Annotated in this window: 56 protein-coding genes and 1 pseudogene (1 of these 57 only partly in view); 23 read left to right on the top strand and 34 right to left on the bottom strand. The window is 63.2% G+C overall.

The window, feature by feature from the left end; translation table 11 throughout:
* The 3 genes from secY to map all read left to right on the top strand — a co-directional run.
* Positions 1–236: the 3' end of a preprotein translocase subunit SecY gene (gene secY / locus AB4Y73_RS00285; RefSeq protein WP_441867097.1), read on the top strand. It extends 1075 nt beyond the left edge of the window; only the last 236 of its 1311 coding nucleotides appear in the window; its start codon lies beyond the left edge, outside the window; the stop codon is at positions 234–236.
* A gap of 5 nt (positions 237–241) precedes the next feature.
* Positions 242–811 carry an adenylate kinase gene (locus AB4Y73_RS00280; protein ID WP_441867930.1) on the top strand — a complete coding sequence of 190 codons (570 nt, stop codon included), beginning with the start codon at positions 242–244 and terminating at the stop codon, positions 809–811.
* Between the two features lie 70 nt (positions 812–881).
* Positions 882–1709 carry a type I methionyl aminopeptidase gene (gene map / locus AB4Y73_RS00275; RefSeq protein WP_441867094.1) on the top strand — a complete coding sequence of 276 codons (828 nt, stop codon included), beginning with the start codon at positions 882–884 and terminating at the stop codon, positions 1707–1709.
* 343 nt (positions 1710–2052) lie between these two features.
* Here map and AB4Y73_RS00270 read toward each other — a convergent pair.
* The 3 genes and pseudogenes from AB4Y73_RS00270 to AB4Y73_RS00260 all read right to left on the bottom strand — a co-directional run.
* A pseudogene (locus tag AB4Y73_RS00270) lies at positions 2053–3096 on the bottom strand (ABC transporter substrate-binding protein); the annotation flags it as partial.
* 226 nt (positions 3097–3322) lie between these two features.
* Entirely contained in the window at positions 3323–4231 is a 909-nt protein-coding gene (locus AB4Y73_RS00265; RefSeq protein ID WP_441867091.1) for a carbohydrate ABC transporter permease, read from the bottom strand.
* Positions 4228–5205: a carbohydrate ABC transporter permease gene (locus tag AB4Y73_RS00260; protein ID WP_441867088.1), complete on the bottom strand. Its 978-nt coding sequence runs from the start codon at positions 5203–5205 to the stop codon at positions 4228–4230. Before AB4Y73_RS00260 ends, AB4Y73_RS00265 begins: the two co-directional genes overlap by 4 nt.
* A 208-nt stretch (positions 5206–5413) precedes the next feature.
* On the opposite strand from AB4Y73_RS00260, the gene AB4Y73_RS00255 reads away from it, so the two are divergent.
* The 8 genes from AB4Y73_RS00255 (at position 5414) to AB4Y73_RS00220 (ending at position 10705) form a co-directional block, all read left to right on the top strand.
* Positions 5414–6406 (top strand): P1 family peptidase, encoded by a 993-nt coding sequence (locus AB4Y73_RS00255; protein WP_441867085.1) that lies wholly within the window; start codon positions 5414–5416, stop codon positions 6404–6406.
* Positions 6407–6578: 172 nt separating this feature from the next.
* Positions 6579–6800 carry a translation initiation factor IF-1 gene (infA, locus tag AB4Y73_RS00250; RefSeq protein ID WP_009358723.1) on the top strand — a complete coding sequence of 74 codons (222 nt, stop codon included), beginning with the start codon at positions 6579–6581 and terminating at the stop codon, positions 6798–6800.
* Positions 6801–6860: 60 nt separating this feature from the next.
* Positions 6861–6974, top strand: coding sequence for a 50S ribosomal protein L36 (gene rpmJ, locus AB4Y73_RS00245; protein ID WP_009358722.1), 114 nt, complete (start codon positions 6861–6863; stop codon positions 6972–6974).
* Positions 6975–7152: 178 nt separating this feature from the next.
* Positions 7153–7527, top strand: coding sequence for a 30S ribosomal protein S13 (gene rpsM, locus AB4Y73_RS00240; protein ID WP_028275004.1), 375 nt, complete (start codon positions 7153–7155; stop codon positions 7525–7527).
* A gap of 52 nt (positions 7528–7579) precedes the next feature.
* Positions 7580–7981, top strand: a complete 402-nt coding sequence (gene rpsK, locus AB4Y73_RS00235) for a 30S ribosomal protein S11 (protein ID WP_441867081.1) — start codon at positions 7580–7582, stop codon at positions 7979–7981.
* A gap of 130 nt (positions 7982–8111) precedes the next feature.
* Positions 8112–9122 carry a DNA-directed RNA polymerase subunit alpha gene (locus AB4Y73_RS00230; RefSeq protein WP_013601812.1) on the top strand — a complete coding sequence of 337 codons (1011 nt, stop codon included), beginning with the start codon at positions 8112–8114 and terminating at the stop codon, positions 9120–9122.
* 66 nt (positions 9123–9188) lie between these two features.
* Positions 9189–9779 (top strand): 50S ribosomal protein L17, encoded by a 591-nt coding sequence (rplQ, locus tag AB4Y73_RS00225; protein WP_441867078.1) that lies wholly within the window; start codon positions 9189–9191, stop codon positions 9777–9779.
* A gap of 32 nt (positions 9780–9811) precedes the next feature.
* Positions 9812–10705 (top strand): tRNA pseudouridine synthase A, encoded by an 894-nt coding sequence (locus tag AB4Y73_RS00220; protein WP_441867076.1) that lies wholly within the window; start codon positions 9812–9814, stop codon positions 10703–10705.
* A gap of 24 nt (positions 10706–10729) precedes the next feature.
* Here AB4Y73_RS00220 and AB4Y73_RS00215 read toward each other — a convergent pair whose 3' ends face one another.
* A complete protein-coding gene (locus AB4Y73_RS00215) occupies positions 10730–12397 on the bottom strand; it encodes a sensor histidine kinase (protein WP_441867073.1) in 1668 nt (555 codons plus the stop codon).
* A gap of 251 nt (positions 12398–12648) precedes the next feature.
* Here AB4Y73_RS00215 and AB4Y73_RS00210 point away from each other — a divergent pair, with 251 nt between their 5' ends.
* Positions 12649–13491: a response regulator transcription factor gene (locus AB4Y73_RS00210; RefSeq protein ID WP_441867070.1), complete on the top strand. Its 843-nt coding sequence runs from the start codon at positions 12649–12651 to the stop codon at positions 13489–13491.
* A 6-nt stretch (positions 13492–13497) separates the two neighbouring features.
* Here AB4Y73_RS00210 and AB4Y73_RS00205 read toward each other — a convergent pair whose 3' ends face one another.
* The 20 genes from AB4Y73_RS00205 to AB4Y73_RS00110 all read right to left on the bottom strand — a co-directional run bounded on the left by AB4Y73_RS00205 (position 13498) and on the right by AB4Y73_RS00110 (position 29782).
* Positions 13498–13971, bottom strand: coding sequence for an Hpt domain-containing protein (locus tag AB4Y73_RS00205; RefSeq protein WP_441867067.1), 474 nt, complete (start codon positions 13969–13971; stop codon positions 13498–13500).
* A gap of 93 nt (positions 13972–14064) precedes the next feature.
* Complete coding sequence (locus AB4Y73_RS00200) at positions 14065–14949, bottom strand: type II secretion system F family protein (RefSeq protein WP_441867064.1); 885 nt, start codon at positions 14947–14949, stop codon at positions 14065–14067.
* A 7-nt stretch (positions 14950–14956) separates the two neighbouring features.
* Positions 14957–15889, bottom strand: a complete 933-nt coding sequence (locus AB4Y73_RS00195; protein ID WP_441867061.1) for a type II secretion system F family protein — start codon at positions 15887–15889, stop codon at positions 14957–14959.
* A gap of 7 nt (positions 15890–15896) precedes the next feature.
* Positions 15897–17423 (bottom strand): CpaF family protein, encoded by a 1527-nt coding sequence (locus AB4Y73_RS00190; RefSeq protein ID WP_441867059.1) that lies wholly within the window; start codon positions 17421–17423, stop codon positions 15897–15899.
* Positions 17424–18620 carry an AAA family ATPase gene (locus AB4Y73_RS00185; RefSeq protein WP_441867056.1) on the bottom strand — a complete coding sequence of 399 codons (1197 nt, stop codon included), beginning with the start codon at positions 18618–18620 and terminating at the stop codon, positions 17424–17426.
* A complete protein-coding gene (gene cpaB, locus AB4Y73_RS00180; protein WP_441867053.1) occupies positions 18617–19387 on the bottom strand; it encodes a Flp pilus assembly protein CpaB in 771 nt (256 codons plus the stop codon). The genes AB4Y73_RS00185 and cpaB (AB4Y73_RS00180) overlap by 4 nt, the downstream gene beginning before the upstream one ends.
* 27 nt (positions 19388–19414) lie before the next feature.
* Positions 19415–20335, bottom strand: coding sequence for a TadE/TadG family type IV pilus assembly protein (locus AB4Y73_RS00175; protein WP_441867050.1), 921 nt, complete (start codon positions 20333–20335; stop codon positions 19415–19417).
* Between the two features lie 38 nt (positions 20336–20373).
* Positions 20374–20763: a TadE/TadG family type IV pilus assembly protein gene (locus AB4Y73_RS00170; RefSeq protein WP_441867047.1), complete on the bottom strand. Its 390-nt coding sequence runs from the start codon at positions 20761–20763 to the stop codon at positions 20374–20376.
* Positions 20764–20851: 88 nt separating this feature from the next.
* Positions 20852–21097 (bottom strand): Flp family type IVb pilin, encoded by a 246-nt coding sequence (locus tag AB4Y73_RS00165; protein ID WP_441867045.1) that lies wholly within the window; start codon positions 21095–21097, stop codon positions 20852–20854.
* 273 nt (positions 21098–21370) lie between these two features.
* Positions 21371–21571, bottom strand: coding sequence for a Flp family type IVb pilin (locus AB4Y73_RS00160; protein ID WP_441867042.1), 201 nt, complete (start codon positions 21569–21571; stop codon positions 21371–21373).
* A 20-nt stretch (positions 21572–21591) separates the two neighbouring features.
* On the bottom strand, positions 21592–22464 hold the full coding sequence (locus AB4Y73_RS00155) for a type II secretion system F family protein (protein WP_441867039.1): 873 nt from the start codon (positions 22462–22464) through the stop codon (positions 21592–21594).
* Positions 22465–22473: 9 nt separating this feature from the next.
* On the bottom strand, positions 22474–23433 hold the full coding sequence (locus AB4Y73_RS00150; protein WP_441867036.1) for a type II secretion system F family protein: 960 nt from the start codon (positions 23431–23433) through the stop codon (positions 22474–22476).
* Entirely contained in the window at positions 23433–24905 is a 1473-nt protein-coding gene (locus AB4Y73_RS00145) for a CpaF family protein (RefSeq protein WP_441867033.1), read from the bottom strand. Before AB4Y73_RS00145 ends, AB4Y73_RS00150 begins: the two co-directional genes overlap by 1 nt.
* A complete protein-coding gene (locus tag AB4Y73_RS00140) occupies positions 24902–26104 on the bottom strand; it encodes an AAA family ATPase (protein ID WP_441867030.1) in 1203 nt (400 codons plus the stop codon). The genes AB4Y73_RS00145 and AB4Y73_RS00140 overlap by 4 nt, the downstream gene beginning before the upstream one ends.
* Positions 26101–26856 (bottom strand): Flp pilus assembly protein CpaB, encoded by a 756-nt coding sequence (gene cpaB / locus AB4Y73_RS00135; protein WP_441867028.1) that lies wholly within the window; start codon positions 26854–26856, stop codon positions 26101–26103. Before cpaB (AB4Y73_RS00135) ends, AB4Y73_RS00140 begins: the two co-directional genes overlap by 4 nt.
* Positions 26857–26908: 52 nt before the next feature.
* Complete coding sequence (locus AB4Y73_RS00130) at positions 26909–27922, bottom strand: pilus assembly protein TadG-related protein (protein ID WP_441867025.1); 1014 nt, start codon at positions 27920–27922, stop codon at positions 26909–26911.
* Complete coding sequence (locus AB4Y73_RS00125; RefSeq protein WP_441867022.1) at positions 27910–28311, bottom strand: TadE/TadG family type IV pilus assembly protein; 402 nt, start codon at positions 28309–28311, stop codon at positions 27910–27912. The genes AB4Y73_RS00130 and AB4Y73_RS00125 overlap by 13 nt, the downstream gene beginning before the upstream one ends.
* Before the next feature lie 103 nt (positions 28312–28414).
* Complete coding sequence (locus AB4Y73_RS00120; RefSeq protein WP_441867020.1) at positions 28415–28615, bottom strand: Flp family type IVb pilin; 201 nt, start codon at positions 28613–28615, stop codon at positions 28415–28417.
* A 25-nt stretch (positions 28616–28640) separates the two neighbouring features.
* A complete protein-coding gene (locus AB4Y73_RS00115) occupies positions 28641–28841 on the bottom strand; it encodes a Flp family type IVb pilin (RefSeq protein WP_441867017.1) in 201 nt (66 codons plus the stop codon).
* A 275-nt stretch (positions 28842–29116) separates the two neighbouring features.
* On the bottom strand, positions 29117–29782 hold the full coding sequence (locus AB4Y73_RS00110) for a prepilin peptidase (protein ID WP_441867014.1): 666 nt from the start codon (positions 29780–29782) through the stop codon (positions 29117–29119).
* 296 nt (positions 29783–30078) lie between these two features.
* Here AB4Y73_RS00110 and rplM point away from each other — a divergent pair, with 296 nt between their 5' ends.
* Complete coding sequence (gene rplM / locus AB4Y73_RS00105; RefSeq protein ID WP_015937805.1) at positions 30079–30522, top strand: 50S ribosomal protein L13; 444 nt, start codon at positions 30079–30081, stop codon at positions 30520–30522.
* 38 nt (positions 30523–30560) lie between these two features.
* The gene (gene rpsI, locus AB4Y73_RS00100) at positions 30561–31067 is read left to right on the top strand and encodes a 30S ribosomal protein S9 (protein WP_164205955.1); all 507 of its coding nucleotides are present in this window, start codon (positions 30561–30563) and stop codon (positions 31065–31067) included.
* A gap of 63 nt (positions 31068–31130) precedes the next feature.
* On the opposite strand, the gene AB4Y73_RS00095 is transcribed toward rpsI, so the two are convergent.
* Genes AB4Y73_RS00095 through AB4Y73_RS00085 form a run of 3 tightly spaced genes read right to left on the bottom strand, consistent with a single transcriptional unit; the run spans position 31131 to position 36194 of the window.
* Positions 31131–33074, bottom strand: a complete 1944-nt coding sequence (locus AB4Y73_RS00095) for a glycosyltransferase family 39 protein (RefSeq protein ID WP_441867010.1) — start codon at positions 33072–33074, stop codon at positions 31131–31133.
* Positions 33046–34953, bottom strand: coding sequence for an ArnT family glycosyltransferase (locus tag AB4Y73_RS00090; protein ID WP_441867007.1), 1908 nt, complete (start codon positions 34951–34953; stop codon positions 33046–33048). The genes AB4Y73_RS00095 and AB4Y73_RS00090 overlap by 29 nt, the downstream gene beginning before the upstream one ends.
* Positions 34950–36194 (bottom strand): glycosyltransferase, encoded by a 1245-nt coding sequence (locus AB4Y73_RS00085; protein WP_441867004.1) that lies wholly within the window; start codon positions 36192–36194, stop codon positions 34950–34952. The genes AB4Y73_RS00090 and AB4Y73_RS00085 overlap by 4 nt, the downstream gene beginning before the upstream one ends.
* A 185-nt stretch (positions 36195–36379) precedes the next feature.
* Here AB4Y73_RS00085 and glmM point away from each other — a divergent pair, with 185 nt between their 5' ends.
* A complete protein-coding gene (gene glmM, locus AB4Y73_RS00080) occupies positions 36380–37741 on the top strand; it encodes a phosphoglucosamine mutase (RefSeq protein WP_441867001.1) in 1362 nt (453 codons plus the stop codon).
* Here the strand turns inward: glmM and AB4Y73_RS00075 are convergent.
* The 4 genes from AB4Y73_RS00075 to coaA all read right to left on the bottom strand — a co-directional run bounded on the left by AB4Y73_RS00075 (position 37731) and on the right by coaA (position 41334).
* A complete protein-coding gene (locus AB4Y73_RS00075) occupies positions 37731–38885 on the bottom strand; it encodes a hypothetical protein (protein WP_441866998.1) in 1155 nt (384 codons plus the stop codon). The genes glmM and AB4Y73_RS00075 overlap by 11 nt on opposite strands.
* A gap of 135 nt (positions 38886–39020) precedes the next feature.
* On the bottom strand, positions 39021–39410 hold the full coding sequence (gene mscL / locus AB4Y73_RS00070; RefSeq protein ID WP_441866995.1) for a large conductance mechanosensitive channel protein MscL: 390 nt from the start codon (positions 39408–39410) through the stop codon (positions 39021–39023).
* A 92-nt stretch (positions 39411–39502) separates the two neighbouring features.
* Positions 39503–40363, bottom strand: coding sequence for a M15 family metallopeptidase (locus tag AB4Y73_RS00065; protein ID WP_441866992.1), 861 nt, complete (start codon positions 40361–40363; stop codon positions 39503–39505).
* 5 nt (positions 40364–40368) lie between these two features.
* The gene (gene coaA, locus AB4Y73_RS00060; protein ID WP_441866989.1) at positions 40369–41334 is read right to left on the bottom strand and encodes a type I pantothenate kinase; all 966 of its coding nucleotides are present in this window, start codon (positions 41332–41334) and stop codon (positions 40369–40371) included.
* Between the two features lie 87 nt (positions 41335–41421).
* Here coaA and glmS point away from each other — a divergent pair, with 87 nt between their 5' ends.
* Entirely contained in the window at positions 41422–43314 is a 1893-nt protein-coding gene (gene glmS / locus AB4Y73_RS00055; protein ID WP_441866987.1) for a glutamine--fructose-6-phosphate transaminase (isomerizing), read from the top strand.
* Positions 43315–43324: 10 nt separating this feature from the next.
* Here glmS and AB4Y73_RS00050 read toward each other — a convergent pair whose 3' ends face one another.
* The 3 genes from AB4Y73_RS00050 to AB4Y73_RS00040 are packed head-to-tail and all read right to left on the bottom strand — an operon-like array spanning position 43325 to position 45508.
* Positions 43325–43963 (bottom strand): hypothetical protein, encoded by a 639-nt coding sequence (locus tag AB4Y73_RS00050; protein WP_441866984.1) that lies wholly within the window; start codon positions 43961–43963, stop codon positions 43325–43327.
* A 60-nt stretch (positions 43964–44023) separates the two neighbouring features.
* Positions 44024–44719, bottom strand: a complete 696-nt coding sequence (locus tag AB4Y73_RS00045) for a class F sortase (RefSeq protein ID WP_441866982.1) — start codon at positions 44717–44719, stop codon at positions 44024–44026.
* Positions 44720–44743: 24 nt separating this feature from the next.
* On the bottom strand, positions 44744–45508 hold the full coding sequence (locus AB4Y73_RS00040) for a hypothetical protein (protein WP_441866980.1): 765 nt from the start codon (positions 45506–45508) through the stop codon (positions 44744–44746).
* Between the two features lie 193 nt (positions 45509–45701).
* On the opposite strand from AB4Y73_RS00040, the gene AB4Y73_RS00035 reads away from it, so the two are divergent.
* The 7 genes from AB4Y73_RS00035 (at position 45702) to AB4Y73_RS00005 (ending at position 56510) form a co-directional block, all read left to right on the top strand.
* Complete coding sequence (locus tag AB4Y73_RS00035; RefSeq protein WP_275212276.1) at positions 45702–46049, top strand: holo-ACP synthase; 348 nt, start codon at positions 45702–45704, stop codon at positions 46047–46049.
* A gap of 36 nt (positions 46050–46085) precedes the next feature.
* Positions 46086–47612: an NAD(P)H-hydrate epimerase gene (locus AB4Y73_RS00030; protein ID WP_441866978.1), complete on the top strand. Its 1527-nt coding sequence runs from the start codon at positions 46086–46088 to the stop codon at positions 47610–47612.
* A gap of 182 nt (positions 47613–47794) precedes the next feature.
* On the top strand, positions 47795–50053 hold the full coding sequence (gene glgX / locus AB4Y73_RS00025; protein WP_441866976.1) for a glycogen debranching protein GlgX: 2259 nt from the start codon (positions 47795–47797) through the stop codon (positions 50051–50053).
* On the top strand, positions 50050–52368 hold the full coding sequence (gene treY, locus AB4Y73_RS00020; protein WP_441866974.1) for a malto-oligosyltrehalose synthase: 2319 nt from the start codon (positions 50050–50052) through the stop codon (positions 52366–52368). The genes glgX and treY overlap by 4 nt, the downstream gene beginning before the upstream one ends.
* Positions 52365–54134, top strand: a complete 1770-nt coding sequence (gene treZ / locus AB4Y73_RS00015; protein ID WP_441866972.1) for a malto-oligosyltrehalose trehalohydrolase — start codon at positions 52365–52367, stop codon at positions 54132–54134. Before treY ends, treZ begins: the two co-directional genes overlap by 4 nt.
* Positions 54135–54227: 93 nt before the next feature.
* The gene (gene mgrA, locus AB4Y73_RS00010) at positions 54228–55265 is read left to right on the top strand and encodes an L-glyceraldehyde 3-phosphate reductase (protein ID WP_441866970.1); all 1038 of its coding nucleotides are present in this window, start codon (positions 54228–54230) and stop codon (positions 55263–55265) included.
* A gap of 159 nt (positions 55266–55424) precedes the next feature.
* Positions 55425–56510: an inositol-3-phosphate synthase gene (locus tag AB4Y73_RS00005; RefSeq protein WP_441866967.1), complete on the top strand. Its 1086-nt coding sequence runs from the start codon at positions 55425–55427 to the stop codon at positions 56508–56510.
* The last annotated feature ends 163 nt before the right edge of the window (positions 56511–56673 follow it).

Below are 56673 nucleotides of genomic sequence, written 5' to 3'. Positions count from 1 at the left end.
GTAAACCGACCGCGGACTACCTGCAGTATGTGCTTTCAAGGATCACGCTCCCCGGGGCCTTTTACCTGGGCTTCGTGGCGCTGATTCCGCTGATTGCACTGGTACTGATCAACGCGAACCAGAACTTCCCGTTCGGTGGCACCTCGATCCTGATCATGGTGGGCGTTGGCCTTGAAACCGTCAAGCAAATAGATGCGCAACTACAGCAACGTCACTACGAAGGGCTATTGCGATGACAAAAATGTTGATTATTGGGCCGCCCGGCTCCGGTAAAGGAACCCAAGCGGAACGTATCTCGGAGCGCCTCGGTGTTGTGGCGATCTCCACCGGCGATATCTTCCGCGCCAATGTAAAGGGCGAAACGCCCCTTGGCATCGAGGCCAAGAAGTACATGGACGCCGGCGACTTCGTTCCGGACAGCGTGACCAACAAAATGGTCCGCGACCGCCTCAACGAGTCCGACGTCGAAAACGGCTTCCTCCTGGACGGCTACCCGCGCACCACCGCGCAGGTGGACTACCTCGACGAAATCCTCGCCACCAGCGAAGAGAAGCTCGACGTCGTCCTGCAGCTCACTGCCGACGATGAGGAACTCGTGGCCCGCCTCCTGGGCCGTGCCAAGGAAACCGGCCGGAGCGACGACAACGAAGCCGTTATCCGTCACCGTCTGGACCTTTACCACGAGCAGACCGAGGCAGTTGTGGCCAAGTATGCCGAGCGCGGCATCCTGACCAAGGTTGACGGCATCGGCGGCATCGACGAGGTCACCGACCGCGTCATGGAAGCCATCAAGACGGCCCAGGCCGCCTGACCCAGGCAGCAAGTTATTCGAGGCTCCTCCCGGAATCCGGGAGGAGCCTCAGCCATTGAGAGGACACACCATGGCTTTCGGCCAGCCCCGTATCGAATACAAGACCAATGCCCAGATGCGCACCATGCACGAGGCCGGCCTGGTCCTGAGCCGCGCACTGGACGCCGCCGTCGCCGCGGCCGTGCCCGGCGTCACCACCAAGCACCTGGACGACGTCTTTGCCGCGGTGCTGAACCAGGCCGGCGCCAAGTCCAACTTCTTGGGTTACCACGGCTTTCCGGCCACGGTGTGCACGTCCGTGAATGAGGAAGTTGTCCACGGGATCCCCGGCAGCAAGGTCCTCAACGACGGCGACATCATCTCGATCGACGGCGGCGCGATTGTTGATGGCTGGCATTCCGATTCCGCCCGGACCGTGATTGTTGGCAAAGCCGATCCCGAAGACCAGCGCCTGTCCGACGTCACGCAGGCTGCCATGTGGCACGGCATCGCGGCGCTGGCCAAGAGGGGCCACGTCGGCGACGTCGGAGCGGCGATCGACGACTATGTGTCCTCCGTCCCGGGCAAGCCGCTGGGCATCCTGGAAGACTACGTGGGCCACGGCATCGGCTCCGAGATGCACATGGCGCCGGACGTCCTGAACTACCGGACCAACCACCGCGGACCCAAGGTCAAGGCCGGCCTGTGCCTCGCCATCGAGCCCATGCTGGTCCGCGGCAGCATCGACACAGCAGTCCTGGCTGACGACTGGACCGTGGTCACCACAGACGGCCAGCGCTCCTGCCAGTGGGAACATTCCGTGGCAGTCCACGACAGGGGAATCTGGGTTCTTTCAGCGCCCGACGGCGGCGCGGAGCACCTGGTGCCGCTCGGCGTCGTCCCCGTCCCGATCCCTTAATCCATCCCTTAACCCAACTGGGTCGCAGTAGATGTCGTTATGAGCGTTCAAAACGACATTAACTGCGACCCAGTTGGGCCCCGGGGCCGCGACAGTGAGGTGCCCACCGCGGCCGCACGGTTGGAGCGAAGCGTCAGGCCTTGAGCCTGGGCTTGACGTCCTTGGTGTAGATTCCCTCGAGCGTTGCCTTCAGCTCGGTCATGGTGGCCTTCACGTCGCCCTCCTGCGTGAGGATCTTGGCGGCAGCCTTGGCCATCTCCTGGTCTGCGCCGGGCAGGAACGCGCGGGCGTTGTCCTGGACCTTGGTGACGGCCAGCTGGTCCAGGGCGATCTTGATCTGCGGGGTCTTGGCCAGCACCGCGGTCATATCAGCGGAGGTCCGCGTCGGCATGTAACCGGTGGCGGCCGAGAATGCGGCGGTGTTCTCCGGCTCGGTCATGAACTGCAGGAACATCGCTGCCGCCAGCTGCTCCTCCTTGGTCACACCGCTGGGGATGCCGAGGCCGGCGCCGCCGGTGGGGCATACCCCGGTCTTTTCCTTGGAGCCACCCGGCAGGAAGCCGACGCCCACGTTGAACTTGGCGGACTTCAGAATGCCGATCAAGGATCCGGTGGACGACAGGGTGGCCGATGCCAGGCCCGCGGCGAAGTCGTCGGCCGATTCCTTGGAGGAGACGCCGGCCCAGCCGTCCTTGTACACGGAGTCCTGCGCGGCCTGCAACGCAGCAACGGACTCGGCTGAATCGCAGGTGATGTCCCAGCCCTTGGACCAGCTGCCGCCTTCGCCCCAGAGGTTGTTCTGCAGGGTCCAGCCGGCGTAACCGGCCAGCGCGGGGTGCATAAAGGCGTACTGCGCGCCGGAAGCTGCCTTGAGCTTGGGGGCCCAGCCGGCGAACTCCTGCCACGTGGCGGGTGCGCGGTCGGGTAGACCTGCGGCGGCGAAGTGGTCCTTGTTGTAGTAGAACAGCGGGGTGGAGCGGCCGTAGGGGAGTGCCCACTGCTTGCCGGCGTACTTGTAGTCGTCCACCAGCGAGGTGCGGAAGTCAGCCAGCTTGATGTCCAGCTGCTTGACCAGCGAGTCGATGGGGATGATGCTCTCGTTCAGGTAGTAGCGGAACCACCAGACGTCGGAGAGGACCACCAGCGATGGCAGGCCGGACTTGGCAGCCTGGGCGGTCTGGAACTTCTGCGCGATTTCCTCGTAGTTCGCGCCGGCGGTCACCAGGTTCACCTTGATGTCCGGGTACTTGGCGTGGAACTTCTCGATGATGCTCTTCTCCACGTCCTGCGATTTGCCTGGGTGGTTGGACCAGAAGTCGATGGACGCTGCGGGCTTGACGCCGGTGAAGTCGATGTCGGCAGCGGTGGTGGTGGCCGCGCCTGGCATGGTTGACGGGCCGCCGCAGGCTGCCAGTGCGGTGGCTCCTGCTCCGGCTCCGGCCAGGGTGAGGAAAAACCGTCGATCAAGGGTGAACGTCATGGTGCTGCCTTTCGATGGGTGCCTTGGTAATGCGATGCGGTGGTGGATGGTGTGAGGGTCCGACGGCGGCGGCGGACTGGGTGCCCGGCGGCACCGTTGGAGGAAGTGCCCGACGGCGGCACTCGCCCGGGTGCTAGCCGGTGACGCTGCCCTGAGTCAGGCCGGCGACGATGTAGCGCTGGAGCATGGCGAAGATGATGAGGATGGGGATGATCACCAGGACGGCGCCGGCCATCATGATTCCCCAGCCTGCACCGTTGCTCTCGGAGTTCTGCAGGAGAGTCAGGCCGACGGGAAGGGTCATGCTTTCGGGTTTGTCCGTGATGATCAGCGGCCAGATGTACTCGTTCCATTCGCTGACCACGGTGACCAGGGCAACCGTGGCGATCGAGGGAACGGACACCGGCACCACGATCTGCCAGAGCCGCCGCCAGTGGCCGGCGCCGTCGATCTCGGCGGATTCAAGGATGGAGCCGGGCAGAGTAAGGAAATGCTGGCGCAGCAGGAACGTGCCGAAGGCCGTGCCCAGGCCGGGCAGGATGATGCCCCACAGAGTGTTCTTGCCGCCCATCCCGGCGATCAGGATGTAGTTCGGGAGGATGGACACCTGGGGCGGGACCATCAGTGCCACGAGGATCAGGATGAAGATGAGGTTCTTGAAAGGGAAGCGCACGAACACCAGCGCGTAGGCGGTCAGCAAGGCAAGGATCACCTTGATGCCGGAACCCACCACGGTGACGATGGTGCTGTTCAGGAAGAACTGCCCGAACGGCACCGTGGTCATGGCAACCCGATAGTTCTCCGGGTCCAGTGCCGCCGGGAGCACGTGCAGATCCATCGTGACGATTTCGCCGGGCTGCTTGAACGAGCTGAGCACCATCCACAGCAGAGGCAGGAAGACCACCAGGACGGCGACGGCCAGCGGCACATAGCCGCCAATCACTGTCTGCACCATGTTGGCACGGGAGAACGGCCGCTCACGGGGCGGCACGGCGTCGGGCGTTGAACCGTCCGGTACGACGGTGGGGGCGGGAGCGCTCACGAGTAGTGCACCTTCTTTTCGACGAACCGCAGCTGCAGCACTGTGATGACCAGCAGGATGACAAAGAGGACCACGGAGATCGCGGCGGAGTAGCCGGCACGGTTGTAGGCGCCGAAGGCCTGCAGATACGCCTCGTAGATGAGGGTGCTGGTCCCGGCGCCGAGGGGCGTCATGATCCGGATGAGGTCGAACGCCTGCAGCGAGCTGAGCATGGTGGTGATCAGCAGGAAGAACGTGGTGGGGGAGAGGAGTGGCAAGGACATGCTGACAAAGCGGCGGAAACCGCCCGCTCCGTCCAGCGACGCCGCCTCCATCACGTCCTGCGGCAGGGACTGCAGTCCGGCGAGGAACACCACGGCGCAGTAGCCAAGGTTCTTCCAGACGTACACGATGATGACCATCACCTGGGAGAGTTGGGGATCGTTGATCCACTGCGGGCTCTGCTGGCCGAATCCCCGGAGAATCCAGGCGAGCACACCGTAGCCGGGGTCGAAGATGAACAGCCACACCAGGCCCACGCCCACGCCGGACAGCACGTAGGGTGCGAAAACTGCCGACCGGGCAAACGTGGTGCCGCGGACTTTCGAGTTCAGCGCCAGGGCAATCAGCAGGCCGAGCACCATCGAGCCGCCCACGGTCGCGGCGGTGAAGACCGCCGTGGTGCCGAGGACCCTGCCGGCATCGGCGCCCGTGAAGAAGGTGACGTAGTTTTCGAGTCCGACGACGGCCGCTGACGCTGATCCGAGCGTCCAGTTCAGCGTGGAGTAGTAGATGTTGTTGATCAGCGGCAGATACGTGAACACCGCGATGAGGAGCAGGTTCGGCAGTGCCAGTGCGAGGAAGACGAAGAAGTCGCGGCGGGACCGGCCCGACCAGCGCTTCCTGTTGTGGGGAGCAGGGCCGCCGTGCGTGGCTCTGCCGGTGGCCGCCGGTGCCGGCGAACTGCCGGGCTTGGCCGTGAGCTGTGGAGTCATGGATCCCTATCGGGAGGCCTGCGGGGGCAGGGCTTTGGGAGGATTTGAGATCACTCCATCACATCGCCGGGACCCCTCAGGGCCAGATTCGGCCCGGCAGTGGATTGTTGGCCAAGGTTTCGGAGCGTGTTCACGAAACGTTCGGATTTGACGCTTCCGGCACGGGGAGCAGAAAAAGGGTGTTGAGGCGCACGGCAGAATGGAGCGTATGGGAGCCATTACCGACGTACCGGGAATCCGTGTGGGGCACGTGCAGAAGAACGACGACGGTTGGCTGACCGGGATGACGGTGGTGCTGCCGCCGCCGGGGACAGTGGGGTCGGTGGACGTCCGAGGCGGGGGTCCGGGCACGCATGAGACCGACGCCCTCGATCCCACCACCCTGGTGTCCACCGTGGACGCAGTGGTCCTCACCGGAGGCAGCGCCTACGGACTCGTCTCGGCCCACGGTGCGCAGCGCTGGTGCGAAGAAAACGGGAGGGGCTTCCCGGTGACCGGGGGAGTAGTGCCGATCGTCCCCGCCGCAGCCATCTTCGATCTGGGCCGCGGGGGTGACTTTTCGGCGCGGCCGACGGCGGACATGGGCTACGCGGCAACGGTGGCCGCCGCGGCACAACCGGAAGGTCACGCCGTCGAACGCGGCAACGTTGGCGCTGGAACGGGCGCGGTCATCGCCAGGACCTACAAGGGTGGAGTGGGCACGGCCTCGGTCACCCTGGAAAACGGCGTTGTTGTTGGTGCGATCGCGGTCGTGAACGCCCTGGGTTTGCCGGTGATGTCTCAGGGGAATCCCGAACCCTCCGCGCGCTCGGTCGTTCTTCCCTTAGACGCGCGCTTCCGGGTTCCCGATTCCCCTTCGGCAGATGCCGGTCCGCCTCCCCTGAACACGACGCTGGTAGTCGTGGCAACGAATGCTGTGCTCGACGTGGCCGAATGTAAGCGGACTGCTTCTGCTGCTCACGCCGGCCTGGCGCGAGCGCTCAAACCTTCCCACACTCTGGCCGATGGGGACACTGTCTTTTGCCTTGCGACCGGCGACGTGGCGCTGGACCGAAGCACCGAGACGGCGCGGCAGGTAAGTCTCATCACGCTGCAGAGCGCGGCAGCCGACGTCGTCCGTTTGGCCATTCTGGATGGCGTGCGGAGCGCCGAGGCGGTGAGCACTCCCGCCGGTGAATATGGTGCGTACAGGGCGGAGTAGGTTACTATGCTCGATTTAACATTTGCCGGGAAAAAGGGTAGTGTTGCTTGTTGGTTGTCTGCCCTGCTGTGCCCTGTTTGGGGCCGGAGGTGATAACCGATCCAACAAAAACGTTCGTGGTCATGTCTGGTGCAATCCGGCAGGGCCGCGGCAACAACAGTTAGCGGAGGGTATGGCCAAGAAGGACGGGGTCATTGAGATCGAAGGCGTTGTGACTGAGGCGCTGCCTAACGCGATGTTTCGCGTTGAGCTGACCAACAAGCACATCGTACTCGCGCATATCTCAGGGAAGATGCGCCAGCACTACATCCGGATTCTCCCTGAGGACCGCGTAGTGGTGGAACTGAGCCCGTATGACCTCACTCGGGGTCGTATCGTCTACCGCTACAAGTAAATTCTGGGCGGCCTCAGCACGGCCGCTCCAGTGATCAACTGCCACACGCAAAGGAATGCCATGAAGGTCAAGCCGAGCGTCAAGCAGATCTGCGAAAAGTGCAAAGTGATCCGCCGTAATGGCCGGGTCATGGTGATCTGCGAGAACCCGCGCCACAAGCAGCGCCAGGGCTAATTTCCTTCTTCTGAAGGAAAACCCTGGGTTGCTAACCCACGCAAGTAAATAAAGGCAGCACAAGCTGAATTGGGACGCATGAGCCCGGACAGCTAACCCCCGGTCGGAGGCTGGGGCCGCACAGAACGTGCGGGTGTACTGCCTACGACCTCCGGTTTATTCAAGGAGTACTGCCACTATGGCTCGTCTCGCTGGCGTAGACATTCCCCGCGAAAAGCGGTTGGAAATTGCGCTTACTTACATCTACGGCGTGGGCAAGACCCGTGCACACGAAACCCTGGCTGCCACTGGCATCAGCGCTGACGTCCGCGTTAAGGACCTCACCGATGCCCAGCTGGTTGAGCTGCGTGATTACATCGAAGGCAACTACAAGGTTGAGGGTGACCTTCGCCGCGAAGTAGCAGCTGATATCCGCCGCAAGGTTGAAATCGGCAGCTACGAAGGTATTCGCCACCGTAAGGGCCTGCCGGTCCGCGGGCAGCGTACCAAGACCAACGCCCGTACCCGCAAGGGTCCGAAGCGCACCGTCGCAGGCAAGAAGAAGGCCCGTTAAATCCTCCGGGATTTACACGGCTTTCCCCGATAACTTTCTGTAGGAGAAAAAAATGCCCCCAAAGACTCGTGGCGCGGTTCGCAAGCCGCGTAAGAAGGACAAAAAGAATATCGCGCTGGGCCAGGCGCACATCAAGAGCACGTTTAACAACACCATCGTTTCCATCACGGATCCGAACGGTGCTGTTGTCTCTTGGGCTTCCTCAGGTGAGGTTGGCTTCAAGGGCTCGCGTAAGTCCACCCCGTTCGCAGCCCAGATGGCTGCCGAAGCCGCTGCCAAGCGTGCGCAGGAGCACGGCATGCGCAAGGTTGACGTTTTCGTCAAGGGCCCGGGTTCCGGACGCGAAACCGCAATCCGCTCGCTGCAGGCCGCTGGCCTCGAGGTTGGCTCCATCCAGGACGTCACCCCCGCAGCGCACAACGGTTGCCGTCCGCCGAAGCGCCGCCGCGTCTAAGCCTTTCCAGCAGTTTGAGCTTGCCCGGACCGTTGCGGTCCGGGCAAGCCCAGCCGCGTTAAGTCTTCAGACCGAATTTCCACCACCTGTGTTGCGTCATATAGCGGATGCTCGCCGAAAGGAAACCTAAGTGCTCATTGCACAGCGCCCCACCCTCTCCGAAGAGGTAGTCTCCGAAAACCGCTCGCGTTTCATCATTGAACCGCTGGAACCGGGCTTCGGCTACACCCTCGGAAACTCCCTCCGCCGTACCCTGCTCTCTTCCATCCCCGGTGCCGCTGTAACCAGCATCCGGATCGATGGCGTGCTGCACGAGTTCACCACGGTTCCGGGTGTCAAGGAAGATGTCACTGAGATCATCCTGAACATCAAGAGCCTGTCGGTTTCCTCCGAGCACGACGAGCCGGTTGTTGCTTACCTGCGCAAGCAGGGCCCCGGAGTCGTCACCGCCGCGGACATCGCTCCGCCGGCCGGCGTCGAATTCCACAACCCGGATCTGCACATTGCCACGCTGAACTCGAAGGGCAAGTTCGAACTCGAACTGACCATCGAGCGCGGCCGCGGCTACGTGTCGGCAGCTCAGAACAAGTCCGGCGACGCCGAGATCGGCCGTATTCCGGTCGACTCGATCTACTCGCCGGTGCTGAAGGTTACTTTCCGCGTGGAAGCAACCCGTGTTGAGCAGCGCACCGACTTCGACAAGCTCATTGTCGACGTCGAGACCAAGCAGGCCATCGCCCCGCGCGATGCTGTTGCTTCCGCAGGTACCACCTTGGTGGAACTCTTCGGTCTGGCACGCGAGCTGAACACCGCAGCTGAAGGTATCGAGATTGGCCCGTCGCCGACGGATGCTGCCCTGGCAGCAGACATGGCACTGCCGATCGAGGATCTGGACCTCACCGTCCGTTCCTACAACTGCCTCAAGCGTGAGGGCATCCACACCGTGGGTGAACTCGTTGCGCGCTCCGAGGCTGACCTGATGGACATCCGTAACTTCGGTGCGAAGTCCATTGACGAGGTCAAGGCAAAGCTGGTTGAACTGGGCCTGTCCCTCAAGGATTCGCCTCCCGGTTTTGACCTCGCAGCACGCGCAGCAGCAATTGAAGAGGACGACGCCGCCTTCGGCGACGACGAACTCTAAAACAGATCTTGGCCGGCGGGCACCAGGGTGTGCCCACCACCGGCTTCCATATGAGGAGAAACAATTATGCCTACCCCCACTAAGGGTCCGCGCCTCGGAGGCGGCCCGGCTCACGAGCGTCTCATGCTCGCGAACCTGGCAGCAGCACTGTTCGAGCACAAGCGGATCACCACCACGGTGACCAAGGCCAAGCGCCTGAAGCCGTACGCCGAGCGTCTGGTGACCTTCGCCAAGCGCGGCGACCTCGCTTCCCGCCGTCGTGTACTCGGCCTGATCAGCAACAAGGGCGTTGTCCACGAGCTGTTCACCGACATTGCACAGGCAGTGGAGAACCGCGACGGCGGCTACACCCGCATCACCAAGATCGGCAACCGCAAGGGCGACAACGCTCCCATGGCTGTCATCGAGCTGGTCCTCGAGCCGGTTTCCGCCAAGCAGGCTGTTGTAGCTGAGGCTACTTCCGCTGCCAAGCGCGACGCCGACAAGAAGGAAGCTGCTGCTGCCGCTCCGGCCGCTGAAGAAGCTGCTGAAGCTCCCGAGGCTGAGGTTGTCGAGACCGAAGCTGCCGAGGCTCCGGCCGAGGAAGCTGCAACCGAAGAGGCTCCGGCCGCTGAGGAAGCTGAAGCTCCCGCTGCAGAGAAGAAGGACGCGAAGTAATTCGCTGATTGTCTTCGCATAGAATTAGTTCTATGAACCACCAAAAACCCGCGGCTCCCGTTACAGGGGGCGGCGGGTTTTTGCGTGTCCGCCTTGATTTGTCGTACGACGGCGGCCCCTTCAATGGGTGGGCGGTGCAGCCTGGCCTACGGACCATCCAAGGAATTCTGGAGGAGGCGCTGGCGCTGCTGGTCCGGCGACCCATCCGGGTCACCGTTGCAGGGCGCACCGATGCCGGCGTGCACGCGCGCGGCCAGGTGGTCCACCTGGACCTCACAGAAGCCGAGTGGCTGCGGCTGCCGCGTGGCCACGAACTGGATCCGGGCGTCGCGCTTCTTCGCCGGCTTCGGGGCGCGCTGAGTCGGGGCCTGGGCGACCTCGCCGGTGCCATTGAAGTCCATCAGGTGCAGCTGGCGCCGGTGGGGTTCGACGCCCGGTTCTCAGCCCTGTGGCGCCGCTACAGCTACCGCGTTGCCGACGGTCCTGCCCTGTGGGACCCGCTGGAACGCTACTTCACTCTCTGGCACAAGAACCCGCTGGACGTTGATCTGCTGAATGAGGGTGCGTCCCAGCTGTTGGGCCTGCAGAACTTCCTGTCCTACTGCAAGCCGCGGGAAGGTGCCACCACCATCCGCGAGCTGCAGCGCTTCGAGTTCCGCCGCGGCGAGGACGGGGTTATTGTGGCCACCGTTCAAGCTGACGCCTTCTGCCACAACATGGTCCGCTCCCTGGTGGGCTCGGCGCTGTTCGTGGGCGAGGGCGTGGAGGATCCGGGCTGGCTGCATGACCGGCTCCTCGCGAAGAAGCGGGACGCCAAGTCAGTCCTTGCCGCGCCGCACCCGCTGGTCCTCGAGGAAGTGGCCTACCCGTCCGACGACGAGATGCTGGCCCGCGCGGAGCTGACCCGGGCTGTGCGGAAGCACTAGCGGTCTGACCCCTCGATTGCTGCGCTAGAACGACGGCGGCGGGCCGTCCGCCGGCAGCGTCACCGTAAAGGTGCTGCCTTTGCCCTGATCGCTGGTGCACGCCACCCGGCCGCCGTGGCGTTCCACGATCATCTTGGTGATGGACAGGCCCAGTCCAGCTCCCGGGATGGCTGCCTCCCGGGCGGCATCGGTACGGAAGTAGCGGCGGAAGACCCTGGCGGCGTCGTCCGCGCTCATTCCCATGCCGGTGTCGCGGACGCGAAGCTGCACAAAGTCCCCGCTGGCGCCCGCACTGATGTCCACCACACCGCCGTCGGGGGAGTACTTGATGGCGTTGGACACCAGGTTGTCCAGCGCCTGCCCGATCCGCAAAGGATCCGCGTACGCCCACAGAGGAGAGGGGACGTCCGCCGCGAGCCCGACCCCTGATCGGTCTGCTTCGGCCCGGGCGGAGCTGAGGCTGCTTTCCACGAGGCTGGCAAGGTCCGTGCGTTTTGGGTGGACCTTCAGGGCGGCAGAGGCGGTGGCCGACAGATCGGACAGCAGAGCCAGCAGGCGTTCGGAATTCCGTTGCACAACCGTGAGCCGCTGGGCCGTGGTTGCCGATAGTTCGGCGTCGTCTTCGAGGACGAGGTCCACGTTGCCGAGGATGGAGTTCAGCGGCGTCCTGAACTCGTGGGAGACGTTGGAGATCAGCTCCTCGTGCGCAGCCAGCGCCTCCACCCAGCCGGTCACGTCGCTGTAGACGACCACCGCACCGTTGAGGCGGCCATTCTCGCTCGTCAACGGCCGCGCAGCGGTGGAATAGGCACGCTGGGCGGGTTCCTCGCCGGCCCAGACCAGGTAATCGGCGAAGGATTCGCCGGCGATGGCCCTGTTGATGGGCCGCTTGTCCGGCGGCAGCAGGGTCTGCCTGTCCTGCCCGAAGAGGAGTTGGTGCCCCTGGCCCGGCATTTCATCCTCCACGCCGGTGGCCTGCCGAAAGACCCGCTGCCGGTTGTTGGTTAGCAGGTATCGTCCGGAGCGGTCGACGGCGGCAACGGCGACGTCGGTCGCGGCCAGGATGGTGGTGAGGAGTTCCTCGCGTTCCCTGCTCGCCCAGAGCAGCTCCCGCAGTTCCTCACCCATTGTCCGCAGCTCGCGCTGCTGAATCCGCATGTTGAGACTTGCGAAGCGGATTGCCAGTGCAACGGCCAGCATCATCAGCGGAAAGAGGACTAGGGACGTAATGTCCGCCGCCGTGAGGTGGGGAAGGCTGACGGCAGCTGTAGGGAGCATGATCAGGAACGGGCCCACCGCGCTGAGCACCAGGGTGCTGCGGACCAGCATGCCCGAGGCAGCCAGCCAGATGATCGGAAAGACCACCAGAATAGCCAACCCAGGCAGATGGGGTGCCGCGCCGTTCCGCAGCAGGCCGATCGCCAGCAGGTCAAGCACGGGGATGCTCAGATAAGCGCCGCCGCGCATCCGTTCCCAAGGGATCACGAAGCAGGCTGCGAACAGTACGAGGTGGAGGCCGATTCCGGCCACGTAGGCGGGACTCGCGAGGAGGGACGGCCAGGTGAACGGTGTGGCCACGCCCAGAAGGCTGACAATCAGGGACAGCGGAAGCTGGCACAGTGCTACCTGGGTGCGGCGGCCGAGCTTCCGGAAGAAGTGTGCCACTCCCCGCGGTGCGGGTCGTACAGCCATAGGGATCTCCAAATTTCCCGACGGCCCCCATCCGTCACCAATGAATACCGCCACCCGGATTCTGCAGGCCGACACAATCAGCCTTCCGAATCTTAATCGGTGATCTTTGTCATGATAATTGACTTTTCAAAAGTAAACGCGGCCAGGGGTGTCATCTGGTGTTCATGCTTGTACGGTATAGAGAGTTGGAGTGGATTAGAGATTGGCGCTGGGCTGATGGGGGCCTTTTCCACCTGGCATCAGGGATAGCAATGGACGATCTTGGGGTAGCGGTAGTAATTGAAGACGATGCGGACATTCGCAACCTCCTGGAGGGGGTGCTGCGCCAGGCGGGATTCGAGGTCCATACCGCCGTCGACGGACGGGACGGCGTGGAAGTGGTCCGGAACAACAAGGCCCACGTGGTCACTCTGGACATCGGCTTACCGGACATTGACGGCTTTGAAGTCCTTCGTCGTATCAGGAATTTCAGCGACGCCTACGTGGTGATGCTGACCGGCAGGACGGAGGAGCCGGACCTGCTTTCGGCCCTGAACGCCGGCGCGGATGACTACATTGCGAAGCCTTTCCGGCCGCGCGAGCTGCGGGCAAGGGTGGCGGCAATGATGCGCCGGCCGCGGTATGAGATGAACCGGCCGCAGCACGCTCCGCGCTCCTGGGCGGCGGCTCCGGCGGCACCGGCATCATTCGGCCACGCACTGGGTCAGACTCCAGCCGGGTCAACTTCGGTCCCGGCGGGAGTACTGCAGCACAACGGACTGGTCCTGAATTACCGTACGCGCACCGTGGTGGTTGGCGAGACGCCCCTTGGGCTCACCCGCAGTGAGTTCGACTTGCTGCACACCCTGCTTCGGGGCGAGGGCGCTGTGTGTACACGGTCGGACCTGGTCCGTGCGGTCCGCGGTGACCTCTACGAGGCCGACGCGTACATCAGTGAAGCCGACGAGCGTGCCGTGGAAGTCCACATCGGGAACCTTCGGCGCAAGCTCAAGGAAGATCCCCATTCACCGTGTTGGCTGCAGACCGTCCGGGGAGTCGGCTACCGCCTGGCACCCCAGCGGACGGACGTGCCGGCCCGGCACGGCCTGGGCTGACCGCTGCTAGTTCTTCAGGATGTAGGTGTTCTGGAGCTCGAAAACCGTACTGATTCCGTGCTCGGCCACACCCGCCAAGAGATCCTGCCCCTGGACGAAGTCGTCGTGGCGGATGGCGTCCTCCAGTGACTGGGCCAGCATGGCCAAGCGGACTCCGCCCACCATGGCGGAGGCGATCCGGAGGCTGATGACGGCGTCCAGGGCCGCCTTGCGGTCGTGGGCGCGGACGGCTGCAGCCAGGCGGCTGAAGCGCTGGTCCCACATGGTGGCGTAATCTCGGGCGAATCCGCGGGCGAGTTCGGGGCCGTCCAGTTCGGCTTCCAGCTCAGCCAGGACCTCCAGTTCAACCCACCGGGCAGGCTCGCCGCCCGCCGTCGGTACGCCCGGACGCACCCCACCATCCACGTCCCCGGCGGATGCCGGATCCGCCGGGGACGTGGGAACACCCCCGCTGCTGGAGGCAATTGATGGACTGTCCATGCTGCAAGGCTACTTCCTAGAGTCCGGCCGGAGTCCATTTTCGGTAGAAGCTGTGGAAACCTTGAGTCATCCTTGCCCCTGCTTGATTGGCGGTCACTTACCGCTGAACGTGACAACCGTGTTGATAACCGCCGGCCCCAGAATTGCAATGAAAAGCACGGGAAAGATGAAGAACAAGAGGGGGAAAAGAATCATCACGGGCAGTTTCATGGCCTTTTCCTCGGCCCGCTGCCGGCGTTTCACCCGCATGACCTTCGCCTGGATCCGCAGCACCCGGCTGATGGCAATGCCGTAGGTGTCGGCCTGGACCACGGCCTGGACGAAGCTCCGCAGCTCCGGAATGTTGGTCCGTTCGGCAAGGGCCTGGTAGGACTCGCGGCGGCTGCGCCCCACCTGCATGTCCTGCAGGGTGCGGACCAGTTCCTCGGCCAGCGGGCCTTTGCCGTTTTCGCCGGCGCGGGCCATGGCCCCTTCGAAGCCAAGGCCGGCCTCCACGGAGATGAGCATCTGGTCCAGGGTGTTGGCCAGTTCCAGCTGCATTGCCTTCTGCCGCTCCATGCCCTTGCTGTACAGGAGCAGGTCCGGGATGAAGTAGCCGAGGAAGAGGAGGAAGATCCCGGCCAGCTTGATGATGGGCTGCGGGCTGCTGGTGCTGATGAGGAAGCAGAGAACGGCGCCAACGAGTCCCAGTACGGGTTTGGCTAGCAGGATGCGGCCCAGGGGCCAGCCGCTCGGCCTTCCGGCCAGCGCAAGCAGGCCGTCCAGTTTGCGGACGTATGCGGGCGGCGTCAGGCGGTAGCCCAGGCCGGCCAGGAGGCCTGCGGTCTTCTTTTCGGGCGTTTCGAGGGCCCGTCTGCCGCGGTTCAGGATGGCAACGGTGGCCGTCCGGGCCTTCCGATCGACCGAGAGGATGGACCAGGCCAGGTACCCGATGGGCAGCGAGACTAGCAGCAGCGAGAAAATCACGAGTGGACTCATGGCGTCGTCAGAACTTCAGATCGATGATCTTGCGCATCCACAGGCTGCCGATCGTCATCAGGATGACGGACGCCGCAATCATGCCCCACCCGAGCGGGTGGGTGAACATCGAGTTCATGTAGCCGGGGTTTACCACCATGAGCATCAGGACAATGCCGAATGGCATGGCGATGAGGATGTAGGCGGAAAATTTACCTTCCGCCGCTAGTGACTTGATGTGGCCCTTGATCTCGCTGCGCTCGCGGATGGTCTCGTTGACCTGGTCCAGGACCTCCGCCAGGTTTCCGCCTACTTCCCGGTTGATCTGGATGGCCTGGGCGATCCAGACGAAGTCCTCGTTCTGCATGCGCTCAGAGGTGTCAGTCAAGGAATCCAGCAGGTCCCGGCCCAGACTTGTCTCGGTGATGACGCGGCGCATTTCTTCGGAAGTCGGGCTCTGGGACTCCGTCGCGGCGGCGTCGATGGCTCGCAGGATACTGTGGCCCGCGCGCAGGCCGCCGGACAGCAGCTGCAGGGTGTCGCCCAGCTGCTGATCGAACTTCGCACGTCTCTTGCCGGCCAGGAATCCCAAGACCAGGTGGCCCACGAACGGCGCCAGAATCACTAGGAGGAAAGAGACGAACGGTACGCCGATCACCAGTCCCACCAGGGCCCCGACGATGGCCCCCGCTATGACCAGCACCATGAACTCGGCCTGGCTCAGGCGGACACCGGCGTTCTCCAAGGCCTCACGGTTGTACAGCCGGACGTTCCTGTTGGCCAGGAACCGGTCGAGGGCACCCACCGTGGTATCGGCCAGCCGGGTAAGGCCCGACGGCGGATCCGCCTCATAGGGACGGCGGCGGTCCAGGGCAATATCGGGGATCTTGGGCAGCACCAGTGCGAAGCCAACCAGGATGGGAGCAAGGAAAAGGAGCGCAGCTCCAATAAAGATCAGCATGATGGCCCTACCCCTTGCCGTCGCCGGCTGCCGGGCCCAGGGGAGAGACGAACACAGCAGGGGACACGTGGATACCCAAATCCTCGAACCGGTCAATGAACCGTGGACGGATCCCTGTTGCCACAGGCCTGCCAAGAAAGCGGCCGTGGGCGTCCACACCGGCCGAGTAGTCGAATACAAACGCGTCCTGGAGGGTCACAATGTCGCCCTCCATTCCCTGGACCTCGGTGACGTGGGTGATCCTTCGTGACCCATCGCGGAGCCTGGAAATCTGCACAATGAGGTTTACGGCGGATGCTATCTGTTCGCGGATGGCCCGAAGCGGCAGGTCCATGCCCGCCATCAGCACCAGGGTTTCCAGACGGGCCACAGCATCGCGCGGTGAGTTGGAGTGCACCGTGGAGAGGGAGCCGTCGTGGCCGGTGTTCATGGCCTGGAGCATGTCCAGTGATTCGCCTCCGCGGACCTCACCCACCACGATCCGGTCCGGGCGCATACGCAGGGAGTTCCGGAGGAGTTCACGGATGGTCACCTCGCCTTTGCCCTCGGTGTTTGGGGGCCGGCTCTCCAGCCGGACCACATGGTCCTGCTGGATCTGGAGTTCCACCGCGTCCTCGATCGTCACGATCCGTTCGTTGGCCGGCAGGAATGATGACAGGACGTTCAGCAGGGTGGTCTTGCCCGTTCCTGTTCCGCCGGACACGATGATGTTCAGCTTGGCCTTGACGCACGCGTTCAGCAGCTCCGCCATTTCAGGCGTCAGGGTGCCGAAATCGATAAGGTTGCGGACCGTCAGCGGGACTTTGCTGAATTTACGGATGGTGAGCGAGGATCCCCCCACGGCCAGGGGAGGGATCACGGCGTTGACGCGGGAGCCGTCTTCGAGCCGGGCATCCACCAACGGGGATGACTCGTCAATGCGGCGGCCCACCTTCGACACGATGCGTTCGATGACCCGGCGGAGGTGCTCCTCGGAACTGAACCTGGTTTCGGCCAGGGTCAGGTGCCCTTTGCGCTCCACATAGATCTGGTCCATCCGGTTGACCATGATTTCAGTGACGGCGGGATCATCGAGCAGCCGCTGCAGGGGACCGTAGCCCAACACGTCATCGGCGACGTCCTGGACCAGCCGCGTTCGCTCATCGGCAGACAGCGGCACCTGCTCGGCGTCGATGATTCTGGTGAGTTCGTCGCGGGCGGATGATTTCAGTTCCTGCTCCGTGATGGCCGAGTCGTTGAACCGGGCGCCGAGGTGCTCGAAGAGTGCGGTGGCGGCCCTTTCCTTGAGGGCGGCAAAGACGTCCACCGGCTGCTGGGCTTTCGGACGCACTTCCTCGGGCAGGTCGGCGACAGCGGCGGGGGGCGCCGCCGTCGTCGTCTCTTGTTCTGTTTTCTGCTCAAACCACTGGGTGCGTTTGGCAGGAAGTTCAGGGCGGGGCAGTTCGAGCGTGGGCGATGACGCCCGGGCAGGCATCGGCTGGGTTCCGGACTGGACCCGCGACTGGGCGGCATTGATGCGCTCTGAAAGTTTCATCTAGACCACTACCCTTCGGTGCAGCCTGCGCTGGGTTTTCTCCCGGCGGGCAGGGTTGAAGCGTTCCACGAGTTGGTTGAGCCCCTTTGTTGCCGGGTCCTTTTGCGGGTCCTGGAGAACGGGGATGCCGCGATTTGTCGAGAGGGCCACCGCCCGGGAACGAGGGATGCTGACGTCGACGGGTGCCCCGATGGTGGATTCAAGGTCCTGGACGGTGAGGCCGATTTTGGGGTCGGCCATGTTCAGCACCACGTGCCGGGATTCGGGCAAGATGTCGAGTTGGCGCAGGATTTCAAGGCCGGAGCGAAGACCCCGCACGCTGGGGATGTCCATGGCGCTGACCCAGACCACGTCGGTGCACTTTTCCATGGCCGCGAGTCCGATTTCGGGCAGCCCGGGGGCGGTGTCCACCACAACGTACTGGAACTGCGCCGACAACTGTTCCAGCAGCCGGCGTACCTGTTCCGGCGTGATTTCGTCCGCATCGATGGGGCTTGGCGGGGCGCAGAGTGCATAGATACTGCCCGGGTGGACCGTGAGGAATGCTTTCAGGACCAGGGAGTCCATGCTCGCGGCGGGGGAGACGGCGTCGGTGACCGTGTGCTCGGGGTCCAGGTAGAGTCCGGAGGCGACGTCGCCGAACTGGAGGTCGAGGTCAACGATCACCACGCTCATGGGCGCCACCTTGCCCAGCCCGATGGCGATGTTCGTGGCAATCGTCGTTTTGCCTACCCCGCCCTTGGGCGAGAACACGCCGATGACCAGGCCTTTGTTGCTCTCGGCCGGTTGCAATGGCGTGGGTGTGCGGTGGCGGCTGGCGAAGGTCTGGCTGGCGCGCTCCAAGAGGACCCGCATCTGGGCGGAATCGGAATCCGGGGAGATGATGTCCCTGACGCCCGCCCGCATGGCCTGGATGAGGAAATTGGGGTCAGGTTCGGCCGAAATGATGACACTGAGCTCGGGGAACCTGACGCTGATCACGGTGGCAAGGCGGAGCGCGTCGTCGATGGGGACTTCCGGTCCCAGGACGAGGACCTCGGGCTGTCCGTGGTCCAGGTGCGAGAAGAGTTCGAAGGGATCGGGGGGGAGCATGTTGGTGAAGAACGTCTGCACGCCGCCTTGCAGCCCGCCGGCAACGGCCTGGCGGAGCCGCGCGTCGAAGTCTACGTCTGGGGTGATGAGGACGAAGCGGCTCATTTGTACAGGTCCTGCTTGGTCATGATCCGCGGGCCGCTTTCCGCAGCGTCGAGGGGTTCCCGGCTGAGCCAGAGGGATGCGTACTGCGCGGCAAACACGATCTTGCCGGCGTTGACGTCGTTCACGGCCACGGTGACCATGAGGAGCCCTGTGGGAAGGTTCACGTCGCGCGGATCAGGTTCTGCCGCCGCGCTGGCGGCGGGGGCAGGCTTTGCGGTAGCCCCTTCGGGTGCGCGCTGGACAGCTGTGACCAGTGCCTTGTGAATGGAGAGCTGGACGGTTTCCTTATCTGCCTTCGCCTCGATGCCGCCGGTGGGCATGGAAATGAAAATGCCGACGTTGTCGCCTGGGGCCAGCCGGCCGCCGATGACGCGCTGCGGCTCGAGCTGGAACGAGACCTCCTGGAGGCCGGCCGGGACCGGCACCGAGCCCGAGGTCTTCAGCTCCTCGGGGGAGACGAGGCGTTCTTTCAGCAGCTGTTCCCCGGGGACAAGGTCCGCGGAGGTGACTTTGCCGGCGGACCCTTCAAGGGTCATCAGGGCAGACTTCGCGACGGCGGTGCCGGGCAGTTGTTGAAGGGCCACCGATGCTTTGAGGACTTCCGCCGTGGAACCGGCCGGGACCTTTTTCGTGATCACCAGGACATCCACCGGATCCAGGCCTTTGACGGCCCGCTGGTCCGCGCCCTGGGCATAGGAGACAACGATGACTGCCCCGACGATGGCCAGCAGCACTGCCACCACTCCTGCCAACAAACGTGACTTCACTGACTGCTCCTGGTGTTTCGGTTCTTGCTAAGGGGTGAGGCGGACAATGGCCGCGCCGTAATCGGGGGTGTTGCCGAGTTCGAAGGCTTGGGAGAGGGAAACGAACTTTACGAAGTAGCCCCTGATGGCCTTGTTCGGGACGGACGCTCCGGTGGTCCAACTGATGCTTGGAAAGCGGTAGGCAGTGACGTGAAAGGCGGCAAAACCTTTGACGTAGTACTTGCCGCTGGAGCCGTTCCCCGTCGCGAGGTCGTAAAGGGGGAAGAGCACCGTCTGATCGTTCATCTTGTTGAAGTCGGACGTTGTGCAATTTCCGGGTGTACTCGCCCCGGTGTTGCTGTTGAACCAAATGCCTGAATCAGTTGACATACCAGCCTTGAGGGTCAGCGTGCAGGTGGTGCCGCCTGGATTATCGATCCAACCGAATCCGCCCGCTATTCCTCCGCAATCGTTGACTGCCTGTTGTAGAACCTGCACGGCGCCGGACGGGGAACCGGCTGTCAGGTCCAGCCTGCAGTAGGCGATCGCCAGGGGCATGATTACGGGACCCTTGGCCGGCGTCCCCCACTGAGCGGTCGAGGTGGCTGTGACCTCGGCCGCGTTAATGCCAAGGACCCGCGCAAAAAAGAGCGAAACCTGGTTTGGCGTGTGACCGGCTTCTTGGGCGCCGACGGTTACCGTGACGGTGTTGGGCGTTTTCAGGTCTACCGACTGGACGTTGCTGAGCTTGTCGTTGGCGTTGCTATTGGCCAGGCTCGCTGCAAGGGTTGAAGGGCTGGTACAGCCCACATTGCTCGGGTACTTTGCACAAGTCTGCGCGATCGCCAAGGAGGCCGCGTCGGCGCCATTCCGCAGTTGAGTGCGCTCGGCAAACATCATCGAAACGTCTACTGCCATGGCACCAAATCCCAAGAAAACCACCAGCAAAAGAGCCACGATTACGCTCACTGCGCCGCGCTCGCCGTCGTTCTTTCTGTTTCTGTGTGTCAACCGCCGCACAGCATGGCTCCCGTTCCGCTCATGTTGAATGGGCCAGCGATACCAGTGATGGTGGACAGGGTGTAATTGACGGTGAATGTGGTTTGTGGGCTTGTGCCGGGGGGAATTGTCGGCGGGCATGGCGTCCCCAAAGCAAAATCTGTGTCCTTCAACGCCGGGTTAAGGGACGAAGCCGTAGCCTTGGCTACGCTCTTGGCGGTGGATGCGTTGCCCGTGATGGCCATGACGCGGACGCCTTCGCGGGCTGCTGCCGACAATGAGGCCTGTGCGTTGTAAGCACGGCTGAATTCCATAATGCCTAGAAGCAGCATGACCAGAACGGGGGCCACGATCGCAAACTCAACCGCTACTGCGCCGCGTTCGGATGCCCTGGACAATGCGGGAACCTTTCGAAAACGTGATCCTCGAAAAAGGGGTAGAGGGCGGCTGCGACGCTGTATCGCAACCGCCCCTCCCTGTTCTTGACTATTTTGAGCAGCTACCCGGAACAGCAGCAGTGGAGCCAGCAGCGGCGACCGTTGCAGTCCATTTGCCACCCTTGACATCACAAGCAACGCTATTGAATGTCTCGGTAAGGGTCGTTCCGAGTAGGCTGACGGCGACGATGATGACGACGGCGATGAGCGCGACCATGATGCCGTATTCGACGGCCGTGGCGCCCTTTTCTTCACTGCGAAGGCGGATCATGAGGTTGGTGTGGAGAGAAAGCACGGGGACTCCTGAGCGAGTTGGGGTGGCTGGTCCTGCACCAGCACAACCACGAAGCTAGCAATCGGTTGCTCCATTCACATGCGATCTGGGAATATCTTGCGCGAAAACTGCCCATATACGGCGTACCTCGCGTCTGTTATCGGCGAAAGCTGCGGGAAACCTTGGAAATTGGCGCTTTTAGGCACACAAGCGGACCCCCTCGGTTCTGGGTGCCGAGGGGGTCCGGTATGTGGAGCGCCGAGTGGCGCCGCGGGTCAGGCAGGTGTGTCGAGGCTACGGAAGACCGAGTGCCGTTTTCACGCCTGTGGTGAGGTGCGTAAACACGTCGTTCAGGGAAAGACCAAAGAGCCCAACTCCGGCCACAATGACCATGGTGATGAACCCGACGAGAATGCTGTACTCAGTGGCCGTTGCGCCGCGTTCTTCGCCGCGAAGTCGATGCAGCCAAGTTTGTGCTCGGGATGAAAATTCCATCAACATGCTCATCGCTGCTCCTAGGAAAACGCCGCGATGATGTTCATGACCGCTGGACCAAGCAGAATGATGAACAAAGTGGGGAAGATAAAGAAAATGAGGGGAAAGAGGATCTTCACCGGGATTTTCATTGCGTGTTCTTCGGCTCGTTGACGGCGTTTCAACCGCATCTCCTGGGCCTGCGACTTCAGCACTTTGGCGATGGCGATGCCGTAAGCGTCTGCCTGGACGATGGAGCGGATAAAGCTCCGCAGATCCGGAACATCCACCCTGTCCGACATCGACAAGTAGGCCTCCTTGCGCGACCGGCCCACCTGAATGTCCTGAAGCGTTCGAATGAACTCTTCGGCGAGCGGCCCCCGTCCGTTCTGGGCGGCCCGTGCCATGGCCGCCTCAAACCCCAGCCCTGCCTGCACTGAGATGAGCATTTGGTCCAGTGCGTTGGGCAACTCCTGCCGGATCGCTTCCCGCCGCTTCTGGGCGTTGCTGCGGAGCAGCAGATCCGGAGCGAAGTATCCGAAAGCGATGGCACCGAGCATGATTGCCAACCGGCTAGGGGCTGGCTCGGCCATCAGGTAGAACAGACCTAGGACGCCCCCAGTAAGACCCAGGAGCGGCTTGATGGCAAGCATTCGATTCAAAGGCCACTCTTTGGGACGCCCGACTGCGGCCAGTTGCTTGTCCAGCCACGCTTCGTAACTGCCGGGCGTGATCCGGTGAGCCAGTACGCTGAATTGCTCTGCAAAGCTCTGCTGCGTTGTTTCCCGGGCCCGATTCCCCAGATTGGCTTGAATGTTGCGTAGGGCTACCCGGTCAGTAGCGAACGCGATCCAGACTAGGTATGAGATGGGAAGGACGATGGCGAGCATGGCGCCAAGAGCGATGGGTGACATGTCGGCCTCCTAGTACTTCGGCTTGATGAGTCGGCTGAGCCAGAATCCACCGGCAGTCAACATCACTCCGGCGGCGCCCAGCATCATGAAGCCAGGAACTGTGGATGTGAAAGTCTTGGCGTATGAGGCGTTGATCAAGATGAGGGCGAAGAAAAGCACAATCGGAAGCGCCATAAGAACGCCGGCGGACATTTTGCCTTCGGCGCTGAGCGCCTTGACCTGCCTCCGGATTTGGTTCCTGTCACGTATAGTTTCGCCCACATGATCGAGCACTTCGGCCAAGTCTCCACCAACTTCTCGATGGATCTCGATCGCCTGGGAAATCCAGCTAAAGTCTTCGCTGGATGTCCGGACAGCTACGTCCAGCATCGAGTCGCCTAGATCGCGCCCAATCCTTGTTTCGTTGACTATCCTCGTCAGTTCTTCGGACATAGGCGCATCCGTTTCCCGTGCGGAGGCGTCGATAGCCCTCAGGAGGCTGTGCCCGGCGCGCATGCTACCAGTGAGCATCTGAATCGTGTCAGGCAGTTGTTCATCGAACTTGGTCCGGCGCCGTGAGGTACGGACCGACAGGTAAACGAGCATTCCGGCCGGTGCCGCAGCAAGCATCACCATGGCGAAGAAAGGACCGCCGGCTAGGTACCCAAGGATAGCTCCAACAAAAGCGCCGGCTCCCATCATCAACAAGAAGTCTGCAGGCTGTGTTTTAAGCCCCGCACGCTCCAGCTTGTCGCGGTCCACCAAGAAGCCCCTGCTGCTGCCTTTGAGGCGCTTGTTGATCAACGCAACAGCTGAATCCGTGAGCCGGGTCAGCCCACCGGCGCCTGTTGCAACAACGTCAGGGCGCCGACGCGAAACCGGTATGAGGTTCTGGGGTTTGAAGACAACGGTAAACACAAGCACGATTGCCGCGAAGACCATCAGTATCCCCGCTGCAAAGACGCTTACTGGCACCTCTGCGGCGTCCATCACCGGCTCCTGACTGGTTGGGCACCGAAGACGGCGGGGGAAATCTGGATCCCTAATTCGGTGAACCTGTCCGTAAAGCGCGGCCGTACGCCCGTGGGTATCGGCTTACCGAGGAAGCGGCCGTTTGCGTCGATGCCGGCTGAGTAGTCGAAGACAAAGGCATCCTGGAGGGTGACGATATCGCCCTCCATGCCCTGGACCTCGGTGATGTGAGTCACCCGGCGGGAGCCATCCCTCAGACGTGAGATGTGCACGATCAGGTTCACGGCCGAGGCAATCTGTTCCCGGATAGCTCGGAGGGGAAGATCCATGCCGGCCATCAGCACCAGGGTCTCGAGGCGCGCCACCGCGTCCCGGGGAGAATTCGCGTGAACCGTCGAGATTGAACCGTCGTGACCGGTGTTCATCGCCTGAAGCATGTCCAACGACTCGCCACCGCGGACCTCGCCCACAACAATTCGGTCGGGTCGCATCCGGAGGGAGTTGCGGACCAAGTCACGAATCGAAACTTCTCCCTTACCTTCGATGTTGGCCGGTCGGCTTTCCAACCGGACCACATGATCCTGCTGGAGTTGCAATTCAACTGCGTCTTCAATGGTCACGATGCGATCCGAGGCGGGAATAAAGGATGACAACACGTTGAGCATCGTGGTCTTTCCCGTGCCAGTGCCTCCAGAGACGATGATGTTCATTTTGGCGAGCACGCACGCCTGGAGCAATTCGGCCATCTCCGGAGATAAACTTCCAAAGCTGATGAGTTTTTGGACTGTGAGAGCTTCGCGACCGAACTTTCGGATAGTCAGGGAGGCGCCGTTGACGGCCAGGGGCGGGATGATGGCGTTGACGCGGGAACCGTCGGCCAAACGAGCATCCACCAAGGGGGATGACTCGTCAATTCTTCGGCCGATCCGAGTGACGATTCGCTCGATCACTCGTCGGAGAGCGTCCTCACTTGCGAACTTTGTGTCCGTCAGGAACAACTGACCGTGACGCTCAACGTAGATTTGGTCGGCGCGGTTGACCATAATTTCTGTAACAGAGGGATCATCCAGATACCGCTGCATGGGACCGTGCCCCAAGACATCGTCAATGATCTCCCGCGTCAGCCGCTGCCGCTCTCCCGTCGACAGAGGCACCTGTTCCTCGTCAACCACTACTTTCAGTTCATCCTTCACGAACTGATGCAGCTCGGACTCTTCCATGGAGGAATCTGTGATCCTGGATCCCAAGCGCTCGTACAATGCTTGGCTGGCCCGCTCCTTGAGGCTCGAAAGGGCTTCGCTCGCGCTGCCGGCCGTGACTTGGACATTCACCGGCACAGCTGCTTGCTCAGCGGCTTGAGCTTGCTGGATTGAGCTGAGTGTCGAAGGTGCAGCCGGCGGCATGACGGGTATGCCGCCAGCAAATGTGCTTTCGGGCAAAGCTTGGTCGTCGTCACCGCGCAACTTGGCAAATCGGTTAGAAAGACTCATGATACTACCGCCCTTCGGTGCAGCTTCTTGTGGGGACGCGCTTCCCAATTGGGTTTGAATCGCTCAACGAGCTGCCGGAGGCCCTTAGCGGCAGGGTCTCGGCTGCCATCCTGCAGAAGCGGGACACCCTTGTTGGTGGAAAACGGTACGGTCCGCGAACGGGGGAGGACGACGTCGACCGGGGCGCCGATGGTGGCCTCGACGTCCTGAACCGTCAGCCCTGTCTTGCGGTCGGCCATGTTCAGCACGATGTGCCGGTTGTCAGGGAGCAAATCGAGTTCCGAAAGGATTCGGAATCCGGTGCGTAGACCACGAATGCTGGGAATGTCCATACCGCAGACCCAGACAGCGTCGGTCGCCTGATCGAGCGTCGCGAGAACATGTTCACCAAGTCCTGGTGCAGTGTCCACCACCACGTACTGAAATTCCGAACGCAACTGCCGAAGCAGATGACTGATGTGTTCGCCTGTGATCCTGTCCATCTCAATGGGATTGCGCGGGGCACACAGCGCGTAAATGCTCGCCGGATGCAGGCTCAGATACGTCTTCAACACCATAGCGTCCTGGCTGGCGGCACCCACTACAGCGTCTGTGATGGTGAATTCCGGTTCCAGCATCAGACCACTTGCTACGTCGCCAAACTGGAGGTCCAGGTCCACGATAACGACGCTCATTGGGGCGATTTGCCCCAACCCGACGGCAAGGTTGCTGGCGATGGTGGTCTTACCGACCCCTCCTTTCGGCGACATCACGGCAATGATCCGGCCACCATCCGCATTGGTTCCTACCCCGGCGGTAGGAGCAAGACCGCGACGACGGCCGGCAGCCGAAAGGCTGGCCCTCTCCACCAAGGCCCGGACAGCGTCAGCGTCAGCCGACGGCGAAATGATGTCGCGGATGCCCGACCGCATGGCACTCAGCGCAGTCTCGCCGTCGTCCTCAGCTGTGAGAACGATGCTGATTTCCGGGTATTGGAGGTCCATGACGGCGGCGAACTTCAGAGCCTCGTCGAGGGGTAGGCCTGGGCCGAGGATGAGGACCTCGGGTGGCTCACCGGTCTGCTGCCGCAGGATGTCCTCGGGGGCGTCGGGCAAATAAGCCGCCTGATAGAACTGCAGTGAGCCGTGGAGCGGAGCGATGGACGCCCGAACCTTCCGCTCGTAGTCCGCCGAGGGGGAGATGAGGATAAACCGGCTCATCGGAATACTCTTGTCTGGTTGACGGCTCCACTTGTGTTTTCAGGAGCATCGGCTGGTTCCTTGGACAGATAGATCTTTCCGAATTCGGCGGCAAAGACCACTTTTTCCGTGTCGACCGCGTTCCTGGCGAAGGTGATCAGGTAAGAGTCACTTGTTGCCGGCTTGTCGGAACTGCTCGAGTTAAGGGCTCCCTGGCCTGATGGCTGAGTTGCAGCCGCCTGAGTTTGGGCAGCGGCACCGGAGCTGAATTGGACGGCGGTAACCAAAACTTTGTGGAAGACGAGTTGCGTTGCATTCCCTGCAGTTCCGTCTGGGGTGACGACCCCTGCACCGCCCATGGATATGAAGATACCCACGGTGTCGCCGGCTTGAAGATGTCCGCCGACCACCCGGTCGATGCCGAGCCGGACGGTGACTTCCTGGAGGCCCGCTGGAACTGCTATTCTCGCCGGGCCTAGATAGGCATTTGAGTCCACTAGACGGCTGCTGAGCAGCTGCTCACCCGTAACGAGGGACACGGCAGTGACTTTCGTACCCAGCGAGCCCAGATCGGTTACAGCCTCGGCCGCGACGACGGTTCGGGGGACAGCTTTTGTGACGACGAACTGCGCGAGCTGACCGGCCGGCGTTCCCGCCGGGACGTCCTGTTTGAGAACGAGTACGTCCTGCGTTTCTGTGTTTGCCAGAGCGCGTCGATCCGCGCCTTGGACGTATGTGAATAGAAGGACGGTGCCAATGATTGCGACAACCAATGCGGCGATGCCTCCCAGTAGGCGTGCTTTCATTTCTTTCCCCTTAGCCGAGCTACTTGATGAGTTTCACAACTGTTTGTTGGAATAGTGGCCCGTCCACAGAAGCCCGGTCAGACCAAGGAATGAACTTTAGGAATTGACCGCAGATGCCACGGTCGCTGCCCTTCTTGAACAGTGCCACGCAGGCCGGATCTGCCTTGCTGCCCGTGAGACCATCGTCATCCTGGACGAAGGACCAGCCGTGGATTTCAACCTTGGCGTAGCCGACTATGTGGAAGCTGCCGTTTGCCCCGTTACCAGCGCCATCGTCGAAGAGCGGGAAATAGCCGATAGCATATTGCTTCATGGAGTTGTCGATGGTGGCACGCCAGGCGTCCAGGAGCGACGTGCAATCACTGGGCGTCTTACTGTTGCCGGGGTTGGAACCTACCCAGCCGTTCGAATCGGTATTTGCATTACAGGGAAGGATTGGGTCCGGGTCCAGCCAGCCAAAACCGCCCGGAATATGATGACCGGAGGGGCTGCCTACGCATGGGCTTTTCCCATGTTCCTTGATGAGCACCGTAGTGCCCAGCGGTGCATACGTGCTCCCGACCTGGCACTGGTCGAAGACCAAAGGGAACGCCCCAGATGGTGGTGTTTTCTGCCAGATCGCGGTGGCCGTTGCTCCGACGGTAGCTGCTGGAGCGGAACTGAGCGCGCTTGCAAATAGCTTGGAAAGGGTCGAGCTGGTTCCGGCGCCGTTCCGTGTCTTGGTCCTGACTGTCACTTGACCCGCCACGGACAGATCGACCGGTGTGATGACCTCGCTCTTCCCATCAAGCGAGTTTGCGTCGGCCAGTGGTGCCGCCAAGCCGACCACGCATGTGCCTTTTGAGCAACTGTCGGCGACGGCCAAGGCGCCAGCGTCCGCGGCGTTTTGCAGTTGTGCTCGTTCTGAGTAGATTTGCCCGACGTCCACGGCCATGGCTCCGGCTCCGATGAGGACCAGCATAATCAGGACCACAAGAACGCCGGCTACGCCGTCTTCCCCACGCTGACGGAGCCTCCAAATTATCCGCCGCATTGCATCGCACCTACTCCGGTGGTGACGAATGTCTTTGAGAAGGAGATGTTGGTTCCCTGAACGTTGAGGGCGAAGCCTGTCGGTGAATTGAACGTGTGTTTCACCGTGACCTGGACGGTTAAGCCTGTACCTGTGCAGGTGCTGGTGGGCGCCAAGGTGAAGTCGGCGGGCGTGAGTCCGCTTCCGGGCGCGCCATTGATTCCAGCCGTCGTGGCATCGGACCACCGAGTCGTGACAGCGTAGGTGCGGGCCGCCTCACGGGCTGCCTGAGACAACGAGATCTGGGTGTTGTACATGTAGGAAAACTCAACGATGCCGGCGATCAACGCGAGTAGGAGCGGGGCAACCAGTGCAAGTTCCACGGCTACCGCGCCTCGTTCGCCGTTCATTGAAGTTCTGCGGCTGCGTTTCAAAGGGTCCCCCTGGACAGTTGCAGCTTGGAAAAGACCGGTGTGCCGCGCCGTGCAGCGCGGCACACCGATGGAGGCTTGGTTACCAGCCAGTGACGGTTGTACCCAAGTTGCTAAACCAGGTGTTGAGTGCGCCACCAAAGGCGCCGACACCAACAACCAGGACCAACGCAATTAGCCCGACAAGGAGTGAATACTCCGTAGCGGTCGCGCCTTTCTGCGACTTGAAGTCGGTTTGAAGCCACCCCTCGAGGGTTTGAATTACGAGAAGGAGATTCTTCATTTGTCCGCTCCGCTCCGCTTTTGGGCTACCAGCCCTTGACCGTCGTGCCAAGGGTGCTGAACCAGGTGTTGAGTGCTCCGCCGAAGGCGCCCACACCAACCACGAGGACCAGCGCAATGAGTCCAACCAGCAGGGAGTACTCCGTGGCAGTCGCACCCTTTTCGGAGGTGAAACGATCCTTGACGCCGGCGATAAAAGCAGTCATTGAGACCATAAGTGAAGTCATTTTAGTTTCCTTAATTCGATGAAATTGGTTTGGATACTTTTCAACGAATTTCCAGCTGCCCCCATAAATCCCTAGCGGCTGGACTTCGCTAAGAAGAGGTTGTCATTTGGGCGTTTCGGCAACAATGCGTAGAGGTACCCGACTTTTCTAGGCTTGTTTTAATGACGTACTCGAAACGCAATCGTGAGTACTCGCTTTGGCGATGTATGTACGCACGGCACTACTTGGACGCGGCGGCATAAGTGGTCGCTAGCGGTGTTGAGGAGCGTCGCGGCTTAGGGTAAGAGGAGCGCTACGCTGGCTGCGGCAGCAAGCATTGAGGGCCCGTGAGGCACCTCAGAGGGGCTTTCTGCGCGGTTACGGCGAAGGACGACGACCGTTACAACTCCGTTTACGATGAATCCCAGGAGGCCGCCGTACAGCAGATGGCTCCAGTCTAGGTACCCCAAGTAAAGGCCGATGGGTGCCGCGAACTTGACGTCGCCCATTCCCATGCCGGCGGGCGAAATTAAGGCCAAAATCAGGTAGATGACGAAGAGTATCGCCCCACCGGCAACCGCTCGGAACGCGTCTGGCCACGGGGACCCACCAATAACCGCTATCAAAAGACCAATTAGACCGCCAAATAAGAGGCACAAAACAAGGGGATTCGGTAGCAAATGCAGCGAGATGTCAATCCTGGCCAGCTGCACACCAAGAACGGCAAGCAGTATGAAAGCCGGGAGGATTGCCTCGATGCCAAAGCGCAAAGCGAAGGCGGCGCAAAGGACCCCGGTGATCACCGCCGTCGTCATCCGGACCCTTGGGGTGGGCAGTCCGCCGATGCGGGGGAGGAGCTTGGCAATCAGCACCTCGGCGACAGGTGAAAGAAGGAGTCCCAGGAGCCCCAGCCCGATAACAAACAGCGGCACCGTTGAATCGGCGTAACCTAAAGAAGCCATCGAATCCCCCTGCATACGTCAGGCCGGCGGGCTGTGGAGACTGTCCGGCTCACTTATTTTGACCCTGAGGCCCGGTTCAAGCTAACATTGGTAGTCGTTGTGCGTGTCCTTTCTCGATGATGCGTGCCCGCTTGAGAATCCGGTTGCAGGATAACTACTCAACGAGCACATTCGAGACTTCTGGATGACTGGTTACATGGAGCCCTCACCTCTGTTCCGGTAGCGCATAGATAGTAGGTGCACACGTTTGAGTGACACCTAAACAAGAACGCCAGAACAAGAACGAGGCAAAAACCGTGCGTACGTACACCCCGAAGCCCGGCGATATCAACCGCCAGTGGCACGTCATTGACGCCACAGACGTTGTCCTTGGTCGTCTCGCGAGCCAGACCGCAATCCTGCTGCGCGGCAAGCACAAGGCCACCTTTGCGTCCCACATGGACATGGGCGACTTCGTCATCATCATCAACGCTGAAAAGGTAGCCCTGACCGGCGCCAAGCTGGAGCAGAAGCGCGCATACCGCCACTCCGGCTACCCGGGCGGCCTGACCTCCGTCAACTACGCGGAACTCCTGGAATCCAACCCGGTCCGCGCCGTTGAGAAGGCCATCAAGGGCATGCTCCCCAAGAACTCCCTCGCTGCACAGCAGCTGGGCAAGCTGAAGGTGTACCGCGGTGCAGAGCACCCCCACGCCGCCCAGCAGCCCAAGACTTTCGAAATTACCCAGGTCGCCCAGTAGTCCTGGCCACCAAACAACTTATCTATACAAGGAGAATCGTGGCTCAGAACGAAGAGACCACCGAAGCCGTTGAGGCTGAGGAAACCCTGACCAGCTACACCTCTGAAAGCGGAGCCGCGGAAGCTGCTGCGCCGAAGAAGGAGCGCCCGGCCCTGACCGTTGCCGGCGCAGCTGTTGGCCGCCGCAAGGAAGCCGTTGCCCGCGTCCGCGTTGTACCGGGTTCCGGCAAGTGGACCATCAACGGCCGCGCGCTGGACAACTACTTCCCGAACAAGCTGCACCAGCAGGACGTCAACGAGCCCTTCAAGATCCTCGATCTTGAAGGCGCCTACGACGTCATCGCCCGCATCCACGGCGGAGGCATCTCCGGCCAGGCTGGCGCACTGCGCCTCGGCATCGCCCGTTCACTGAACGAGATCGATGTCGACAACAACCGCGCCACCCTGAAGAAGGCCGGTTACCTGCGCCGCGACGCCCGCATCATTGAGCGCAAGAAGGCTGGTCTCAAGAAGGCCCGCAAGGCTCAGCAGTACTCAAAGCGCTAAACCCGCTTGCATAGAAGCCCGTCCCGCCAGTCGGCGGGGCGGGCTTCTGTATTTTTTCGGCCCCTACTCTTTGGTGAGACGATATACCTTGGTGTTGCCGAGCCTTTCCGAATGAAAGTATTTCTGTACCCAATTGGAGATCGCCATTGCCGACGAATTCGGTTCTTGCACTTCTACGAAGGCTTCCTGCTGAATGAGATAACAAATTTCACCGGCGGCCACCAGTTCCTTGAACTTGTCAAGCGAAGGTGAGGGGTCGCTCCCAACAAAGCCTCCAACTGGCATGACAGGGCGGCCGGATTCCAGTTGAAGCCGTGCTGCTGTTTGGCTAGCGTAACTGGCTGCAGCCCACTTGCAGCCAGTGGAGGCCGACAAGGCGTCCACAACTACGGTGTCGGGATCCCGGCCGAACGCAATATCGTGAGCCCAGACGATTTCGTTGTTATGCAATTGCGCCAAGAGATGGCTAATAGCTGCCGGGTTCTTCGACAGCATCCCCGAGAGCGGATTCGAACCGTTGAATGGCACAGTAACATTATGGATGGACGTAACTACCGGACCACACAGTAGTGACACGGCAAGGAGGCTGGCCGCGATGGCCTCGATTTTAGGAGTAGGGGGCTTCAGAACCAGCGCGGAAAGGCACGCAATTCCGAGGCTAAGGACAACTGTGGGTAGCCAGACCGGCCAACCCGTGGTGCCCGACAGAATGAGCCACGAAGATAGCAACGCACTCAAAGCAATGATTGCCCCAAATAGTCGGAATTTCAGCGACCCGCGCGCGACTCCCAGCGCTTCAACGGCTAGACCGAGCACGAATGCAAGCGGGGGCGCTAGCGCAGCCGTGTAGTACGTGTGGATCTGGTTACCCATAAAAGACAGCAATAGAAACGCTGTAAACAACCAAAGGACAGCCACCAAGCTAAGCGTCCGGGCCACGCGGTTCGTCAGGAAACGACGCCAGGCGACAGCGAGTAACACCGCAGACATCAGAGCAGCCAGCAATAGCCAAGTAGCCTCCTGGTTGTAGTTAGCATTCAACAGCCTTAGGAACCCGGCATCGCTGTCGACCGGGCGAAATTGCGATGGAAGTTGCTGTGCGCCGGGGACAGCATCGCCACCAGCGATACGGTCAATGCCGTTATAGGCAAAGGTGAGTTGAAGGACGCTGTTGGAAGAAGAACCACCCACATAAGGGCGCTGGTCCTCGGGAATCAGGTCCACAATAGTCATCCAAAGGCCGCCGGTGACGACCAAAGCGCCTAAACCGTAGACCGCCGTCAGCAACCGTTTGGTCCACTGTTGGGGGCTGAACATGATGAAGGCAAGACCCAAAGCGGGAACGCTAAGCATTCCTTGCAATTGCTTAGTCATGAATGCCAACCCTAATAATGCCCCGGCCACAACGAAGAAACGCCCGCGGCCGGTTTCAACGCTTCGCAGGACGAACCAGACGGCTGCCACCATAAGCAGCAGCATAAGAGGATCCGGGTTGTTGTAGCGGGACATTAGCGTGACGATTGGCGTCGTGAAGAACACCGTTGCGCCCGTGAGGGCAGCCGCGCCTGACGTGCAGCGCCTCAGGATTAAATAGATCAGTAGGGTTGTCCCCACACCCATAGCCACCTGTGGGAGCAGCATGGAGATGGGGGACAAGCCGAAGATTCTGACCGACAGGCCCATCACCCACAGGCTCAGGGGCGGCTTGTCGACGGTGATGGAATTGCCCCAGTCCGATGACCCAAAGAAGAACGCCTTGGCGTCCATGGTGCCTGCCTGGACAGCGGCGCTGTAGAAGTAGTTGGCCCAGCCGTTGATGCCGAGGTTCCAACTGTAGAGCAGCACATTGGTTGCCAAGATTGCCACCAGGGCAGGACGTTCCCAAGCCGGATCTTTGAGGCGGCCGCGCCACAGAGAGATCCCGAGGGCCGCCATCCTGCCGGCCACCGGAGCCCGCTGCGCAGAGGCGTAGCCCTGCTTAGCCCCGGAGGTCGTAGAGGTGGACACCGTCGACCACCTGCTCCGTGAAGTTGCTGCGGACCCAATCAGTGATGCCCCGGGTTTCTGCACTGAGTTCCCCTCGCTTGAGCAAGTCCTGCTGCCAAATAAAATAGCCGATACGGTGCTGCGCCACCAGGCTCTGGAATTGCTCCAGAGTGGGGGTGGGGTCGGTGCCTAGCCAGCCACCGAGCGGAATGACTGGCCGTCCGGATTCGAGTTGATACCGGGCCGCATTTGCGGCCGAGTAGGTAGCCGCCGCCCACTGCTGGCCCGAGGAGTGGTGCTCCAGAAGGTCAAGGACAGACTGTGAGGGCGGTGCGCCAAGGGCAATCTGCTGCGCCCAAGGAGGCTGGCCGTCCTTAATTGCCAGGAACAGCCTGGACAAGGAAACCGGATCGTCTCCAACCGGGCCGGACTGGGGGTTAGAGCCTTGCTGGGGGGTGGCGATCGTAAACAGTGCACTGCCCATCGGTCCCAGCAGGAGGCAGACTAGCAGGGCTGCGGCACTGGTTCTTGGGAGGCGGGGGCTGAGCCGGGGGCTGAGCCACAGCAGACTTCCGCTGATTCCGGCCAAGCCCACAAGCAACCGCCCCCAGAACGGCCATTCGTGGCTGTATTCCATCACCCGCAGGGCCAAGTAGGCGGAGGAGCCAATGAGGACTGCACCAACTGCACGAAGAGCCATCCGGTGTCGATGTTTCCACAATGATGAGATCCCAATGGCCACCACCAGAGCCAGTGGTGCGGCTAAGGAGTAGGTGTAGTAGGTGTGGATCATGGAGCCCATGGATGCGAGGACCAACAGTACGGAGGTGAACCACAGGCAAGCGATGGTAGTGATGTTGCGTTGCGGGGCGGAGAGGCCCAGAGACCGGTTCAAGACCAGAATGACCACGCAACAGGCGACGCCGGTAAAGAGCAACCAGCCGATCTCTGGGGCAAAGTTTCCGTTAAGGAGCCGCCGCAGCCCGTCGCCTCCGGCCGAGACGTCGTTCTGGGCCGATGTTGCCCGCCCACCTTGGGCGTTCATCGGGATATGGATGAAACGGGCAAGGCCGTTGTAATCCAGGGTGAGTTCCACGGCGCTGTTGTTAAGTGAGCCCCCAATATACGGCCGTTGGTCTGCAGGAATGAGGTCCACGGTGACGAGCCACGCAGCGGACGTGGCCAGCAGCGTTCCGCCTGCGACGAACAGCTGACGGACGCGGTGTGTGAAGCGGCCGCGGCTGAACGCCAGCACTGCCGCTCCGAGGGCAGGGAGCACCAACAGCGCCTGGACCTGCTTGGCCATAAATCCCAGGCCCAGGAGGAATCCGGCCAGGGCGAAACTCCTGAGCCGGCCGGATTCCATGGCCTTTAGGGTCACCAAAACGGAGGCTACGGTCAGGAGCCCCATTAGAGGTTCAGGATTGTTATATCTGGACATCAATACCACCACGGGGGTGGTGGCATACAGGGCCGCGGCGAAAAGGGCAGTGCGGGGACCAAACCCACGCCGGAGAAGGCGGTAGATCAGATAAGTGGTGGCGACCCCCATGAGTGCCTGGGGAACCAGGATGCTCCAGCTGCTGAGGCCAAAGATGTGTACCGAAAGAGACATAACCCAGAGACTCAGCGGTGTCTTGTCCACCGTGATGAGATTGCCCCATTCAAAGGAGCCGAAAAAGAAAGCCTTCCAGTCGTTGGCGCCGGCTTGGGCTGCAGCTGAATAGTAGGGATTTGCCCAGCCGTTCGCGTCCAGGCCCCAGAGGTAGAGCGCTGCCGCTGCCGCCAAGAGACACAGGAGAGCAGGCCGCTCCCAGGCCTCGTTCCGGGCGGGTCCGCACCGGAAGTTCCCCTCCGCTGCAGCGGGCGCGGCGTCAGCCGCCACCATTTCCCGGTTCACGAGACGCGACCGGCCGACGTCAGAGCGGCGGTAAGCGGAATGCCGGAACGTGAGAAGTTCCGTCGTTCGCGGAAGACCCAGAGCCGGAGGAGGACAAACCGCATCAGCGTGGCGAAGACGTTAGCACTGGTCAGGGTCAGTAGTTCGGCGCCTGGCGCGGCGTCCAAGTTGACCGAATGCAGGACCATCAGCGAGGCAGACGTTATGCCCCACGCAAGGAGGAAGACTACAAGGCCCTGGAACTGTTGGGTGAACAATTTGGCCGGACCACTGATGCCAAATGTGAATCTCCTGTTGGCGGCCGTGTTACCCACGGCTGTCAGGAGCAGCGCCAGGAAGTTGGCTTGTTGTGCGCCGAAGGGGCCCTGCAGGACTAAATACAATAGCGCGAACGCAAGTGTTGAAAGGGCGCCAACGAGGCCGAAGCGAATGACCTGGCCGAAGAAACTTGGCCTGCCTGGGGCCGCAATCGGGCGGCGGCCAAGCTCGGCATAAATGGCCGCGACTGGTATGGATCCCTTGACCAGGGAGCCGGCTACGCGAACCATCCCGCGAAGATCATCAAGAGCTGTCTGCTTGATGTTGACGCGACTGTCCGGGTCATCAATCCAATCAACTGGAATTTCGTGGATTCGCAGCCCGGAACGTTCTGCAATAATCAGCAGTTCTGTGTCAAAGAACCAGCCGTTGTCCTCAACGTGTGGAAGCAGTCGGCGTGCAACATCGGCGCGGATGGCTTTAAACCCGCATTGCGCATCAGAAAACCGGACCTGCATGGTCCGTCGGAGCAAGAAATTGTAGGAGCGAGAAATGAATTCCCGTTTCGGGCCCCGGCTGACGCGAGAGCTCTGGCCCAGGCGCGTTCCGATGGAGATGTCAGAATGACCGGACAGCAGTGGCGCAACAAGTGGCGGGAGTGCAGCAAGGTCAGTTGAGAGGTCCACGTCCAAGTAGGCTAAAACTTTCGCGTCCGAGGCGCTCCAAGCATTGCGAAGGGCAAAGCCGCGTCCTTTGACCTCGAGACGGCGATACTCAACATTTGGCAACAGCTCGCTGAGTCTAGCCGCAATCAGCGGCGTGCGATCAGTGCTTGCATTGTCGGCGATGGTTATTTTCCACGTCGAAGGCATTTCGTGCGTCAGGTATTCGGCGAGCCTTCGGATGCTGTTGTCGAGTACGGCTTCCTCATTGAAAACCGGTACTACAATTTCGAGCGCCAAGCCCCCATAGCTAGGTGTCATGCATTGAGAGTAGAAGCGTCAAAAGACCCTTGGCGAGGCTTTTAGGCAAAGACAAGTACCCCTTCTAAGAACCAAGTAGTCCATGTAGTTCGACCGTCTCGGGTGCAGGTAGCGCGACCGATGACGGCAAGTAGGAGCGTCGGAGTAGGCGTGCCATTCGTAGCCATCCCCTAGACTTGACCCCGATGTCTAGATTATTTGGAACAGATGGAGTCCGGGGCCTGGCTAACGGCCTGTTGACGGCGGAGCTCGCCATGCAGCTCGCCCAAGCAGCCGCCGTCGTGTTGGGTCATGACCGCAACACCAACGGCAGCCGGCCCCGCGCCGTGGTGGCACGCGACCCCCGGGCGAGTGGCGAGTTCATCGCCGCGGCCGTTGAGGCCGGGCTCTCCAGCTCCGGCATTGACGTCTACGACGCCGGTGTTCTGCCGACCCCGGCCGCTGCTTACCTGGTGGCGGATCTCGACGCCGACTTCGGCGTCATGATCTCCGCCTCCCACAACCCGGCGCCGGACAACGGCATCAAGTTCTTCGCCCGCGGCGGCCAGAAGCTCCCTGACGAGGTTGAAGACGCCATCGAGCAGCAGATGACCAAGGAGCCGACGCGCCCGGTCGGTGCCGACGTCGGACGCATCCAGCGCTTCTCGGACGCCGAAGACCGTTACGTCGTGCACCTGCTCGGAACCCTGCCGCACCGCCTCGACGGCCTCAAAGTGGTGCTGGACTGCGCCCACGGCGCCGCCAGCGGCTGCTCGCCCCAGGTCTTCAAGGACGCCGGCGCCGACGTCGTGGTCATCGGCGCCGATCCGGACGGCCACAATATCAATGACGGCGTCGGGTCCACGCACCTGGGCCAGCTCAAGACCGCAGTCGTGGAACACGGCGCCGACCTCGGAATTGCCCACGACGGCGACGCCGACCGCTGCCTTGCCGTGGACCACGAAGGCAACGAGGTGGACGGCGACCAGATCATGGCGATCCTGGCCGTTGCCCTCAAAGCCTCCGGCAAGCTGGTCGACGACGTTCTCGTCGCCACCGTCATGAGCAACCTCGGCCTCAAGATCGCGCTCCGCGAAGCCGGCATCAGCATCCGGGAAACGGCAGTTGGGGACCGTTACGTCCTCGAGAGCATGCGCGGCGGCGGCTACAACCTCGGCGGCGAACAGTCCGGACACGTCATCTTCTCCGACTATGCAACCACCGGCGACGGAGTCCTCACCGGCCTACAGTTGGCGGCGCAAATCGCGCTAACGGGTAAACCCCTCAAGGAACTGGCCGCCGTGATGACCAAGCTCCCGCAGGTCCTCATCAACGTCAAGGGCGTTGACCGCAGCCGGGTGGCCAGCTCTGATGTCCTGCAGCAGGCTGTGGCCGTTGCTGAGGCCGGACTGGGTGACACCGGACGCGTCCTGCTCCGCCCGTCAGGGACAGAGCCGGTCGTCCGCGTGATGGTGGAGGCCGGGGACGAAGCCACGGCCCAGTCCATCGCCGAGCGGCTCGCCCAAGTGGTCCGCACCGAACTCGCTCTCGAGCTCGTCACGGACTAGTTGCGGCCACCCGCGTCGGTGCTGCGCGTCCTGTACGCCAGAGCGCTAACAGCAGCCTTCCGACGGCCCAACACTGGACGATTGAGGCCAGAAGCAAAGGCCAAACGAATTGGTTGTTCAGGAAGTAAAGCACATAAACAAAGAGACCAGTCGCAGAGAAAACCCATGGCACGGGGAAGAGCCTTTTATGCCTCAGGAGGAGTAGAGATGTCACTTCGGCAGCGAAAAAGTAGCGATCGTGCATCTGTGGAAGTAGGAGGGGGCAGACCGCCAACACGGTGACGACCAAAAGAACCTGCCGTTCCCTAGAATCCCGTCCCCGCCAGTATGCGCGGGCGGCAAGCAGTAGGACAGAAGCACAGATTGCGATTGCCGGGAACTTGCCCTCTGCTGCGGTGGTCCCGGGAAACCACGCATATATGTTAGCGGCGCCAGCCGCTAGGCGGTCCTCCTGAGTCTGATGGAAATAGATGCTGAAAGTACTGCTTAGCGAACGTCCGAATAGTACGGGCGGAATGCTGAGTAAGATCCAAATGACTACAGCCATGGCTGGCAGCCTTGGACTATGACGGTTTCGGAGGGCAATGAGCGCCAAGGCTGGCAGAAAAAACACGGCCTGCAGCTTGAAGGAAAGGGCGATTGCCCACCACGACCACGCGCCGTGCCTATCGTTCCGCATCAGGCTTCTGAGGGACATTATCAGGAATGACGTGTAGATGGCGTCGCACTGCCCCCACATGCTGGCGTTCAGCAACACCGTGGGCAGGAACAGCGCTACCACGGCTGCTGTCACCGGCAAGAGTCTTGCAGTTGGGAACTGCGCTACGAGTGCGCCGACCGAGAGCGCGAGCATGCAATCCCCGGCGAGGGAGACAAGTTTAATAGCAAACAGCGGTTCCAAGGGAAGCAAGCTTCCTAGGAACATTAGAAACAAGTACGGAAAATTGTAGTTGGAGAATTGTCCTCCGAGGGCGGCAGCGCCGTTATCGCGGAACTCTTGCATCCAGGGCAACAAGAATATTTTGGAATCCCCGCTGACGTATGGGAACAGCGTCAGGCGCGCCGAGAGGGCAAGGATTCCGACGACTACGATCGTCCAAGTCGGATAGCGTCGGACAGGCTGCATGACTTTGAACGGCTGCATAGCCCCAAATTCCCCCATTGAGCAATCTTTCGGTGTCGCAGGCTGGCGTGTCAATGTAGTAAGCACGGAGATGTATAAGACTATGGCCCGCCTCCGTCCGGAAGCGGGCCACACTTGGTTGGTGCGTCGGGGAACCTACAGTGCCCGGTTCTGCAACGAGTCGCGGATTTCGGTGAGCAGGGCGATCTGCGGGTCTTCCGCGGATTCTTCCTTGACGTCGGGGTTGATGCCGAGGCGGCGGTTGCGGCGCTCGATCATGTGGTTCATCGGCACAATGACAATGAAGTAGATGGCGGCGGCCACCAGCACGAATGAAATGATGGAGGAGATGACGGATCCATACATGAATCCCTCCCACTGCATTTCCGCAATGCCCTTGGCATTGAACAGACGGCCGATCAGCGGTGTGAGCAGGCCCTCGACAATTGAGGTCACGACGGCGCCGAAAGCGGCACCCATCACGACGGCGACGGCAAGGTCTACGACGTTGCCCTTCATGATGAAATTCTTGAATCCTGTCAACATAGGACCAAAGCTAGCGCACTAAAGAGACGCGGCACATGACGGCAAAGTAAATTCTTCGTCCGTGTCGGGAACCAAATGGACGCACCCATCGTTTATGCGTACCCCGGCGCCGCCGCCACCCCGAAGTACTCCTCCACAGTGTTGATGCCCCGGTTCGCCATGTCGGTGGCGGCCGCCACTCCGATGTACCGCAGGTGCCACGGCTCGTAGTAGTAGCCCGTAATCGGGTGAAACATCCACGGGTACCTCACCACAAAGCCGAAGCGGTGGCCGTTCGCCTTCGCCCACACGGCCGCCGGCTGGTCCGCGAAGCATGGCTGGAAGCTGCATGCCCCGCCGCCGTCGCCGATGTCGAAGGCCCACCCGGTCTGGTGCTCCGAGTAGCCTGGCCGGGCGCTGGCTGTGTCGGCATCCGCCTGGCCGCGGGCCGCCACGTAGCCGTTGTAGGTGGCCACCTGCGTGCTATACGAGCGGTAGCCGCTCGCCAGCGTCATCACCACGCCGTCCCGCGCGGCCGCGGCGAACATCGCTTCCGCCGCAGCCGCCGTCGTGCTGTTCAGGAGCGCCGCCTCGCCGGACACCGCCAACCTAACAGCAGGCTGCACCAGGTCCGCCGGGGCATAGTCCGCCGGCTGCAGCGGACGGTGCTTGTTCACCACCACCCAGGGGCTGGCAGGATCCGTCAGCGAGAATTTCCCCGGCAGTGACGCAGCCGCCGACGGCGGAACGGGAGTTGGGGCAGGCGGCTCAGCTGCCGCCGTCGTACTTTCCACCGCGGCGGCAGAGGCGGGTGAAGGGGATTCAGGAACGGGGGAGGGCGACGACGGTGCCGCCCCGGGTGCCTCCGGCGTGCACGCTGCCAAAACAGTCAGTCCGGCTCCTGCGGCGAGGAACCGGGCGAAGGAACGGCGGCTCGCTCCCGAAGAGGAGCCGTCCACGCAGTCGTGGCGCACGTGTGTTAAACCTTCCGCAGGAGCATACGCCGGATGGAGTGGTCCGCGTCCTTGGACAGCACCAGCTGCGCCCGGCCGCGGGTGGGGAGGACGTTCTCCTCCAGGTTCGGCTCGTTGATGCGCTTCCAGATGTCCCGGGCAGTGCTTTCGGCCTCGCTGGGGGACAGCGACGCGTACCGGTGGAAGTAGGACTCCGGCTGCGCGAACGCCGTGCTCTGGAGCCTGCGGAACCGCTCCACGTACCACTCCTCGATGTAGGCGGTCTTGGCGTCCACATAAATGGAGAAGTCGAAGAAGTCACTCACGGCCAGGCCCTGCCGGCCGTCCTGCCGCGGGCGGGCCGGGGCCAGGACGTTCAGGCCCTCCACGATCAGCACGTCGGGGCGGCGGACCACCACTTCCTTTTCCGGCACGATGTCGTACGTGACGTGCGAGTACCAGGGCGCCCGGACCTCCTCCGCGCCGCCCTTGACCTCGCTCACAAAACGCAGCAGCGCACGCCGGTCGTAGGACTCGGGGAAGCCTTTGCGTTCCAGCAGCTGCCGCCGCTGGAGCTCGGCCAGGGGATAGAGGAAGCCGTCCGTGGTGATCAGCTCAACGTTCGGGGTGCCCGGCCAGCGCCGCAGCATCTCCCGGAGCACACGCGCAATAGTGGACTTCCCCACAGCCACGGACCCGGCCACACCAATAACAAACGGCGTACGCTGCGTCTTCTCCCCCAGGAAGGTGGTGGTGGCCGAATGCAGCTGGCCCGCAGCCTCGACATAAAGGTGCAGGAGCCGGGACAGCGGAAGGTAGACCTCGCGGATCTCCTTCATGTCCAGGGGATCGCCGAGGCCACGCAGACGGACAATGTCCTCTTCGTTAAGGGGCTGCTCCATCTGGGCGGCGAGCCGGGACCAGGTCTGGCGGTCCAGCTCAACGAACGGGGAGACACCCTCGCCGTTCGCTTCGTTGCGTTGCAAAGTCACTTTAGAGATTCTGCCCCGCGCGCGCCCGAGAGCGAAATGGGCCCCTGATGTTTAAATCTGAACCCAGCTGCCGATAAGCTGTAGCGCATGTGTGGAATCGTGGGATATGTGGGTCATGCTGATGGCCGTGGCAATGCCGGTCACAGCGCGTTGGATGTAGTCCTTGAAGGATTGCGGCGCCTGGAGTACCGGGGTTATGACTCCGCAGGCGTTGCCGTGGTCTCGGACGGGGCCATCGAGTCCCGGAAGAAGTCCGGCAAGCTGAGCAACCTCCGCGCCGAGCTGGAGGAACACCCGCTGCCGGACACCCTGACCGGCATCGGCCACACCCGCTGGGCCACCCACGGCGGACCCACGGACCAGAACGCGCACCCGCACCTGGCCGACGGCGGGAAGCTGGCCCTGATCCACAACGGCATTATCGAAAACTTCGCCGAGCTCAAGCTGGACCTGGTGGACAAGGGCTACAAGTTCGCGTCCGAGACGGACACCGAGGTCGCCGCTGTGCTCCTTGGCGATATCTTCCGCAACCAGCTGAACGGCAGCGCTGCCGACGGCGGCCTCGCCAGGGCCATGCAGCTCGCCTGCCAGCAGTTGGAGGGTGCGTTCACCCTCCTCGCCGTGCACGCTGACCAGCCGGACGTTGTGGTGGCCGCCCGCCGCAACTCGCCGTTGGTGGTTGGCCTGGGCGAGGGCGAGAACTTCCTGGGCTCGGACGTCTCCGGGTTCATTGACTACACCCGCCGCGCCGTGGAGCTGGGCCAGGACCAGATTGTCACCATCACCGCCGACACGGTGGAGATCACGGACTTCTTCGGCAACCCGGCCCAGGGCAAGGAATACCACGTTGACTGGGATCCCGAATCGGCCACCAAGGGCGGCTTCAGCTCCTTCATGGAGAAGGAAATCCACGATCAGCCGGACGCTGTCCGCCAGACCCTGCTGGGCCGCTCGGACCTCAACGGCAACCTGACCCTGGATGAGCTGCGCATCGATCCGGAGGAGCTCAAGAAGGTCAACAAGATCATCGTGCTGGCCTGCGGCACCGCCGCGTACGCCGGGACCGTGGCGAAGTACGCCATCGAGAACTGGTGCCGGATCCCCACCGAGGTGGAGCTCGCGCACGAGTTCCGTTACCGCGATCCGATCCTGGACGAGAACACCCTGGTGGTCTCCATCAGCCAGTCCGGCGAAACCATGGACACCCTGATGGCTGTCCGGTACGCCCGCGAACAGGGCGCCAAGGCCATCTCCATCTGCAACACCAACGGGTCCACCATTCCCCGTGAGTCCGACGCCGTGCTCTACACCCACGCCGGCCCGGAAATCGCCGTTGCCTCCACCAAGGCATTCCTGGCGCAGATCACGGCGGCCTACCTGCTGGGCCTGTACCTGGCGCAGCTGCGCGGGAACATGTTCTCCGGGCAGATCAAGGACGTCCTGGCGGACCTGGGCAAGATCCCGGACAAGATCCAGACCATCCTCGACGGCGCCGGCCCCCTCCGCGAACTTGCCCGAAGCATGGCCAACGAGCAGTCCGTCCTGTTCCTGGGCCGCCACGTGGGCTACCCCGTAGCCCTGGAAGGCGCACTGAAGCTCAAGGAAATCGCGTACATCCACGCCGAGGGTTTCGCCGCCGGCGAGCTCAAGCACGGCCCCATTGCGCTGGTTGAGGAAGGCAAGCCGGTGTTCGTGGTGGTCCCGTCCCCGCGCGGCCGTGACTCGCTGCATGCCAAGGTGGTTTCCAACATCCAGGAAGTCCGCGCCCGCGGCGCCCGCACCCTGGTCATCGCCGAGGAAGGCGACGAAGCCGTGAAGGCCTACGCCGAGTTCGTCTTCTACGTCCCCGAAACGCCCACGCTGCTGATGCCGCTGCTGACCACCGTGCCGCTGCAGATCTTCGCCGCCGAACTCGCCGCGGCCAAGGGCTACGACGTGGACCAGCCGCGCAACCTCGCCAAGAGCGTCACTGTCGAGTAGCGACTCATCCTCAGTGGTGCTCCACCCAGCAGGCCAGGATGGTGGTGGAGAGCTGGTAGGCCACGGCATTCCTGCTCATGCTGTCCCGGCCCAGCGTGGCCGGCAGGCCGGAGGCGTCCACGTGCAGGATGAAGGCGTCCTTTTGGAACACCGCTGACCCGTCAGCGGTTTCGTAGGCCGGGAATCCCAGGTTAGCGAGGCCCTCGATGGGTTTGGCGTCCTTGGCCAGGGCCTGCATTGCATCGAAGTATTTCCGTGCAGACGCCTGGTCCGCAGCTTCCTGGACGGAGATGTTTAACGCGCCTTCCTGCAGGTGGTAGGTGCAGGTGTAGGTGCTGTCTGCCCAGCGGTTGACCGTATGCGGGCGGTAGTCCAGGCCGAGGATAGACGTGAGCCTGTCCATCGGCTGGTCCCCGCACACCATCAGGGCAGCTTCGCTGGGCCCGGCAGGGGTGCCGTGAGGAGCGACCGAGGCGCTGCCGTGGTGCCCGCCGGCGTGGCCGCCGGCTGCCGGGGACGTCGCGGCGGGTGCTGAAGCGCCCGACGGCGGTGCGGGCGCCGGGCCCACCGACCCCGCCGCAGCGGCGCAGCCGGACAGCAGCAGGGAAGCAGCTGCCAGGGCGGCCAATGTGTGGACTGGGTATTTCATTGCGTATCCTTCGTTGACCGGCCCGGCCCGCCGGGGTGGCGCTGAGTGGCAGGTCCGTTGTCAGGCCTTGAGTTTGGCGTATATGACGTAGTTGTCGTCGAAAAGTCCGGTCGCGGCGTCGTATCCGTCACACGTGATGAGCCGCAGCTCAGCCCCTGGGGTGTTGCCGTAAACCTCAAGAGTGGGAAAGTCGTTCTTGCTGTATAGGGCTCCGCGGTCAACGGTGAACACGGCCGTGCTGCCGTCGGTTCGGGAAACGTTGATCTCGGCGCCCGGAGTGAGTTTGCGCAGGTTAGCGAACACGCCGGTGGCGCCGCCGAGCGCATTTACATGGCCCAGCAGCACGGCCGGGCCGCGTTCCCCGGGAGTGGGGGAGCCGTTATACCAGCCAGCCGGTGCCCCGTGGCCGCTGTCCTGCGGGACTTGAAGGGATCCGTTTTCTTCCAGTCCCAGGTGGAGAAGGTCCGTCCGGACGCCGATCGAGGGAATGGACAGGGTCGCGGGAGCAGACGCGCCCAGCACCTGAAGCTGCGGGGCGGCCGCCGGGGCAACGGGTGGTGGCGCAACGGGTGCCTGGGCCGGAGTAGGAACCGCGCTCGCCGTGGCTGATGGTGAGCTGGAAATGGAAGGTGCCGAACCGGCGTCGGGGGTGCCAGTGGTTCCCGCGCCGCAGCCGGCCAGGGAAAGCAGGAGCAGAACCCCGGCCGCCGTGGAGGCCCCTCGACCTCTACGGCTGCCGGGATTCCTGATTGTCACAGTATTGATCCGTCCGGCTTTGGCTTAGGCTGCTGCGTTGCGGCGGCGGACAGCGTAAGCTCCACCGGCGAGGGCGATCAGGGCCAGGCCGGAACCGATGGCGAGGGCTCCGGTGTCGGTGCCGGTCTCCTGGGTGATGCCGGTGTTAGCGCCGCCTGCGGGCATCTTCATTTGACCGGCCGTCAAGGTCCCGCACAGGGCAGGGGAGGTCGCGGCCAGCGGGAGGGTGGGGGCGAGGTCGCTCTTGGCGGCCTGCCCTTCCGGGCTGAGGGTAGCGGGGTCAAGCCCGTGGACCACCACGACGGCGGTGCCGGCCTGCAGGGCTGCCTTGGTTTCAGCGTTCAGTTCGAACGTACGGTCAACGGTGTAGGCAGCGCCTTGACCGCCGACCTTCAGGTCAAGGCCTGCTGCGGGGCTGGTGTCGCCGCTGGTGGACAGCGTGGTGACGATTCCGCCGTAGGACGGTGCCCCTTCGGTGGTGGAGATGACCTTGTCGCCGTTCGTGTCGGCGGAAGGGTCCGGGCAGACGCCCTTGGCCCCGCCGTGGATGTGCTGGACGTGCGGGTACGGTGCGTTCATGAACGTCGCCGGCATGCCGGAAACCTTCAGGACGACGTGGGCCTGATTACCGGTGACGTCAACAGTGACAGTGCCCGAACCCGCGCTGCCATTGAGCTGCTTCAACGTCGACTGGTAGGACTGATCCGCGGCCATCGCGGGAGAACCGGAAAGGGCCAGCGCGGCCAAAGCCAGCGTGGGGACTGCCATAAAGCGAAGGGTCTTATTCATGAAAAATCTCCTCATTGGGTGCACGTGATGCTGGTGCCAGTCGGACAGGGAACGCAGGCAATTCGGAGCAGCACCACGGACGGATGGGTGTGAATGTGGCGGCGGACACAAGTTCTTTGAATTTTGAAAGCTGTGCGCCTCGGGGCTTCTGTCATATGGCCCGCCCTGTCCGGCGTCACCGTAGAGTAGAGCCATGATTGTTGGCATTGGGGTAGACGTTGTAGACATCGAGCGGTTCGGCCGTCAGCTTGAACGGACACCGGGGCTCAGGGATCGGCTGTTCGTTCCGGCGGAACGCGAGCTGAACACCCGGTCCCTGGCCGCACGGTTCGCCGCCAAGGAAGCCGTGGCCAAGGTGCTTGGGGCGCCGGCCGGCATGAACTGGCAGGACTGCTGGATCGGCCTGGACCAGCACGGCCCCACCATCCAGGTGAAGGACACCGTCCTGGCGGTGGCCGAGGCCAAGGGCGTCAAGCGCTGGCACGTGTCCATCAGCCACGACGGCGGGATCGCCACCGCCACGGTCCTCGCCGAAGGCTGAGCGCTCCCACGCCGGGACGCCCACGCACCTGACACCATGATCAGCGCCTACACCGGAACCCAGATCAGGGCAGCCGAACAGCCGCTCCTGGCCACCGGGATGGGCGCCGTGCTGATGCACCGCGCCTCCTACGGGCTCGCCAACGCCGTGGTCCACGAACTGCGGACCCGCGGCCGGCGGCTCTACGGCGCCAGCGTTGCCGTCCTCGCGGGCAAAGGCAACAACGGGGGAGACGGCCTCTTCGCCGCGTCGTTCCTCGCTGCAAGGGGAATGCGTACGACGGCGGTACTCACCGGGGACTCCGCCCACCCCGAGGCGCTGGCTGCTTTTGAGCGTGGCGGCGGGCGGGTGCATTTCCTCACCGACAGGAACGCCCACGAGCTCGCCGCGCACGTGGCGGGTGCCGACGTCGTGCTTGACGCGGTCCTGGGGACGGGCGCGCAAGGCGGGCTGCGGGGATCTGCTGCCACGCTGGTGACCGGGCTTTCCGCCGCTCGACCTGGGCCACAGCTGGTGGTGGCCTGCGACATTCCCAGCGGGGTGGTCGCCGACACCGGTGAGGCGCACGCGCCGGTCCTGTCCGCGGACCTGACCGTAACCTTCGGCGCCGCCAAAGTGGGCCTGCTGGCCGACCCCGGCGCGGACTACGCGGGCCGCGTCCACGTGGTCCCCATCGGCATCGAGGAACATTTGCCGTGGCCTTCGCTGCGCCGCCTTGAGCCCCTGGACCTCGCACGGTTGCTGCCGCAGCCCGGGAGGCGCTCCCACAAGTATTCCCGCGGGGTCCTGGGCGTCGTGGCCGGCTCGGCAGACTACCCCGGCGCCGCGGTGCTGGCCTGCCGCGGGGCGCTGGCCGCAGGGGCGGGCATGGTCCGCTACCTCGGCCCGCCCGAGGTGGCAGACCTGGTCCGCCAGTCCTGCCCCGAGGTGGTCTGCAGCACCGGCTCCGTGGCGGACACCCGGGTCCAGGCCTGGCTGGTGGGTTCGGGCATGGGGCCCGGTGACTCGGAGCAGCTCCAGCGCGCGTGCGACGCCGTCGAATCGGGCCTGCCGGTGATCGCCGATGCCGGTGCGCTGCCGGCCCTTCCCGAAGTCCTGGCGCCGCAGGTGGTGCTGACCCCGCACGCCGGCGAACTGGCATCGCTCCTGGGCCGGCTCGGCGCTGACGACGACCGCTCCGCAGTGGAGGCAAACACCCTGGGAACCGTCCGGCAGGCGGCCGTGTTGACCGAGGCGACCGTCCTGCTCAAGGGCGCCACCACCCTGGTCGCTTCGCCCTTCCAGGACTTCTACAGTCAGGCGGACGGCACGCCGTGGCTCGCCACCGCGGGGAGCGGGGACGTCCTGGCCGGGATCATCGGTGCGCTCCTCGCCCAGGTGGGGTCCGACGTCGGGCGCTTCCGGAACGCGGGCATCGATCCGGATGAGCGCTGGGCGGCGATCGCGGCGCTGGGGGCCAGCCTCCACGGCCTGGCGGGGACCGCCGCGGCCGGCGGGGGACCGCTGACCGCGGGCCGGATTGCTGACGCCGTGCCGGAGGTCTGGGGCCGGCTACGCGGCTGACCCGGCCCCAGGATTGCTGCCATAGCAGAGGTGTGCGGTAAAGTCAGCCTGCTTAGTAAACACGGGGCGTAGAAACGTAATAGTCACACCCACCCGCTACCGTAGGCATAGGTTCTGCACCGGCTGGATGGCGCGGCGATGGTTTCGCCCGCCCCGATGTCGAACAACAACGAGGAGCACGCATGGAAATCTGGCCCGGATCGGCTTACCCGCTTGGCGCCACTTTTGACGGGACTGGCACAAACTTCGCGCTGTTCAGCGAACGCGCCGAAAAGGTGGAGCTGTGCCTCTTCGATGACGACGGCGTGGAAACGCGGTTCCCGCTCGATGAAGTGGACGGCTACGTGTGGCACGGCTACATCCCTCAGGTCCAGCCCGGCCAGAAGTACGGCTACCGCGTTTACGGGCCGTATGACCCGGCCTCGGGCAACCGGTTCAACCCGAACAAGCTGCTGCTGGACCCGTATGCGAAGGCCGTCCACGGCCAGATCGACTGGGACCCGTCGCTGTTCACCTACAACCTGGGCGAAGAGCCGGACACCATCAACAACGATGACTCCGCATCGCACATGATGATGGGTGTGGTCATCAACCCCTTCTTCGACTGGGACGGCGACCACCTGCCCCGCGTCCCGTACCACAAGTCGGTCATTTACGAAGCCCACGTCAAGGGCCTCACCCAACTCCACCCCGAGATCCCCGAGGAGCAGCGCGGCACCTACGCCGGCGTCGCGCACCCGTCCGTCATCTCGCACCTCCAGAAGCTGGGCGTCACCGCCATCGAACTGATGCCGGTGCACCAGTTCGTCAACGACGGAACCCTGCAGGACAAGGGCCTGAACAACTACTGGGGCTACAACACCATCGGCTTCTTCGCCCCGCAGAACACCTACAGCTCCACAGGCGATACCGGCCAGCAGGTCCAGGACTTCAAGGCCATGGTCCGCTCGCTGCACCGGGCCGGCATCGAAGTGATCCTGGACGTGGTGTACAACCACACAGCCGAAGGCAACCACCTGGGGCCCACCCTGTCCTTCAAGGGCATCGACAACCAGTCCTACTACCGCCTCATGGAGGGCGACGAGAAGCACTACATGGACTACACGGGCACGGGCAACTCGCTCAACGTCCGGCAGCCCCACTCCCTCCAGCTGCTCATGGACTCGCTGCGTTACTGGGTCACCGAGATGCACGTGGACGGCTTCCGGTTCGACCTCGCCTCCACCCTGGCCCGCGAGTTCTATGACGTGGACAAGCTCTCCACGTTCTTCGAACTCATCCAGCAGGACCCGGTGGTTTCCCAGGTCAAGCTGATCGCCGAGCCGTGGGACGTCGGCCCCGGCGGCTACCAGGTGGGCAACTTCCCGCCGCAGTGGACGGAATGGAACGGAAAGTACCGCGACACCGTCCGGGACTTCTGGCGCGGCGAACCGGCCACCCTCGGCGAATTCGCCTCCCGCATCACCGGCTCCGCGGACCTGTACGAGCATTCCGGCCGCCGCCCCGTGGCGTCCATCAACTTTGTCACCGCGCACGACGGCTTCACCCTCGCGGACCTCGTGTCCTACAACGAGAAGCACAACGACGCCAACGGCGAGGACAACAACGACGGCGAATCCCACAACCGGTCCTGGAACTGCGGTGCCGAAGGCCCCACCGACGATCCGGCTGTCCTCGGGATGCGCGCCCGCCAGCAGCGGAACTTCATCGCCTCGCTGCTGCTGTCCCAGGGTGTGCCCATGCTGCTGCACGGCGACGAACTGGGCCGCACCCAGCAGGGCAACAACAACGGCTACTGCCAGGATTCTGAACTGACCTGGATCAACTGGGACAGCATCGACCAGCCCCTCATTGAATTCACTTCCGCCGTCAACGCGCTTCGCGCCAAGCACCCCACCTTCCGCCGAAGCAGGTTCTTCGACGGCCGCCCCGTGCTGCGAGGCGAAGGCGAGCGGCTGCCGGACATCGTATGGCTGGACCCCTCCGGCGAAACCATGAAGCCGGAAGCCTGGGACAGCGGCTTTGGCCGCTCCGTCGGTGTGTTCCTCAACGGCGACGGCATCCAGGGCAAGGACGTCCGCGGCCGCCGGATCACGGACGTGAACTTCGTCCTGTACTTCAACGCCCACGACGACATGGTGAAGTTCACCCTTCCGTCCGACGAGTACGCGCCGGCCTGGGACATCATCATCGACACCGCCGGCCACAATGCCGACACTGAGCCGGTCAAGGCCGGCGAGGCTCTGCCCGTTGACGCGAAGTCCCTGGTGGTACTCCGCGCCCACACCGTTGAGGAGACCGAGCCGGATCACTCCGTCGCGGCGTCGCTCGCGGCCCTCTCGCAGACCGCCACCGCGGAAACCGCCGCCCTGAGCACGCCCACCACCCCGGAACCCGCAAAAACGAAGAAGGTCAGCGAGCCGAAGGGTCCCGCCAAGTGAAGGTTCCGGCGTCCACCTACCGGCTCCAGATCCGCAGCAGCTTTACGCTCTTCGACGCTGCCGAAACGGTTCCCTACCTGAAGTCACTGGGCGTCGACTGGGTCTACCTCTCTCCGATCCTGACCGCTGAACGCGGGTCCGATCACGGCTATGACGTGACGGATCCGTCGGCGGTGGATCCGGACCGAGGTGGCCCCGAAGGGCTGCTGGCGCTTTCCAAGGCTGCCCGCGCCCACGGCATGGGCGTGCTGGTGGACATTGTCCCCAACCATGTGGGGGTGGCCTCTCCGGCGCAAAACCCATGGTGGTGGTCGCTGCTGCGGGAGGGCCCCGGCTCGCCTTATGCCGAAGCGTTCGACGTCGACTGGGACCTGGGGGGCGGGAAGATCCGGTTGCCGATGCTGGGCTCGGACGGGGACGTTGACCAGCTCCAAGTGAAGGACGGGGAGCTCCGGTACTACGACCACCGCTTCCCGCTCGCACCGGGCTCCTATTCCGACGGCGACTCCGCCCAGGAGGTCCACGGCCGCCAGCACTATGAGCTGATGGACTGGCGCCGCGCGGATGCCGAGCTGAACTACCGGCGCTTCTTCGCCGTCACCACGCTGGCGGGCATCCGGGTCGAAGACCGCTGGGTCTTTGACCAGGCCCATGCCGAGGTGAAGCGCTGGTTCGACGACGGCCTGGTGGACGGGCTCCGTGTGGACCATCCGGACGGCCTGGCGGATCCTGCCGGGTACCTGCGCTGGCTCAAGGAAGTCAGCGGCGGCGCGTACGTCCTGGTGGAGAAGATCCTGGAACCGGGGGAGGAACTTCCCGGCGACTTCGGCTGCGAGGGGACCACCGGCTACGACGCCCTGGCGGACGTGGACCGTGTTCTGGTGGACCCTTCGGGGGAACCGGCCCTTGACGCGCTGGACGCCGCCTTGCGGGGCTCCGGCGCGCCGGCCGACTACGCGGACATGATCCGCGGCACCAAACGGATGATTGCCGACGGAATTCTGCGGTCCGAGGTGCTGCGGCTGGCCCGTCTGGTCCCGGCTTCCGAGGGGCTTGCCCTGGAGCTCGCGGCGGACGCCATCGCCGAAATCATTGCCTCGTTCCCGGTCTACCGCAGCTACCTGCCGGCCGGCGCCGAAGTGCTAAAGGAAGCCTGCAGTTCGGCGGCGGAGCACCGGCCGGACCTGGCGCCGGCTGTTGGCACGCTCCTGCCGCTGCTGCTCGATCCCGCCAACCCCATTGCCGTGCGCTTCCAGCAGACTTCGGGGATGGTCATGGCCAAGGGCGTGGAGGACACGGCGTTCTACCGCTACACGCGGCTGGGCACGCTGACCGAAGTGGGGGCCGAGCCCACCGAGTTCGCTGTGTCTATGGAGGAATTCCACCACCGGATGAAACGCCGGCAGGAGGTATTGCCGCTCTCCATGACCACGCTGTCCACGCACGACACCAAGCGCAGCGAGGACGCCCGTGCCCGGATCTCGGTCATCGCCGAACTGCCGGACGAGTGGACGGCAACGCTGAACACCCTCCGCGAATTGGCCCCGGTGCCCGACGGTCCGTTCGAGAACCTGCTGTGGCAGGCGGTCATCGGCGCGTGGCCGGCTTCGCGTGAACGCCTGCAGGGCTATGCGCAGAAGGCTGCCCGTGAGGCCGGCAACTCCACCACGTGGACGAACCCGGATGAGAAGTTCGAAACCAGCGTCACGGCGGCCGTGGATGCGGCGTTCGACGACGCCCGGGTCGCCAAGGTGGTTGAGGACTTCGTTTCGAAGATCGACGCCGCTGCGGCGTCCAACTCACTGGCGGCCAAGCTCATCCAGCTGACCATGCCCGGCGTGCCGGACGTGTACCAGGGCTCTGAGTTCTGGGAGCGGTCGCTGACCGACCCGGATAACCGGCGCCCCGTTGACTTTGCGCAGCGGGTCAAGGAGTTGGCTGCGATCGACGCCGGCACCGTGCCTGCAGCAGGTACGGAAGCCAGCAAGCTGCTGGTGACCTCCCGCGCACTGCGGCTGCGCCGCGACCGGCCTGAACTCTTCCAGGGCTACAGCCCGCTGACCGCAACCGGTGCGGCCGCGCAGCATCTGCTGGCCTTCCAACGCGGCGCGTCCGGCATCATCACCTTCGCCACCAGGCTCCCCGTGGCACTGGAGCGCGACGGCGGGTGGCGGGACACCGCCGTCGAAATCCCCGCGGCGATGCGGGACGAACTTACCGGAACCAGCTACGGGGCCGGAACCGTTTCGGTTGCCGCTGTCCTGGGTACCTACCCGGTGGCTCTGCTGGTGCCGGTGGATGGAGAAAGCGAATGACCCTGGTCAATGCAGGATCCGAACGGTTCGATGTCTGGGCGCCGGACGCCTCTGCGGTGGTCCTGCTCGCCAACGGGCAGCAGTACCCGATGAAGCAGGTGGCCGCGGCCCCCGGCGCGGAGGGCTGGTGGTCCGCGCCGGACGCCCCCGCGGATGCCGAGGTTGACTACGGCTACCTGCTCGACGGCGAAACCCAGCCGCTGCCGGACCCCCGGTCGCGGCGGGTTCCGAACGGCGTCCATGCCCTGTCCCGGACCTACGATCCCGCCTCTCACGTCTGGCAGGACGCCGGCTGGCACGGGAAGGAACTGCGCGGCTCGGTCATCTACGAACTCCACGTTGGAACGTTTACCCCCGAAGGAACCCTGGATGCGGCGGCCGGCAAGCTCGGCTACCTCGCGGACCTCGGTGTCGATTTTGTGGAACTGCTTCCGGTCAACGGTTTCAACGGCACCCACAACTGGGGCTACGACGGCGTGCAGTGGTTCGCGGTCCACGAAGGTTATGGCGGGCCTGCTGCCTACCAGCGCTTTGTGGATGCCGCCCACGCCGCCGGGCTGGGCGTCATCCAGGACGTGGTCTACAACCACCTGGGCCCCAGCGGGAACTACCTGCCGCGGTTCGGGCCCTATCTGAAGCAGGGCAACGCCAACACATGGGGTGACTCGGTCAACCTCGATGGCCCGGGCTCCGACGTCGTTCGTGAGTACATCCTGGACAACGCGGCCCTGTGGCTGCGCGACTACCATGTGGACGGCCTGCGCCTCGACGCCGTGCACGCGCTCCGGGACGAGCGGGCCGTGCATCTGCTGGAGGACCTGGGCGCGCTGGGTGACGCCATCTCGGCCGAGACCGGGCTGCCCAAGACCCTGATTGCCGAGTCGGACCTCAACGATCCGCGGCTGCTCTACCCCCGTGACGCCAACGGCTACGGGCTCGCCGGGCAGTGGAGCGACGACTTCCACCACGCCGTGCACGTCAACGTCACCGGCGAAACTACGGGGTACTACGCGGACTTTGCGTCCCTCGGCGTGTTGGCTAAGGTCCTCAACGACGGCTTCCTGCATGACGGCAGCTACTCCAGCTTCCGCGGACGCCACCACGGCCGGACCATCAACACCTCGCTGGTCCACCCCGCAGCCCTGGTGGTGTGCAACCAGAACCACGACCAAATCGGCAACCGCGCCGTGGGGGACAGGCTGTCCCAGTCACTGCCCTACGGGCCGCTGGCCGTGGCCGCCGTCCTGACACTGACATCGCCGTTCACGCCCATGCTGTTTATGGGCGAGGAATTCGGGGCCTCCACGCCGTGGCAGTTCTTCACCTCCCACCCCGAACCGGAGCTGGGCAAGGCGACGGCGGAAGGCAGGATCCACGAGTTCGAGCGCATGGGGTGGGATCCCGCCGTCGTGCCCGATCCGCAGGATCCCGAAACGTTCCGGCGCTCCAAGCTCGACTGGGCCGAAGTTTCGGAAGGCGACCACGCGCGGCTCCTGTCGCTCTACCGGTCACTTACCGCATTGCGGCGTGAGCACCCCGAGTTGGCCCGGCTCGGGTTCGGGGAAACCCACGTCCAATTCGACGACGACGCCGGGTGGCTGCGTTTCCGGCGCGGGCCAGTGGAAGTGCTGGTGAACTTCGCCTCGAAGCCGGTCCGGCTTGAGAACGTGGGCGGAACGGTGCTGCTGAGTACTGAGGGCGCCGCCCAGCAGGACGGCGGCTCGCTCACCCTCGCATCGTGGAGTGCCTCCATAGTCTTGGACTAAGGCTTGTTGGCCGCGGGCTGGCACCAGTCAGCCCGCGGCGTAACACCTCCGTACTCGGCCGTTGCCCGCGTCACGGATGGCAGGATGGAACACATGACGTATTCAGCCGCGGAAAACCGCTACGACTCCATGCCCTACCGCCGCGTCGGACGCAGCGGCCTGAGGCTCCCGGCCATCTCGCTGGGACTCTGGCACAACTTCGGCGACGACAAGCCGTTCGAGACACAGCGCGCCATCCTGCGCCGTGCCTTCGACCTGGGCGTCACCCACTTCGACCTCGCCAACAACTACGGCCCGCCCTACGGCAGCGCCGAGACCAACTTCGGCCGCCACTTCAAGGCCGACTTCAAGCCGTACCGGGACCAACTCATCATCTCCAGCAAGGCCGGCTACGACATGTGGCCAGGGCCGTACGGCAACTGGGGTTCCCGGAAATACCTGCTGGCCAGCCTCGATCAGTCGTTGGCGCGCATGGGCCTGGATTACGTGGACATCTTCTACAGCCACCGCCCGGACCCCCAGACGCCGCTGGAAGAAACCATGGGCGCACTGGATTCTGCAGTCCGATCGGGCAAAGCGCTCTACGCCGGGATCTCCTCCTACACCCCGGAGCAGACCCTGGAGGCCGCCCGGATCCTGAAGGAACTGGGCACGCCGCTGCTGATCCACCAGCCGAGCTACTCCATGCTGAACCGCTGGACGGAGAACGGTTCGCCCAACCTGCACCAGGCGCTTGAAGAGGTGGGCGCCGGATCCATCGCCTTCTCCCCGCTCGCCCAGGGGATGCTCACCGACCGCTACCTCAACGGCGTGCCCGCCGATTCACGCGCGGCGCAGGACAAGTCCCTGGATCAGGGCATGATCACGGACGAGAACCTGGGCCGCATCCGCGGGCTCAATGCCATTGCGGAAGGCCGGGGCCAGACACTGGCGCAGATGGCCGTTGCCTGGATCCTCCGCGAGCAGGGCAAGGGCACTTCGGTGACATCCGCCCTTATTGGCGCTTCCAGCGTCCGGCAGCTCGAAGACAGCCTCGCCGCCATCAACAACCTTGAATTCACCGATGAGGAACTGCAGGCAATCGACGAGTTCGCCGTGGAATCGGACATCAACCTCTGGAAGCAGAAGTAACGTACTGCACCTTTAAGGTTGCGGGGGCCGGGAACAATCCCGGCCCCCACTTGGTTGGGTAAGATGATAAGGCGCCGTTTGGCGCACTGCCAGCGCGCCGCCGTCGTACGTTCCGGTGCTGACCGTCCTGGCGGCTGAGGTTGTCTTCAAAGGAGTTCCGTGTCTGCAAATCCGATTCGTGTTGCCATTGTTGGTGTAGGTAACTGCGCCGCCTCGCTCGTCCAGGGTGTGCACTACTATCGCGACGCCGATCCCCAGGCCACGATCCCGGGTCTGATGCACGTCGAGTTCGGCAAGTACCACGTCAATGACGTGCAGTTTGTTGCCGCTTTTGATGTGGACGGCAAGAAGGTTGGGGTTGACCTCGCCGATGCCATCCTGGCCAGCGAAAACAACACCATCAAGATCGCCGAGGTTCCCCCCACCGGCGTGACCGTCCAGCGCGGCCACACCCTGGACGGCCTCGGCAAGTACTACCTCGAGACCATCGAGCAGTCCACCGAAGAGCCCGTTGACGTGGTTCAGGCCCTCAAGGACGCCAAGGCTGACGTCATGGTCTGCTACCTGCCCGTCGGATCCCAGGAAGCTGCCGAGTTCTACGCGCAGGCTGCCATCGACGCCGGCGTCGCCTTCGTCAACGCCCTGCCCGTCTTCATCGCCGGCACCAAGGCCTGGGCCGACAAGTTCACCGCGGCCGGCGTGCCGATCGTGGGCGACGACATCAAGAGCCAGATCGGTGCCACCATCACGCACCGCGTCATGGCCAAGCTCTTTGAAGACCGCGGCGTCACCCTGGACCGCACGTACCAGCTGAATGTCGGCGGCAACATGGACTTCAAGAACATGCTGGAGCGTGACCGGCTCGAGTCCAAGAAGATCTCCAAGACCCAGGCCGTGACCTCAAACGTCGAGGCCGACATCGCCCCGCGCGACGTCCACATCGGCCCATCCGACTACGTACAGTGGCTCGATGACCGCAAATGGGCCTTCGTCCGCCTCGAAGGCCGCAACTTCGGCGACGCCCCCGTGTCCCTGGAATACAAGCTCGAAGTGTGGGACTCACCCAACTCCGCCGGCGTGATCATCGACGCCATCCGTGCCGCCAAGATCGGCCTGGACCGCGGCATTGGCGGCCCGCTGCTTTCTGCCTCCAGCTACTTCATGAAGTCCCCGCCGGAGCAGTTCAACGACGACCTCGCCCGCGAAAAGGTCGAGGCCTTCATCCGCGGCGACCTGGAGCGCTAACCCGCCCCACCCCCGGACGCTCTCTCACTAGTCCGAAAATGGAGGGGACGTGACCGCGGTCGGTGCGCACTGGTTCACCCCGTGATGGTCTGGCGGGTGTTGGTGTGGGTATGAAGACGGGGTCAGGCTGCGGGTGTCAGGGTGACGGTGTAGCCGAGGGCTT

This window comes from Pseudarthrobacter sp. TAF60_1 (assembly GCF_052113505.1).
In the GTDB taxonomy this organism is placed as follows: domain Bacteria; phylum Actinomycetota; class Actinomycetes; order Actinomycetales; family Micrococcaceae; genus Arthrobacter.
Note: the sequence above shows the minus strand (reverse complement) of the source record. Positions and strands in the feature narration are given on the sequence as shown.

Excerpts from the sequence above, each read along its gene's own strand:
- glmM (WP_441867001.1), top strand. The coding sequence starts at position 36,380 with ATGTCTAGATTATTTGGAACAGATGGAGTCCGGGGCCTGGCTAACGGC.
- AB4Y73_RS00155 (WP_441867039.1), bottom strand. The coding sequence starts at position 22,464 with ATGTCACCCATCGCTCTTGGCGCCATGCTCGCCATCGTCCTTCCCATC.
- AB4Y73_RS00210 (WP_441867070.1), top strand. The coding sequence starts at position 12,649 with ATGGACGATCTTGGGGTAGCGGTAGTAATTGAAGACGATGCGGACATT.
- rpsK (WP_441867081.1), top strand. The coding sequence starts at position 7,580 with ATGCCCCCAAAGACTCGTGGCGCGGTTCGCAAGCCGCGTAAGAAGGAC.
- AB4Y73_RS00140 (WP_441867030.1), bottom strand. The coding sequence starts at position 26,104 with ATGAGCCGGTTTATCCTCATCTCCCCCTCGGCGGACTACGAGCGGAAG.
- AB4Y73_RS00125 (WP_441867022.1), bottom strand. The coding sequence starts at position 28,311 with ATGAACGGCGAACGAGGCGCGGTAGCCGTGGAACTTGCACTGGTTGCC.
- rplQ (WP_441867078.1), top strand. The coding sequence starts at position 9,189 with ATGCCTACCCCCACTAAGGGTCCGCGCCTCGGAGGCGGCCCGGCTCAC.
- AB4Y73_RS00040 (WP_441866980.1), bottom strand. The coding sequence starts at position 45,508 with ATGAATAAGACCCTTCGCTTTATGGCAGTCCCCACGCTGGCTTTGGCC.
- treZ (WP_441866972.1), top strand. The coding sequence starts at position 52,365 with ATGACCCTGGTCAATGCAGGATCCGAACGGTTCGATGTCTGGGCGCCG.
- AB4Y73_RS00185 (WP_441867056.1), bottom strand. The coding sequence starts at position 18,620 with ATGAGCCGCTTCGTCCTCATCACCCCAGACGTAGACTTCGACGCGCGG.
- AB4Y73_RS00215 (WP_441867073.1), bottom strand. The coding sequence starts at position 12,397 with ATGGCTGTACGACCCGCACCGCGGGGAGTGGCACACTTCTTCCGGAAG.
- glgX (WP_441866976.1), top strand. The coding sequence starts at position 47,795 with ATGGAAATCTGGCCCGGATCGGCTTACCCGCTTGGCGCCACTTTTGAC.
- AB4Y73_RS00130 (WP_441867025.1), bottom strand. The coding sequence starts at position 27,922 with ATGCGGCGGATAATTTGGAGGCTCCGTCAGCGTGGGGAAGACGGCGTA.
- AB4Y73_RS00145 (WP_441867033.1), bottom strand. The coding sequence starts at position 24,905 with ATGAGTCTTTCTAACCGATTTGCCAAGTTGCGCGGTGACGACGACCAA.
- AB4Y73_RS00120 (WP_441867020.1), bottom strand. The coding sequence starts at position 28,615 with ATGAAGAATCTCCTTCTCGTAATTCAAACCCTCGAGGGGTGGCTTCAA.
- AB4Y73_RS00200 (WP_441867064.1), bottom strand. The coding sequence starts at position 14,949 with ATGAGTCCACTCGTGATTTTCTCGCTGCTGCTAGTCTCGCTGCCCATC.
- mscL (WP_441866995.1), bottom strand. The coding sequence starts at position 39,410 with ATGTTGACAGGATTCAAGAATTTCATCATGAAGGGCAACGTCGTAGAC.
- AB4Y73_RS00220 (WP_441867076.1), top strand. The coding sequence starts at position 9,812 with ATGAACCACCAAAAACCCGCGGCTCCCGTTACAGGGGGCGGCGGGTTT.
- AB4Y73_RS00255 (WP_441867085.1), top strand. The coding sequence starts at position 5,414 with ATGGGAGCCATTACCGACGTACCGGGAATCCGTGTGGGGCACGTGCAG.
- AB4Y73_RS00035 (WP_275212276.1), top strand. The coding sequence starts at position 45,702 with ATGATTGTTGGCATTGGGGTAGACGTTGTAGACATCGAGCGGTTCGGC.
- AB4Y73_RS00280 (WP_441867930.1), top strand. The coding sequence starts at position 242 with ATGTTGATTATTGGGCCGCCCGGCTCCGGTAAAGGAACCCAAGCGGAA.
- AB4Y73_RS00110 (WP_441867014.1), bottom strand. The coding sequence starts at position 29,782 with ATGGCTTCTTTAGGTTACGCCGATTCAACGGTGCCGCTGTTTGTTATC.
- AB4Y73_RS00075 (WP_441866998.1), bottom strand. The coding sequence starts at position 38,885 with ATGCAGCCGTTCAAAGTCATGCAGCCTGTCCGACGCTATCCGACTTGG.
- map (WP_441867094.1), top strand. The coding sequence starts at position 882 with ATGGCTTTCGGCCAGCCCCGTATCGAATACAAGACCAATGCCCAGATG.
- AB4Y73_RS00205 (WP_441867067.1), bottom strand. The coding sequence starts at position 13,971 with ATGGACAGTCCATCAATTGCCTCCAGCAGCGGGGGTGTTCCCACGTCC.
- AB4Y73_RS00260 (WP_441867088.1), bottom strand. The coding sequence starts at position 5,205 with ATGACTCCACAGCTCACGGCCAAGCCCGGCAGTTCGCCGGCACCGGCG.
- AB4Y73_RS00150 (WP_441867036.1), bottom strand. The coding sequence starts at position 23,433 with ATGGACGCCGCAGAGGTGCCAGTAAGCGTCTTTGCAGCGGGGATACTG.
- AB4Y73_RS00190 (WP_441867059.1), bottom strand. The coding sequence starts at position 17,423 with ATGAAACTTTCAGAGCGCATCAATGCCGCCCAGTCGCGGGTCCAGTCC.
- glmS (WP_441866987.1), top strand. The coding sequence starts at position 41,422 with ATGTGTGGAATCGTGGGATATGTGGGTCATGCTGATGGCCGTGGCAAT.
- rpmJ (WP_009358722.1), top strand. The coding sequence starts at position 6,861 with ATGAAGGTCAAGCCGAGCGTCAAGCAGATCTGCGAAAAGTGCAAAGTG.
- AB4Y73_RS00160 (WP_441867042.1), bottom strand. The coding sequence starts at position 21,571 with ATGGAATTTTCATCCCGAGCACAAACTTGGCTGCATCGACTTCGCGGC.
- infA (WP_009358723.1), top strand. The coding sequence starts at position 6,579 with ATGGCCAAGAAGGACGGGGTCATTGAGATCGAAGGCGTTGTGACTGAG.
- AB4Y73_RS00195 (WP_441867061.1), bottom strand. The coding sequence starts at position 15,889 with ATGCTGATCTTTATTGGAGCTGCGCTCCTTTTCCTTGCTCCCATCCTG.
- mgrA (WP_441866970.1), top strand. The coding sequence starts at position 54,228 with ATGACGTATTCAGCCGCGGAAAACCGCTACGACTCCATGCCCTACCGC.
- AB4Y73_RS00115 (WP_441867017.1), bottom strand. The coding sequence starts at position 28,841 with ATGACTTCACTTATGGTCTCAATGACTGCTTTTATCGCCGGCGTCAAG.
- AB4Y73_RS00050 (WP_441866984.1), bottom strand. The coding sequence starts at position 43,963 with ATGAAATACCCAGTCCACACATTGGCCGCCCTGGCAGCTGCTTCCCTG.
- AB4Y73_RS00030 (WP_441866978.1), top strand. The coding sequence starts at position 46,086 with ATGATCAGCGCCTACACCGGAACCCAGATCAGGGCAGCCGAACAGCCG.
- AB4Y73_RS00085 (WP_441867004.1), bottom strand. The coding sequence starts at position 36,194 with ATGACACCTAGCTATGGGGGCTTGGCGCTCGAAATTGTAGTACCGGTT.
- rpsM (WP_028275004.1), top strand. The coding sequence starts at position 7,153 with ATGGCTCGTCTCGCTGGCGTAGACATTCCCCGCGAAAAGCGGTTGGAA.